Consider the following 41,578-nt stretch of genomic DNA (forward strand, 5'->3'; position numbering starts at 1 on the left):
TGCGTGATCTGATCCTGAGATTGAGCAAAAGTTCGATTTATTCAACAAAGCCCTTTTGGGGGTGATGCGTTGGGTGTAATTCTGCCCTGCCGTTCATCCAGCCATCTCATTGCTTGCTGAAGCTGGGGGCGAGTTAAATCAATTAACCGGCTTGTACCAAAATTGATGTGACAGAATCGCGTAAGCTGTTCGCGTAATTCGTTCTGCTGCGTGCTTCTTAATAATTGAGACACTAATTTTTTATTAGCATCCTTTTCCCGACTACGATCATGTAACGCATTCAGGAAACTGAGCGCCGTGGAATACTGGCTGATGGTGATTTCTTCAATGCCATTCACACCGAGTTCAGCATGTAAACGCCGCCAAACAAAACGAGCCTCTTCACGCCCTGCTTCTGCAATATCTTTTACCAGTTGGTTTAATTGGGAACGCTGTGCGCTAACCAACGGGCGCAAATCTTCTTTAGTCTGTGGGACGGCAATATTGATATTTTTTTCGTAATAATCACGTCCTGCGACCCGATTACTATCCCCTTGAGCCTCTACGGTCATCCATTACATCCTTGCTGCTTCGCTACTTCTTGCCTTCGTGATAGTCCCTGCCCGCTACGCGCTGGCCGCTACCCGTTACGTTTATCGATGCTGCTGTTGCAGAACTGCCCGCCGTCAATGCAGCTAAGGCGGCGGCTTTTATTGCCAGTGGTGCCGCACGATAGATTTTGACTAGCTCCAATTCATCATTGGAAATGTCACCAAGGTCAAGGGTTCTTTTTCCGGTAAGGATATACAAAGTATCCATGCCGTAATTTTCGCTAAGAAAAGCTAGCGTTGCCCCATCGGGAGCCGTCTCGCCACGCTCGTATTTCCCCCAAGTCCTTGTTGTCGTGCCTAATTCTTCTGCAATTGCACTCTGACTTTTACCAATCGTTTCCCGCTCTTCGCGCAAACGCCCACCAATAAGGAATAAAAATTCCTCTTTCGAAGTTGACATAGGAAGTTTTCTTCACTAGATTGTGTTGAACAGGAACTTAGTGGATCACAACATACCATTATGACACAAGAAAATCATGATCAGAGATCGCGTTTACCGCGTGGTATCGCGTCCAAAAACCCTACCCCAATGCGCTTATCGGACGATGAGCGCGACAAGTTAGCGGCATTGGCAGCACAAGAAAGTCGCTCGCTTTCAAGCATGGCCCGTCTGGTGTTTCTTCGGGGACTGGAATCTTTTAACGCTCAAGGATAGCAGGTGGTGAAATGGCTAAGGCATTAAACATTAATATCACCGTCCCTACCCCATATGTTTCATTAAAAACATATTCAGAAATGACAGGTATTCCACTACGCACTTGCGAAGGTATGGTTTCTGATGGACGGATAATCATTCGCCCCAAAAAAGCGCGAATGGAGAAAGTCGAGGTTAATTTAATCGCCATGCTTCGTGATGCGATAACCAATAGCGAAATTTAATCATGACAGAAATTAAAACAAATTCTGATGCGAAGAAATTTATCAACATCAAGGGGGAAGGCAATACTGGTTGCTGTATTCCTTATGATGAAATAAAGACGATTGAAAATTCAGGTCTTTCTAGTCGTTCTGGGTATTCTAATAGCGTAACGTTAATAAAACTTATTGACGGAGAAAGGATAACAGTAAACATACCATATGAAAAAGTCATCAAGCAGTTAAAGAAACTCCCTGATTTTGAAATTTTAGGATAAAGAATGAAAACGGGAATGCTTGTATTTTCAGGTATTGATCATGCATTAATTAAAGTCAGCGAACATACCAGCGTTTATCGCGGCTTCTCTATTACTCGCTGCCCAAGAACAGCAACTAATCCAATAACTCGTTATCGCATCAGTCAAGGCGATCAGTCATTCGGGTTATTTGACGCATTAGGGCAAGCGACTTCTTATATTAACGAACTGCACGGCATGAGGGATTCAGCATGATTAGCACAGCGCGTTTATTAAAAGAACAATCACCATCACCGCGGCAGGAAAATAAAGGCTGGCTGGAATTACCAAACGACCAGCGTTTCCAGCCAACCCCCGCGCAGGCTTATTTTGCGCCGTGGAGCAAAAAGCCCTATATGCCAGCGCCTAAAAAGCGCCGCTGGTTCGCCCGTCTGATGGGTATTGCGGCGTAACGCCGTAACTGATTAAGAAGCCGAAAGAGGCAACAGTTATGACTGAAAGTCAGTTGCGTTATGTGCTAGGAAGACTAATCCCCGAAATGTGCGAACGCGGTTTTTCAATAAAAACGGCTAGCGGGGAATTGTCTCTTGATGGCGAATCAGAAGCACAAAAACAATTTATTTCTCAATTAAAAAGCGAGTTTGAAAACCGATTGATTGAAGTCAGTCGAAATAAGAGATACGGCGTTTTTTAATTTCAAATAACCACTTCGTAAATTAATTAAAGGCGTAAACCCGCCGGGCTTTCTATTACCTGAAAAAAGGAAATCACAATGAGAAATGCAGAAGTTAAACAAATGCAAGTGGCGAGTGATAACGCGCTTGTTGAATTGCTGAACAAGGCGCGGCAGGAAGAAAGAAAAGACCAGCATTTAGGGTTTTCCTTGCGTTTGGCCTCGCTGTCTATCCACGCGCAGCAAAAAGAGTTTTCCGCCGCAGAGGTTATCGAGCTGCTACGCAAAGAGGCAGAGCGCTTCGAGCACTCAGCACAGGAGATCATTGCATGAACAACGTCATGATTGATATTGAAGCGCTGGGGAAAAAGGCTAATGCCCCAATCGGATCCATCGGTGCCGTGTTCTTCAACCCCCAAACCGGCGAACTGGGTGAAAAGTTCTATTGCCGTGTCGATTTTGAAAACGACATGCTCAATGGTGCTGTACCAGACGGCGACACAATCAAGTGGTGGTTGCGCCAGTCATCAGACGCCCGTGCCGAATTAATTAGCGATGATGCTACCCCGATTTGGGGCGCGCTCAGCGCATTTAGCGACTGGCTGACAGATCACGCTGAAAGCCTAGAAACATTGCATGTGTGGGCGAATAGCCCGTCGTTTGATTGCACCATCCTGAAAACAGCGTTTGAGCGAACGGAGATTGATGTTCCGTGGAATTACTGGAATGAGCTTGACGTCAGAACGATGAAAGAAATTGGCTATTCGCTGTTGGTTGATGTTCGGCCATTCACTGGCACGCGGCACAATGCCCTACATGATGCTATCAACCAAGCGGCGTTGGTTTCTGCCGTTATGTCTCGGTTGGCACAGAATAACGGCGGTGAATTATGATCCGCCCGTTCATCAAATGGCCAGGCGGGAAATCCCGCGTATTGCCTGATTTGCTCCCGCTTATGCCAAAGGGTGATCGGCTGTTTGAACCCTTTGTCGGCGGTGCGTCTGTATTCCTGAATACCGACTTCCCCCGTTATGTGCTGGCTGATATTAACGCCGATCTGATTAATACATATCAGATGGTTCAGGGTGCTACTCAGGCATTTATCAGCACTGCGAAAGAGTTATTCGAAAACGGTAATAGCTCGACTGAGTATTATCGCAATCGCAACACATTCAACTCAATACATGACGATGAGCGACTGCTAAAGGCCGCTCTATTCCTGTACCTGAACCGCCATTGCTTTAACGGTATTTGCCGATACAACAACGCCGGTTTTTTTAATGTCCCATTCGGGAACTATAAAAAACCGTACTTCCCAGAGGAAGAGATAAAGCTGTTTGCAGAGAAAGCAAATGACACAACAACCTGCTTTATTGCAGTCGATTTCCGAAAAGTGCTGGCCGCGAAAGCGATAAACGAAAACAGTGTTATTTATTGCGATCCGCCTTACCTACCAGCCAGCGATACGGCCAATTTTACGCAATACCACCATGCTGCATTTACCCGCGAACATCACCACGATTTAGCAGACGTGCTCCTGAACCTAAATCGTTCACGCGGCGTACCTGTCGTTATTTCAAATAGCGACACTCCCGCTACGCGCGAGATTTATCAACACTATCAATTCCATGAAATCGCGGTTCAGCGATCTATCAGCGCAAACGGCATCACGCGTGGTGCCGCAAAAGAAGTGATCGGCGTGCTGAAAACCTGTGACGGCTGCGGGCGTGCGGGCGGCGGTTGCTGCCCTGATTGTGGCCCATGCATGGGCGATGCGACGTATCAGGAAATGGCTGCATCTGGTGCGTTCGATGGGGAGGTGTTCTGAGTGCCTGAACAATGGGCCTATCTGTGGAATGCGCCACGTCCAGCGATCTCCATACCACAGGGGATCGCTGATTCCTTTTCTTCCCCTGCCACAAATACTACCGAGTCACACCCAGCAGTCGAGCAGCATCTTAAACGGCTGGTATCGCACGCCGCTTTCTCCGATCTGGATTTTGATCAGGCCGTCGCGCGGCTGGACTACTTTGAGCCTAATTCAACGTTACTGACGATGCGCCGCAAGTTCGCTGAGGCTGAGCGGGACGAGCATCACGCGATGTTGCAAAACTGGATGGAAACGCCGGAAGGTGTCGAAACTCGTTTACTCGAACAACCGTTTTTTATCCGAGACACCTACAGGCAAAAAATAGAATGGCTACGCGCGAACCGCGAGCCGCGACACGTCAGCGCCTTTTTCATGGGAACCGTGAAAAAAGCCCTGCTGCGTCTGGATGCCGTGCGTGCAAAGCAAGGTGTGCGCGATGGTTTTACGTCAGAGCTTGCCAGTTACTGGCGCGCACGCTGGCAGCATTTGGCCGAATTTACGAAACATGAGGCGATTAACGCTGGTCACGCTATCGCAGCCAGTATCGCTGAAATGTTTGAAACCGAATGCGGCAACACTTTGCCCGCCGATATGACGAATGACGATATTCAGGCGCTTTTCTGGCATTTGGGGCGTGAAATGCTGTCGTTACGGGTTACGCCGCCGTGTTGGGGCGTAATCATCGGCGATAACGAGTCACGAAACCGCATTTATTCAGCCATTCTGCGTATCACTAATGCTGATTGGTGGGGGCGTAAGTTATGGCGTTTACGCTGCGAGTGGCGAGAAAACCAGTTCCGCGCCATCGGTGTGATCCACAAGAAACGCATGCCTTACGTCAGCATTGATGCGTTGAATCAGTGGCAGGAGCAACGCAGAAAAAACCGCGAGTTCTTTAAGGCGCATGAGCTGGTTGATGAAGACGGTAACGTAGCATCGCTGGAAAACATGGTATACGCCAGCGTCAGCAATCCGGTTATTCGCCGTCACGAACTCATGACGCGCATGGCAGGCGTTGAAATGGTTGCCATATCGCGCAGCGACGAGGGCATTTTTCTGACCATCACCTGTCCGTCGCGCTATCACTCCAATATTCAAAGTGGCCACCAGAATAAAAAATGGGATACCTCATCCCCTCGTCAGGGGCAGCGCTATTTATGTAAGACGTGGGCTAAGGCCATGTCGAAACTTAACCGACGCGGCCTGCGCCCGTATGGCTTTCGCGTCGCAGAGCCGCACCACGACGCTACGCCGCACTGGCATGTGTTGCTGTTTATGCCGCCGGAAGACAGGAAAGAAATCACTGAAATTTTGCGTGAATACTTCATTGCTGTAGACCGCGCCGAGCTGGGACGTAATACCGGCGCGCGCTTTAAAGCGAAGCGTCTTGATCCGAAGAAAGGTAGCGCCACTGCCTATGTGGCGAAATATATCAGCAAAAACATTGATGGCTACGCGCTGGATGGCGAGCTGGACGGTGAAACCGGAAAGCCTCTGCGCGAAACCGCAAAATTTGCGATGGCCTGGGCGTCTCAACATAACATCCGGCAGTTTCAGCCGTTCGGCTTGCCGCCAGTCACAGTCTGGCGTGAGCTGCGCAAACTGGCGAACCAGCTTACCGCAGTACAAAAAGAAGCCGGAACATTCAAGCGCGGTGCTTCTCAGTTAGCCGATCCCGCAATGGATGCCGTGCTGGCCTCTGCGGACGCAGGCTGTTTCGCTACTTATATAGAAAAGCAAGGTGGCGTACTGATCCCGCGCGAGTTATACACCGTGCGCATCGCGTATGAGGAAGCCGACGAGCAAAACGACTACGGCGAAACACCGGAAAAAATCTTTGGAGTTTTCTCACCACGTTTGGGTGAGCTATCCCGTATTTGCACCCGTCTCGTTAAGTGGAAAATCCGCAAAAAACAGGCCGCAGACGCAGGCGCTAATGATAGCGCTGGGCGTGGTTTGGCTGTTACGTCGCCCACCGGCGACGCTTGGAGTTCTGTCAATAACTCTACGGGCGACGAAAAAGTAAGCATTTCCGAACCCGCCGATAGAGAGATTGGCAGTACGTCAGAACAAGAAAGCATCGACTTTGAGCACATGACCGACGCGGAACGGCGTGGATTGCTCAATCGACTTCGATCACAGCCGCCGGATCGGCGACATAGCGAACACTCGTCCACAACTCAGCCACATGAAACGCCTGAAAAACCGACTGTTAGTAAACGGTCGGACGACTGGCGCGCCAGCGTTGCCGATTTCGCCCGCTCATTGGGTTGGGATATCAGCGACGGTGAGTTGCGGCGGCTGGAAACAGGCAATGCAATCGCGCTCGCTGGCTATGCATACATTGCTAGCGCTGACGGCTGTCTGTATCGAGCCCAGACGAAAAAGCAAAAAGACGCGGAATATCAGGATAGAGCGGCGTCGCTGTTACAGCGGATCGCGACGCTGCGTGACGTTTCATAGTCATAACCGGCTGTGCTGGCCAGAACATCGATCACAGTCAGAAATGATGCGGCTGCAGCACAGATGAAAATAGCTATGTGGTACCACAAGGGGAAAATAATGGGATATCTGGGAAGCAAGGCCGCGTCAGGCGCGTATCAGAAAATTATCGCCAACATGCCGCCGCACGATGTTTATGTTGAAACTCACTTGGGCGGCGGCGCAGTAATGCTGAATAAGCCGCCCACGCGGCTGAATGTTGGTGTTGATATTGACCCGATCACCGTTGAAGAGTTTTGTCAGTTTAATCCTGAGTTTGTGGACACACTTGATACGCAGCTACGGATCATCAATGGTGATGCTGTTGATTTTCTTCAAAGTCATGACCTTGAGGCGATGGGCAAAACGCTGATTTACTCAGATCCGCCATATCTGCCGGAAACCAGAACCGGCAACGCCCGTTATCGGCATGAATACACGGTTGATGACCATCGTGAGTTGATCGCTATTCTGCGGCAATGCCCGTATTACGTGATGATTTCCGGCTATCCGTCGTCGCTTTACGACGAGTTATTGCACGACTGGCGCGCTATCGAGTTTCAAGTAATGACACGTGGTGGTGTCAGGACGGAAAAGCTATGGATGAATTTCCCAGAAGGTACGGCATATAGTGCGGCGTTTGCTGGTAAAGACTATATCGATCGGCAGCGCATCAAGCGAAAAGCGGAAAGATGGGCAGCTAAGTATCAGGCAATGACGCCAGCGGAACGGCTGGCGGTGATGATAGAGCTAAATAAAGTGGATAGCACACCTTGACTTCATAACTTGACTTCACATTAACAGAGCCTATAATGACTTCAAAAGGTGACTTCATGGAACAGGCAATGCAGGAAAAAATAGCCAGTCTGAGAAAAAAACAGCGAGAGACGCTGAGTCAGATTTTTAAAACACCGGTACTTTCTGGCGTTAAATGGTCGAATATTGAGTCACTTATCACCGCATTAGGTGGTGAAATTAAGGAAGGAAGTGGATCACGAGTGCGCTTTTTACTGAACGGGAGTATTGCCCGATTCCATCGTCCTCATCCTTCACCAGATACTGATAAAGGCGCGTTGGTCAGCTTGCGTGAATGGCTGGAAAGTATAGGAGTAAAACCATGACTAAAGCACTCAATACCCCCAATACGATGGTTGTTGCTGGGCAACCAGCCATCATTAGCTATGTGCCAGAAATTGGCATGTTTCGCGGTAAGTTCATCGGTCTGTCTGGCTACTGTGATTTTGTCGCCGATAGCATTGATGGGCTAAGGAGTGAGGGAGAAATCTCACTACGTGAATATCTGGCAGATTGTCAGGAAAGTGGAATCGATCCTTATGAGCGTGAAGAGAAAGTGAAGACTTTCACCTTGCGCTATCCTGAATCGTTCGGAGAACGGCTAACTGTTGCCGCCGCTGAACGCCAGGTATCTGTGAATGCATTCATCGTCGAAACACTTAACGAACGGATGAAGCTAGCTTAACGATCTCCCGCTTCGGCGGGTTTTCTTTTTCCTGAAAATCACTGCAAAATTCCGCACACCAATGCACAAATTTATTGATGCTATTATCCCCTTTCCACGCCAGATCTGGCGCGGGTTTGCCCCTACTGCACAACTGCATAAAAACGCGCTATTTTCGTGTGCGGGCGTGGCGGGGGAACCCTCGCGCGCTGAGGGGGATAAGAGGGGTATGCTGGTTCATATGTTGCTGCATCCTCATCGCGTCGCTATTGCGCCGTTTCGGTCTTGGTCAATCGCGGCATCATTCGGCTGTTGCAGTGCTCAGAATGGCATTCAGGCGCTTTTAAGCAGGCGTAAAAAGACCGGGCAACCTTGCGGCTGTCCGGTCTTGTGTTTGGTAGCTAGGTGAATGGTTTTGAATGACTTTCGCGGTTACATTGCACCTTCAGCCAGGGCATAAGGCTTGAACCGAAGTACCTCGATCCCCAGCCAGTCGTTAAGCTCTTTCAGGCTTTCCATTATCGGCATGAGTTCGTTGATGGCGAACACCTTCGCAGCTTTCTCCACGTCACCAAATCCCCCTGCATTGTTCGGCATAATCCCCATTAAGTTGGGCGGTACACGGTGCGCGGCTAACATGTCGTCACGGGTAGCATCCTTGATACCAGTAAACTCATCTTTGGCCGCAATCTGGCTGAACGGCAGGATTTGCAGGCCGTCTTTCTTCCCCCCTGCCGCGTAAACAAACAGGTTCTTAAATGCCCCATTGCCACGCGCATCTTTCAGCGACTTCTTCAGTTGCTCGACGTCGGCATTGTTGGTGATGGGATCGGTGAGATAGACGATCACCCCCGCGTGGCTCCCGTTGATGTAGTAATTGCGCCGGAACAGCGTGGCTTCCCCATTCAGCATTGCCGATTGAATCACCGCCATGTATTCCGGTGTGCCGTAGATTTCCTGGTGAATGCTGGGGCTTTTGACGTGGAACACGCTGCCTGGCTCGAATTCATGATCGTTGGCGTAGTACGTCACGAACCAGTATTGATCCAGGTTCTCACCGCGTCGGGTGTACTTGGCATGGGTATGCTTCAGCTTCAACGGTTGGCCGAAACGGTTCTTTCTCAGTTCCAGATAGGCGTTACCGAACACCAAAAAATCGAGTACAAAGGCGTTGGCATCCTGCCGCGATAACAGCGGATGCGATTCGTAGCAGGACATGATGACATTGCGTTTGAACAGTATCGGTGACTGATGATGCACTGCAACGTCAAACATTCGCGCTAGACCGTAGGTGCTGATCGGTGGTTCATACCAACGGCCATTTCTGGTGCACTCCATGCAGTCCAACAGGTCGCGCCTGTCCATGATGGGCTGTGCGTCACCAAATGAGAAAGACTGTAGCGACTCAATCGGCTGTTGAATCAATTCCCCTGTTACGGGTGTCTGTGCCGCTGGAGCGTGTAGATTAGCCGTGCGCGAGCGCTGTTTCTTACGTGACATGGTTAGAACTCCTGAATAAATCCATCATTACCGCCCGACTCGCTGCCGATTGGTTCATTGTGTAACGCGTGCATGGTTGCCCAGGCAATGTCACCGTGGCTGCTGCCTTTTGTCCTGTCTGATGCATACGACGTCATGCCGCCCTGCGTCACAAATTTCCGTACCGTCATGAAAGAACGTGCCAGCTCCATCATCCCCGCGTCATACTCAAACCGCCCCGCGCGGATCAGCATTTGGGCTTTCAGTACCAGTTCACGTTTCACGCTGGGCGAGTATTGATATTTCACGGCGGCGGGGAAAAACTTAACGACAAGCTGATGCACGGCGCTGCCGTTGCCGGTGCTATCAATGCCGATAAACTGCACGTTGTATTGGTGGGTCAGCTCTTTAATGACCTCAGCCTGTTTTTCAAATGTCATACCGCGTAACTGTCGTACCTCAATCACACGGAACTTGCCGCCAGGAACGGCGGGAGGGGATACGATGGATAGACCGGCACTGTCACCCGTGCCGCTGTCACCACTCGGATCGTAACCTATCCATACAGGGCGGTTACCTAACGGGCGCTGCGTGTAGGGTCGCCAGTCCGGCCAGACATCATCGTTATAGCCATCCACACCGCAGTTAATCAGCGCGGTATAGTCAAAGGCCCGCTCACCGACGCTGACAAAGCGGCAGGCGTAAAGGTTTTCAAAATCGTCAGGGCTGTTTTCAGATTTAATTTCATCCAGATCAACCAGGTCAAAACCTTGCTCTAACGTGTCATGAATGGTGACGATCTGCCGCCAGATATTGTCCCCGCACAGCAGCCCTTTCTTCAGTACCTTATGGGTAACGTCGATTTCTACCCGTTCCGCTTTAGGGCGGCTTTTGTTAAAGAAATCCCCTGTCCAGAACGTGTAGGCTTCATGTTCTTCACTGGATGGCGTGGAAAAATACGTGCGGCGCAACCCTTTTTGCGTCGCCATCCCCGCCGCGACTTTACGCAGGTTAAGAAAGTTGCTAACCCAAAAGAATTCATCAAAGTACAGATTACCGGTGTAGCTCTGTGCGGTTGCCGCTGACGTACCGAGGAAGTACAGCGTTGCTCCATTCGACAGCACAATCGCGTCCCCGCCTTTCAGTTCTACGCCAATGCTGGACGCCAGCAGTTGAATAAACCGTTTGAACTGGTAAGCCTGCGCCCGACTGGCCGACAGAAAGATTTGGTTAGTGCCGGTTTCCAGCGCATCTAACAGCGCTTCACGAGCAAAATACCAGCTTGCGCCTATCTGGCGGCTTTTCAGTATCGCGCGGTTACGCTGCTTGCGCTTTTTGTACCAACGCTTTTGATGCTCGTAGAGTGATTCCAGTACCAGGGCGCGCAACTCTGCGATCTGTTCGTCCGTAAAATGGTTCTTCGGCGCTTTCTTCCGCGTCTCCTTTTCCTGATCCTTTCTTTCATCGCGTGAAAAACGTGCCATCTGGCGCCCTAACAGGTCGATGGTTTTAAAGTCATGCGGCGTGAGATCGTCTTTCTCTATCAGCCGTAAATAGCGGACTTCCGTGCGCTCCTGCGCCCGCTGGATCGGCGTGCTGTCGTCCCACTTATCGCGCCGTCGCCATGAATACAGCGTGTTGTTGTTCACCCCCAGTCGTTGCGCGATTTGAGGGATGCTATAGGCCTGCCAGTAAAGGCTTTTGGCTTCTGTGCGAATATCGGGAAGTAGATTCATGCATACAGGCTAGCGCGCCCGCGCGCGGCAAAATATCGGCTCCCGTTGTCGTGGTTCCGCCACAATCGGCACCGATAGCGCCTGCGGTGAAGCGTGGCGATGATAGGGGTATCAGACAGACACCCTGTTATCACCGGAGCATTACCATGCCGATTTCAAAACCGTTTCTTGCTGCTGTTGAGGGCGCGACCTGCGACGGCCGCACCCTTGAACGTGCGCACATTTCGCAGATGGCGAAAAACTTCAACAAACAGGTGCGCGGTGCTCGCGTGAACCTTGAACACATTCGCGGTTACTCGCCAACCAGCGATTTTCGAGCCTATGGCGACGTGGAAGAAGTGAGCGAGTTTGAGATTCAGGACGGGCCGCTTAAAGGCAAGTTGGCGCTACAAATCAAGATTGATGCCACTGATGACATGGTGGCATTGAATAAAAAACGCCAGAAGATTTACCCCAGCGTTGAAATTCACCCTTCTTTTGCTGACACCGGCGAAGCCTATTTGATGGGGCTGGGAATGACGGACGATCCCGCCAGTCTGGGCGTTGGCATTCTGGAATTTAACGCCAAGTGCGGCGGAAAAGGTCCGTTGGACGGGCGAAAAACCAGCCCTGAATGTTTCTTCACGGCCGCTGATACCCCCATCACGCTGGAATTTGAAGAAGAGGCACCCGCTGGCGAAGCTGGCAAAAACTTCTTTTCCCGCATCACCGAATTGCTAACCGGCAGTCAGCAACGGTTCAGTAAGGAAAATGGCGAGCTGAAACAGGCGGTTGAGCTGATCGCCAAAAGCCAACGTGAACTGCTGGATAAAACCGAAACATTCAGCGCGTTACAAGCGCAAAACACCGAACTGAAAGGCAACGTGGAAACGCTGAATAAGTCATTAACCGAGCTGAAAGAACAGCTTGCCGGACAGGATGGCAACTTTAGCCAACGCCCCCCAGCTTCCGGCGGCAATCCGCAATCCGGCATCGTGTTAGCTGACTGCTAATCCCCCTTTAAACCGACTATCGCAGGAACCTAACATGAAGAATGAAACCCGCGTTTTGTACGACGCTTACATTAACCGCCAGGCTGAGCTTAACGGCGTCCAACCTGATCACGTTACCAAGCAGTTCAGTGTTGCACCGTCAATCCAGCAAAAGCTGGAAGATAAGGTTCAGCAATCCAGCGAGCTATTGCAAAAAATCAACATCACCGGTGTATCCGATCAAGAGGGGCAAAAGCTGGGGTTAGGTATCAGCGGCCCTATTTCAAGCTCGAACACATCAAGCACCGAGCGACGTGAACCGAAATCGGTTCACACGCTGGATGATGATAAATTCCGCTGTGAGCAAACCAATACGGATACCTTTATCAGCTATCCGCAGTTGGATATGTGGGCCAAGTTCCCCGACTTCCAACAGCGCATTAGCAATCAGATCATCAAGCGTAAGGCGCTCGACCGCATCATGATTGGTTTTAACGGTACGTCGCGTGCCGCTAAATCCGATCTGGCAACCAACCCGCTGTTGCAGGATGTGAATATCGGCTGGCTGGAGAAATATCGCCTCCATGCCGCACAGCGTGTGATGAAAAACATCACTGTCACCAGCCGTGATGATGAAAATAAAATCATCGCGAAGGGAGATTACGGCAACCTCGACGCCGTGATCTATGACGCCGTTAACTCGCTACTGGATGAGTGGTTTAAGTCATCACAAGATTTAGTGGTCATCTGTGGTCGTCAGATCATGGTCAGCAAAGAATATCCGCTGATTAACGCCATCAATACCAACAATCCGAACTCTGAAGCGTTGGCCGGTCAGTTGCTGGTATCGCGTAAGGCTATCGGAAATCTACCAACCTTCATTGCGCCGTCTTTCCCTGATGGCAGCATGTTCGTGACTCCGTTTAGCAATCTGTCGATCTACTGGCAGGAAGATAAGCAGCGCCGTGCCGTGCGTGATGAACCTGAGCGCAATCGTATTGCAACCTATGAGTCATCGAATGACGCCTATGTCATTGAAGACTATGGCACCGGATGCCTGATTGAAGGCATTACGTTTGCTTGAGCGACGCAAGGCTAATTTTAACGGCAAGCGGGCCGGATAACGCACGGTCTGCTTCAAGGGGGCATCATGCTGACACCTGCACAGCGACATTTTCAAACTGTCATGGCCCAGCGCCATGGCAAATCAAACGGCGGTGACGTTGAGCGCACCGCCTACGAACAGCAATTGCACCGGCTGAGGATGGATAAATCCCGTTTAAGCCAGGTGCAGTCTGCCACGACAAAGGCCGAACTAAAGCGCGAACTGCTGCCCGACTATCAGGGCTGGGTTAATGGCGTATTGGCGGCAGATAGCGGCCACGCTGATGAGGTGCTGACCACAATCATGATCTGGTCGATTGATGCTGGATTGGTGGGTGATGCGCTGCGTATTGCTGATTATGTCCTGCGCCATCGCCTGCCAATGCCCGACCAGTACACCCGCACGGTTGCCACTGCGCTGGTTGATGAGATTTGCGATCCCGCACTGGCAGCGTTTAAAGCCGATGTTAGCGTTGCGCCTCTGGCTGCTGACCTGCTGTTGCAATTGGAACGGCTTACCGCTAGCGAAGACATGCCTGATCAGGTGCGCGCCAAACTTTACAAGACGTTGGGCTACACCCTGCGTTTGGATACCAACGAGCTGAGCGCCGCGCGCGACTGGTTGCAACGCGCTGTCACGCTGTTTGATGGCATCGGGGTTAAACGCGACATCGAGCTACTGGGGCGGGCGCTCAAGAAAGCAACTGAGCCAGAGGAAGAAAACACTGATACGCCACCGCCTGCGGATAAGCCAGCCGACAAACCCGCAGCCAAAGCAACGAGAGCGCCGCGTAAATCGACGGCGGCGAAAGCATCACGAACTACGACACCACGCGCCAAAAAAAGCGCGTCGTAACCCAACGTGCCCCCGCGCACCAGGCGGCACGGCGTAATACGGGCAATTTATTGTGTCGTGTTGCGCCGTCCACCGCCTGTCTTTTGAGGTAATGCCATGAGCCTGATTGCCACAGAGCCGGTAAGGCCAGCCACGCAGGACACCATCAACGATGGGGATGCGACAGTGACGAGCCATGCATTCTGGCCGGTGATTGTCCTGTCCGCTCTGCGTCGTGCGATGCGTCTTGACGGGCAAGTGACAACGGATCGCCTGATGGATAAGGCCATCGAAGCGGTTGCGCACGTTAACGGCCAGTTGATCGACTGGCGAAACAGCCAAGAGCAACGTGGTTTTGCCGTTCTGTCAGAGGTTAAACCCGATAGCGCTGGTGGAATCGACCAGATCAATGGCGAGTCCGTTTTGGTCTGGCGCTATCGCCGTGCGGTGTATTCCATCACCAAAGCGCTGTTGATAGAGGGCTACCGTGATATCGACACCACGCGCGAAGGGGAAAAACACGCAGAGGCGTTGAGTTCACAGATTGACACGCTGTGGCGCGACGGCCGCTGGGCAATACGCGACATCCTCGGCGTTAATCGTGGTCTGGCTGAGTTGGTCTGATGGAGGTTCGTGCGCAGCAAAATGACACCGTCGATCTACTGTGCTGGCGCTACTACGGCAGAACAGACGGTGTTACGGAAGGGGTTTACGCGGCCAATCCGGGCTTGTGCGAACGTGGGCCACTGTTACCGGCTGGCCTGCTGGTCACGCTGCCAGACGTCACCGCAGCAACACAACAGGAAATCATACAGCTATGGGACTGACGACAGATCGCGTGGCATCGGCAATCACCTATCTACTTGCCACGCTGATCGCTACCGCAGGACGAATGACGCTGAGCGACTGGGCAACACTAATAGGGATTGCTATCGGGTTGCTCACGTTTTGGGTGAACCGCAACCACAAAAAGAACATAGAGCGTGACCAGGCACAGCGCACAGACTTAATGCGAGAGCTGGTCAGGAAAGTTGATCATGAAAATCTGCCAGAAACGTTGGACGCCTTGCGCGTGATGAACGGGCAGGAAACAGGACGCCGAGGCCGTGATGTTACCTGAAGCACTAAAACAGAGAATTATTCCCGTCGTTACCGCGTGTGCATTGGCGATAGCAACGGTGTTCGTTGGTTTTTTTGAGGGCAAAGAGAACACGGCTTACCGTGATATCGCGGGGGTTTGGACGATTTGCTACGGCCATACCGGTGGTGTAAAAGCCGGTGACTACAAGGCAGATGCTGAGTGCGACGCATTGTTACAGCAGGATTTACAGCCCGCGTTTCATGCTATTGATCGGTTAGTTACGGTTCCACTCAGTGAGTTACAGCGAGCCGCGTTAGCTAGTTTTATCTACAACGTGGGGATGGGTGCATTTGAGCGTTCGACCCTGCTTAAAAAACTGAACCGTGGCGATCTCACTGGCGCATGTAACGAATTACGCCGCTGGAATAAAGCCGCTGGTCAGGTCTGGCAGGGGTTAACCAACCGCCGCGAGGCAGAGAGAGTGCTATGTCTGGAAAAGTTATAACGACATTAGCCGCCGCGCTGTTGTTTCTCGCAGCTATCGCACTGGCTGATCACTACCGACAAAAATCACAGCGGCTTTCGGGTGAAGTGGCAACGTTAGTCGCAGAACGGGACAGCACCGAGCGTGTTATCAACAATCAGCAACGTACCTTTCAAATATTCAACACGCTGTCACGCGAGGCTGAACATGATAAACGCCGGATACAACAAGATGCCGATATACGTAGTCAGACGATTAATCAGGCGCTGGCCGGTCAGGTCTGTGCTGATGAGTTTGTGCCTGATGGCGCTGCTGTGCCGTTGCTCGACTACGCGAACCGTCTACGTGCCGATAGCCTGCGTCCCCCTGCCGGCGAACCTAACCGCACCGACGGCAATACCACTGCCACAGGGCGCGATAGTCAATAACCGTCTGACCTACGGCCAGTCTGTTAACTGGAATAGCCTGCTGCTGGCTGCGCTGGAGAGTGCCAACCACGACAAGGCACTAATTCGCCAGGCTGAACAACAGAGAGAGCAACAACATGCTAAAAGCGGAACTACTGAGAAAAGCCATTAGCGAGCAGGTGCCGTGGTTGCGGGAAAACCCCGATCAACTGGTCGTCTATGTACAGAAGGGGAATGCAATAAGTACCGGTGCGCGCTCCGCCTCCTTTGAATATCGCTACACGTTGGAAGTGCTGGCAATGGACTATCCGCATTCTATCGATACGCTAATGGTGCCAGTGCTGATGTGGGCGAGAATCTATCAACCGGATTTATTACTTAACCCAGAACGGCGTAAAACAGGTATTACGTTTGAAGCGGATTTGCTGAGTAACAGTACGGCCGATTTATTGATCCGTATCCAGGCTGATGAGTCGGTGATCGTCACACGCAATGAAGCTGGCGAAATCAACGTTCGTCATCGTGCTGATCCGCCACCTGATCCGATGGAAGGACAGGATGCATGGGGATTACTGGTAAAAGACGATGTGGCCAACACAGTTATTCATGACGCTACGGCAGGTTAATAATGAGCCAGAATGACGCGCTGTTTCAGGAACTGGATGGATATCTGAAATCCGTTGTTGAACAACTGGCGGCTAATCAACGGCGTCGCTTATCACGACAGATTGCAACAGGACTGCGTAAACGTCAGCAGCAACGGATTGCACAGCAGCAGAACCCAGATGGATCATCTTACGAGAGACGTAAAAGGCAAGCCCGCCGCACACAAGGCGGCGTCCGGTTTATGTGGAAAAGTGAGGTGCGAGAACTACGCAACTGGCACAGTAGCAAAGGCCGCAGCGGTGAAAGAATGATTACCGGTTTTGATGTTGGCCGAGGTGGCTTGCGCTCGTTCTTGCGTGCCGACATTGTGCGCTATCTCAGCATTAACGTAAGCAGCGTTTCCACAGCACCATCACGTAAAGACAAAATGTTTCCTAAGCTACGCACCGTGCGTTTTTTACGCATCGACACCTCCCCTAATAGCGCGACTGTTGGCTTCAGTGGTCAGGCGGGCAGCATCGCGCGTATTCACCAGTTTGGCGAAGTTGACAAAATAGGACGTTCGTCCGTGCGTTACCCTATTCGTGAGTTACTGGGGCTAACGCCCACCGATCTGGACTGGGTGGCCGATACCATTACGGACTTCATTCAACCCGATTAGTTGTTGCCGTCCTCCTACAATCCCCTTCCATTGTGCTCCCGCGCGCGACACCTGAAACTGGCGCTATGAATTGATTATCGAGCGCCAGCCATGACATCCAATGAGTTTGACCGCCTGCTGCATAACCTGATCCGTATCGGTATGGTTGTCGATGTCGATCATGTGCGTCATTTGGCGCGAGTGGAAACCGGCGGGAATACCACGGACTGGATACGCTGGGGCGTTGCCCGCGCGGGTGATGCTACATCGTGGTGGCCGTTGTCAGTGGGCGAACAGGTGCTTATCGCTGCACCAGGCGGCGATCTGGAAACGGCTGTGATCGTGTTAAGCCTGTATTCCAATCAGCACAGTGCGCCCAGCAATACCCCAAAGGTACACACCACTGTTTATCCCGATGGGGCCAGCGAAACGTATGATGCCAACACATCAACGATGACCGTCAAAGGCGTCAAAAAGGTGATTATTGAAGCGGCTGAATCTATCACGCTGGACACTCCGAAAGTGATTTGCACCCAGCATCTCAGCACGCAAACGCTCAGCGTAGAAAAAGGCGGCACGATGCAGGGCGATATCACCCACACCGGCGGAAAAATGTCATCAAACGGCGTGGTCGCAGACAGTCATACTCACGGCGGCGTACAGCGCGGCGGTAGTAAAACGGACGGCCCGCAATGAGCAATGAAAAATACATCGGTATGAATGCCAGTAACGGACGCACGATCACTGATGATGAGCATATCAGCCAGTCAGTACGCGACATTTTAATCACCCCTGTTGGTAGCCGCCTGATGCGGCGCAGCTACGGTTCACAGCTTTTTTCGCTGATTGACGAACCTCACGAGCCAGCAATCAAGCTCAAGATAATGTCAGCCATCTACAGCGCATTAATGCGTTGGGAACCGCGTATTACTCCAACAAAAATTACGCTGGAAACCCGTGGTGTGGGATTCGTTGCCGTAACACTTCAGGCGCAACGTACAGATAATCTGGCGGCATTTAGCGCCACCATTTCATTACAGGGGGCATGATGAGCGGACTGATTGATTTATCCCTGCTGCCTGCCCCTGATGTCGTTGAAACACTGGACTACGAAACGTTGTATGCGGAACGCAAGGCGATGTTTATCGCTCTGTTTCCAGTCGAACAACGTGATGCCATCACACGCACGCTGACATTGGAATCCGAGCCGCTAACCAAGCTGCTGCAACTGTCTGTCTATCATGAGTTGTTATTGCGTCAGCGGGTTAATGAAGCGGCCAGCGCTAACATGCTGGCCTACGCCGCCGGAAATGACCTTGATCAGCTTGCTGCCAACGTTAACGTGCAGCGACTGGTTATCACCGCAGAAGATACAACGGCGATCCCACCTGTTGCAGCGGTCATGGAATCTGATGCCGATCTGCGTACACGCGCACAACAGGCATTCGAGGGGCTGAGTGTTGCGGGGCCAACCGCAGCCTATGAGTTTCACGCACGTAGTGCAGATGGGCGAGTCGCTGACGCCAGCGCAGTTAGCCCCAGCCCTGCCGCCGTTACGGTAACGGTGCTGTCGCGTGAAGGAAATGGCAGCGCCAGTAATGAATTATTGCAAGCCGTTGATATTGCCCTGAACGCCGAGAATGTGCGGCCGGTTGCAGACCGTGTGACGGTTCAATCAGCGGTTATTATCCCCTATGACATTACCGCGACGCTGTATTTCTATCCGGGGCCGGAAGCCGAGCCTATTCGCATCGCAGCAGAAGCACGCTTGCAGACGTACATCACCGCACAGCATCGGTTAGGCCGTGATATTCGCCGATCTGCAATCTTCGCGGCACTCCATGTTGAGGGTGTACAGCGCGTTGATTTGGAAAGCCCAGCCGCAGATATCGTGCTTGATAAAAGCCAGGCGTCTTACTGCGCTAACTGGGTGCTGAATATCGGGGGATCAGATGAATAACAGCCTGCTACCCGTTGGTTCATCTGAGTTGGAAATTGCCGCAGCCAAAGCCTGCGCGGAATTATCCCGCACGCCGATCCCGTTACGTCAGTTATGTGATCCAGAAAGTTGCCCGTCAAACCTGCTGCCCTATCTGGCATGGGCATTCTCAGTTGATCGCTGGGATGAAAACTGGCCGGAAATCATTAAGCGTCAGGCGATAAAAGATGCCTATTTCATACATCGCCACAAAGGCACCATCGGCGCGCTGCGTCGCGTGGTGGAGCCGTTTGGTTATCTGATCCGTATCAGCGAATGGTTTCAGAACGGCGGCGAGCCTGGCACGTTTCTCCTCGATATCGGCGTGCAAGATAGCGGTATCAGCGAAGAAACCTTTTACGAGCTGGAGCGGCTGATTGCTGACGCCAAACCCGCGTCACGTCACCTGCTGGGGCTGAATATCAACCTCGACACGCGGGGTGCGGCCTATGTTGCCGCGCTGTCCTATGGCGGCGATGACCTGACCATTTACCCCTATTTTCCTGAAACTATCACCGTGTCCGGTCTGGATGTGACCGGAGCAGCACTTCATTTAATCGACAACGTGAGCGTAACCGCATGAGCGCAAAATATTTTGCCCTGTTAACCAACATCGGCGCGGCCAAACTGGCTAACGCCACCGCGCTGGGTAGTCGCCTTAACATCACCCGGATGGCCGTCGGGGATGGCGGCGGCATCTTGCCAACACCGAACCCGGCACAAACCAAGCTGATTGGCGAAAAACGTCGGGCGGCGCTCAATACGCTGAGTGTTGACCCGAAAAACCCCAGCCAGATTATCGCCGAGCAGGTCATTCCAGAAAATGAGGGCGGTTGGTGGATTCGTGAAATCGGCCTGTTTGATGATGACGGTAATCTGATTGCGGTCGCCAACTGCCCGGAAACCTACAAACCACAACTTCAGGAAGGGAGCGGTCGTATTCAGACCGTGCGCATGATCCTGATTGTCAGCAGTACCGACGCCGTGACGTTGAAAATCGACCCGGCGGTCGTGCTGGCAACGCGGGGTTATGTTGATAACGCGGTGATCGAGGTGAAAGCCTATGCGGATAGCATGATGAAAAACCATCTTGCCGCCGCTGATCCTCACTCGCAATATGCGCCAAAGGCCAGCCCGGCACTGACAGGCAAACCTACCGCGCCCACAGCCGCGCAAACCGCTAATGACACACAACTGGCAACAACGGCCTTTGTGAAAGCCGCCGTTTCCGCGCTGGTCAATGGGTCACCCGGTGCGCTCGATACGTTGCAGGAACTGGCGAAAGCGCTAGGCAATGACCCAAACTTCTCCACAACGATGCTGACTGAGCTAGGGAAAAAACTCCCCCTGGCCGGCGGAACGATGAGCGGAACGCTGGTTTCCTCTGTCGCTGATGCGGTGCGTATGGTGAATGGCGGCTACGGCGTCACTCTGCGTCATGATGGCGGTGATTTTTATTTTTTACTGACCGATAAAGAAGACCCTTACGGAAAATGGAACAGTTTACGGCCATTCAGGATTAATCTGGCAACGGGCGATGTCGCGCTGGGGCATAAAGTTGATGCCGACACATTGCTGGAAAAAGGCCAGCGCGTCTACAGCCCTAACAATAAGCCCACCGCCGCCGATGTGGGCGCGCTGACGGATGCGCAGGCTACACAGAAATATGCACGGCTGGAAAGCCCAGCGCTGATTGGCAAACCTACCGCCCCAACAGCGGTACAGGCATCCAATGATACGCAGATTGCAACGACAGCATTTGTTAAAGCAGCCATATCCGCCTTAATTAACGGGTCACCCGGTGCGCTCGATACGTTGCAGGAGCTGGCGCAGGCGCTCGGCAATGATCCGAATTTCTCAACCACTATTTTGAATGCATTAGCCGGAAAACTGTCGCTGACAGGGGGCAAAATGTCCGGTCGTCTGGAAGCCAGTGACATTGTGAAAATCACGGGGTCGGGTCCGGCGCTACCTGAATCACAAGGGGCATTTTTGTGCTGGAACCGCATTAATGGACAAGGCTGCACCGAGTTTGTGAATCACCGTGGCAGCGGCAGCGGCGGGTTTAGATTCTGGAACGGTAATCATGAAGAATTAAGTGAACTGGCGTCACTGGATTCAAGTGGGACGTTATACACTTCCGGCGGGATAGTCGAAGCAGGAAGACGGGTTTACAGCCCGAACAACAAACCAACCCCTGAAGATATTGGGGCATATTCCAAAGACGAGGGTGACGCGCGTTACTTAAGAAAATCCGGCGGGATATTAAGTGGTGAAGTCATCTCGACGGCGGGAAACGCACTACGCCTGACAACGGGTGACTATGCTGTCATGTTACGTAACGATGGTGGCAGTTTTTATCTGCTATTGACCAACAAAGGCGATATTAACGGCAACTGGAACACGCTTCGTCCGTTTCGTATCGATATCAGCAATGGCAATGTCGAATTAGCGCATAATGTCAGTGTGGGCGGTAATCTGACGGAAAAAGGCCAGCGAGTCTACAGCCCCAGTAATAAACCCACAGCGGCAGACGTAGGGGCGCTGACTGATGCACAGGCCGCGCAAAAATACGCGATGCGCTCCATCCGTGTGAATGGGAAACCCTTGTCGGCTGACGTTAATTTACTGGCCGGGGACATCAACGCATGGAATAAAACCGAGGCCGACGCTCGCTATGTGATGAAAAATACGATTGAGTCGGTTGTCATTTATCCCAACGGGTCGGAAAGTGCGCCACCAAAGATATCTACAGGTGCCAGAATCGAAGTACCCAGCCCATACAATACACTTAATTGTCTGATTCAGGTGGAGTTACTTGTTGATGGCGTATGGGGGGTTGCCAGTAATTGTATCTATGAAGGAACCTCACAAGGTGCAACATTCGGCATTGCTGCATCACTAATCAATGAAAAAATGATCATAGTAAAAACCGGAACGTATGAAATTGTCAGGTTTAGTGGTTATGACGGCAATCCGTGGAAAAGTGGTGCGATTGGTGGATATCGATTGAGAATCACAAAAATAGGTGTGTAGCATTCATAAATACGAATTGATCGTTACCGCCGATCAATAACGAGTAATTGATCTGTATAAACGTTTATAAAATAACCATGTCAAATGTCATTATGTGATTGGTTATTAAAATAATAATGATACATCGGGGAAAGCGAAGCCCACTGTTAGCGAGACAGTGGGCTTTTTTCTTCGATCACAGTTAAAAACAACTGTGTTACCAGGGTAAGCCGATATCCATATCACCGAGCATTTCCCGCAAATCCTCGCTAACCCGTTCAAGATTCAGCGTAAATGAGATATGCCGCGCTTTACCGTCATTAAAGAACTCAGAACGGGTTTCGTTGATGCTGGTTATCACATACATACCGTAGATATTCCCCGTCCCCTCGATTAGCGGCCAGGCTTTCCCTGTGTAAGCCATCGTTTGCAGCATGTTTAGCGACACATCACCGCCGGTTATTTCTGGGTACAGTTCACCGGCCAGCGTGATTTTATCTTCCCCTGCGCCGATATACTGATAGCGCGGGGATTTGCCTACTCGGTCATTTTTAACGTGTCGCCAACTGCTGTCATGGCTCAGGGATTGGTACGGCGTAGTCTGCCGCATAAAGACGAACATACCCAGAATCATCATCATGATAAAAATCCTATACGTGATCGGTCAGTTGTGAGCGCTGGCGATGCTGCTTACGGCGTTCAATATCGTCGATTTCCCGCCGCAGTCTGGCGACGAGTTTGTCTTCATCCAGGCTGCGTGCATCCTGAATCGTGATATTGATTTCATATTTGTCTGTGCTGGCCATACCGGCAGACATCGCCGTTTTCATCTGTGCTGCAGGTGAATTGGTAGCCGGAACGTCTGCCCCAGCAGGTTGCACAGTAAACGGCAGGACGGAAGCGGCCAGCACGCCGGCGGTTTGCTTCACCCGCTCCAGTAGGGGGATTTTGGGCTGTGCAGGCATAACCTGTGATTCACGGTAGCCGTTCGCCAGCATGACGGCAGGCGGTACGTTTTTAAAAACGATATCACCCAGCTTGTTCGGGTCTTTCTTGTCTTCAGTCTTTGCTGTGCTGCCTGTTTTTTCTGTTTTGGGATTGCTCCCTGTCAAGTCCTGCAACGCCCCAGTTTGTTTAGGCTTATTGCCTTCGCCTGCCGGTGGTTTTGCTGCCTCGCCGGTTTTAATCACCGCATCGGTTTCTTTGGGGGGCTGTGGCTTCCATTCCTGCGCCACCATTTTCTTTTGTTTCTCATCCCATATGTACATCACCGGTTTTTTAGGCTCGTAGCCTTTTTCCGGCATTGCACCGTTCATGGCATTTGATGCTGAGACGGCGGCATTTGCGGCTTCAGGGATAACCCCTAATTTTTCCAGTATCCAGCCAATGCCTTCAGCGACTTTTAAAATAACCGTCACTACACCACTAATCGCCATCCCGACCACCTCACCAAATACTTTCCCCGCTTCCGTGCATTGTTTTAATGATTCAGATGAGGAGTTGACCGGTTCAAACAGTTTTTTGAACCAGTCCCATACACCACTAATTGCTTGCCCGATCCCGTCAAAAATAGGCGATAACGCTGAGAAGGATTGCTTAACCGGTTCAAGGCCAGTTGTCAGGCCACTGAAAAAACCGCTGAAAAACGCCTTGATCGGTTCCCAGTATTTGTAAATCAATACACCGGCCGCAACGATTGCCGCGCCGATAATGCCGATAGGACTGAGTAACAGCATGAAGCCCGTACGCAGGATGTTAAATACCGCCATACCTGAACCACTCAGTGCAGAAAATCCAGATGTCGCCAGCATCCGCACGCCATTACCCAGCGCCGATAGCGCCGTGCCTGGCTGAGTGAATACCATCAACAAGGAACGGCCAGCGCCTTGGGCAATATTGCCGATACCACCGATCCAGCCACGTAATGTGGCAAGGATGCCGCCCCATGCGCGAACACTGGACAGGCTCCCCGTCATAACGCCGCTAAGCCTGATGAACATACTTGTAACGGTGCCAATCCCCTTACCACCGCTTAACAGGGATAGGCCAAGTTGCAGTTTGGAAAATGGCCCCATCAATACGCCTGCGGCCAGCGAAACGGTGCCAATGGCTGCGGTGAGCACCAATGCGCCGCCAACAACCACAACCAGTGTTTGAGCCAATTCAGGGTTAGCCGTCACCCATTCACGGACGCTATTCACTAACGCCGTCGCACCCTGAGCTAGCGAGCGCAAAACGCCGGAGTCATTTTCAAAAATGGCAAAACGTAGCCCACTCAGTGCGCCACCGAGCTTGTCGATATCACCCGACAGGTTATCGCGTAACGTGCTGCCCATGCGTTCGGCCGTTCCGCTGACGTCGCTGAACTGGTCTTTGGTATTCGCTAGCGCTGACAGGAAATTAGGGATCTGATCGATAGACAGGTCTTCTATCGGTGTGCCAAATAATGCAATGGCCGCATTCGCCCGCGCGGCTGGGTCTTTAATCTTCAATAGCCCCTGTGCGGTTTGCTGCATCGCGTTGCGCGCCTGTGCACCGCCGCTAGCAATGGCAGATGACGCGCGCTGTGCATTCAGTCCGATGGCGTCATACTCCTCTACACTGGCTTTGGACATGTCAGATCCGCGAATTGAAAATTCTTTGATGGCATCGCCAGTCTTATCCAGCGCAAACTTTCCTTGCTGCGCCATATTGACCAATAGCGTCATGGCTTCAGAACCGCTGTAGCCCATGTTCCTGAAATGCGTTGAATACTCATGCAATATCTCAGGCAGCTCACCACGCATCTGGGTAGACACGCGTTGCATACCCGCCATCATCAAATCGAATGCGTCATCGCTGCTGCGAGCCAGACCATTCTTCATCATGATGGCGGCAATCTGGATATGTTCCGCCGTGTCGCCGCCCAGCACGGATTGCATATCCAATGCTTTGCGCGAGATCCGGTCTAATTCCGCTTCACCGACTTCCCCCAATGCACCCAGTGAGCTACGCACCGCCGATACAGTGTTGGCGATCTGAGCGAGGTCATTGCTCACGCCGGCGCTATTAATCCCTTTAATGATTTTCGAATACTGCGCCCCCATTGCTGGGGCTTCGGCATTTTGCGCGGCAATCACCGCGCCGCTTTTATCTGATTGCAAATTAGGAGCCATCATTCTGGCACCGACATAAGCACCGGCTGCACTGGCACCGATTGCCATTGCCCCTGTGCTGCGCAGATTCCCCGCTGTCTGCTGCATCCGATCGTAACGTGCTCGCGCCTGCGTCACTGCCGCCAACCGCCGTTGCTGTTCCGCTAACATACGGTTATAGCGTGCGGTTTGATCGCTAATCTGGTCTGTTGCTCTGCGGCTGCGATCGAGTATCACGCCATGCCGCGCCAATTCTGCACGTAGCTGTGTTAACTGTTCGGTTTCATTAGCCTGAGCGGTTGATAGTTGCCTGATCAGCGCACGTTGCCGTTTCAGTGCCGCGTTTTGCTCTTCTGTTCGTGTGCCTGCTGCACCAAATTCAGCACGCATCGCCGCCGCTTTGGCTTTAGCCTGTTCCAGTTCGCGGGTTGTTTTTGCTGATGCGGCGCTCAGGCGGTCAAAACTGCTGGCCTGCCGCTCTAATCCGTTGAGGGTATTTTGTGTTGCTCTGATTTGGTCAGCCAGCGCCGCCGTGCCGCTGCGTGCGGCACTGACGGGCCGAGCCATATTATTGATCGCGCTGAACGCCACGCGAATATTGAGATTGCGATCTGTCATTCCGAGTTTCCGCTTCTAACGGCCGCTCGGCTGCGCCATGCCAGCAGTTCATCTACCGGCATGGCGTCCATCGCCGACGGCAACCAATGGAAAATTGCTGCGATGTCGGCCATCACCTCTTCAACACTGTTAAACGGGCAGTGAATTACGCCGTTACCGCGCCCGCCTCGTTCGCTGGGGAAGAGGGTTGCAAAAAAGTGGCCACCGCATTGGATAGCTGGCAAAAATCCCAGGTATCCATCGTGGTGAGTTCTTCTTTCGTCAGCGCCGGGCTTGTAACTCGCGGGAGCAACGTCAGCAAACTATCAACATCGGACGTCATCACATCGTAGACTTTCAGCCCACGCAGCGATCCGGCCTGCTTTAGTGCGCCAGTGATCGTAACTTCTTTCACGTCACCGCCTTTACGCATAATCGGGTTTTGCAGAATAACGACGTTATTTTGTTTCTCAGTCATGATAGATATTTCCTGTTATAGCCCAACGTTAGCGCGGTGTTTTTCCATCATATCGACACCGGCCACTTTATAAATCATGTTCAGCACATCCACTTCCATCACCTCTTCACCGCTGATCGTCAGCTTAAAGTAGGTATTTTTCAGGGTGTATTTATGTGCCGTATCTTCACCCACTTTGGCAGAGCCTGGGTCAAGCTCGGTAAACCGGCCACGCGTCTGGATTTCACACGACACCGCTTCGCCTGTGGCTTCATCCTGATACGAACCTGCAAAGCGCGTTTGCATACCGTCCGCCGTGGAGACGCCCCACTTTTTCAACAAGCCAGCATCCAGCCCGCCGAGGATGATTTCCATATCCAGCGCGCCCGCATCAAAACCGAAGTCAATCGCGACAAAGCCAGGCATACCGCCCGCCTGATAGTCTTCCGTCTTGCGCGTGAGTTTGGGCGGTGTCACTTCCGGCACCTGGCCGAAATAGCTGTCACCGTCGATAAACAGATTGAAGTATTTAAGTTTCTTTGGCAGAGACATGATTTACCCCTTACCCGCTGAACGTATTGGCGAACGTCGCGAAGTATTCGTCAGTAAACTCTTGCACCAGATCCAAATGCTCCAATGGCGGAACGGGTGTGTAGTTGTACTTGATGGTTAATTTTCCCGTGCGCAGCGTTTCGCCGGTGTTGGTTTCTTTGTCATACCAACAGTTCGCACCCAGCAGACGGCCAGCGGTGACCAGCGCCGTTAACTTGCGGTTGATACCGTCTACAATATCCTTTGCCAGTGAGGGCGTAAGCGGCTTGTCAATGTAGAAGAAATGCGCTTCTGCGATGGTGTCTGCGAGGATTTGCGCCGTGCGGGTGTAGCTTTCAAACAGATAGGTTTCACGGTCACAGGTGCGTGATCCCCAAAAGCGAAAGCCGTTCTGCTTAATCAGCGTGGTGATGCCATTGCTGTTCAGTTCGTCGGCGTCGGTATCGGTGCCTTGCAATGTGAAATACACATCTTTGCTCAGCCCCAGCACACCGTTTACGGCAACGTTGGATAACACCTTGTGCCAGCCTGTTTCCGCATCAATTTTGGCACGCAGGCCAACCGCAAACGCTGGCGCGGGTACGGTCACGCTTTCCCCTTTGGCGGTGTCGTAGGCGATAAAGTCAGGCCAGATCACCATCAATTCACGTTGGGAGAAATTTTCACGGTACGCTTTCGCCGCCGCGATAGTTGCACAGTCATGCGCGCTGACATAGGCGAATGCGTTTAGCTTTTCAGCCATCACGCCTAGTTGTGCGGCAACGGCCTGAGTATCTAATTCCGGCACGGCCAGTACGCGTGGACGGACACCAATCCGCGCCTCTGCCGACAGCAGCGCATACAACCCCGTATAGCGCCCGTTGGCATCGGAACCGCCGATCACTAACTGATCTTGCGTCGGTTTAGGTTCATTGCCTTCTGCCTGTGCATTCGCCGCATCTGCAACGCGGATCACCACCGTTTGAGGGCTGGCCTGATCGGAAATGCATTTCAACGTGGTGTGTAATGTGCCTGTTTTACCCGCTTTGCCCAGCACGCTGGCTACGCGGGTTAGCAGTACCGGTTCGTTTAACGGGAACGTATCAGCATCGGCATCATCGGCGGTACACACCACGCCGATCACTGCCGAGTCGATATCGTTAATAAGGGTGCTGAGATCCGTGGTTTCTCGGACGGTCACACCGTGATGATAATTAGTCGCCATGCTGTTGCCTCAATGGGTCAAATGTCCGGCTTCATGATTGCGGGATTTCACAGGTTGCGCACGGCGTTTGCTTTGTTTTAGGAGCGCGACAACCGGCGCTGATTGTCCCTACGCGCGCGTAACGCGAGTATTCAGGCAGAGATCAGGGGGTAATAATGTCAATCATGGACACGCTAGGGGCTATTTCTGGACGGCTGGACGAATACTCACCCCGTCCGGCGTTTATGGTGAGGGTTGGCGATAAGCAGGTTACAGAGCTGAATGATCGGCTGATGTCGTTATCGCTGACGGATAATCGCGGGTTTGAAGCTGATTCGCTGGAATTGGTGCTGGACGATGCAGACGGAAAATTAGCCCTGCCGGAGCGCGGTGCAAAGGTCACGGTGGCGCTGGGCTGGGCGAATGAACCGCTAATCAGCAAAGGGACATTCACGGTTGATGAAATTGCGCATCGTGGCCCGCCGGATCAGTTGACTATCAGCGCCCGTAGTGCGGATTTCAGGGAAACCTTCAACGTCAAGCGTGAATACAGTTGGCACAATGTTACTGTCGGATTTGTGGTATCTGCCATCGCCAGCCGCTATGGGCTGAAGGCCGGTGTGACGGAACGGCTGGCGAAGCTGGAACTTGACCATGCTGACCAGACGAATGAATCAGATATCAGCTTCCTTACTCGCATGGCAGAAATGGTAGGCGCAATCGCAACCATAAAAAATGGCATGTTGCTCTTTATTGTTCCAGGGCAGGCGGTTTCACAAAGTGGCAAGCCACTACCGACCATCACCATTACACGTAGTAGCGGAGACAGTCACAGCTTCCGCGTTGCTGACCGCGACGCGTACACCGGTGTTACGGCGTACTGGCTGGATCTGAATTTTGGCAAAACCAAAACGACAAAGGTAAAGCGTAAACGTAAAACCAGTACGCCCGTTAAAAAGAAAGAGCCCGCATCCAGCAGTAAGGAGGGGAATTATCTTGAGGGAACGGAAGGTAATGTTTATGTCATGCGATCGACGTTTAAAACCGAGCAAGCGGCAAAACGTGCCGCCGCGGCCAAATGGTCGACGTTACAGCGCGGTGCCGCAGAATTCAGTATGACGTTAGTGCGAGGCCGTGCCGATTTATATCCCGAATTACACGCCCGTATGTCTGGATTTAAAACGGTTATCGATAATGCCGATTGGATAATCACACGCTGCGTACATGAAATCAGCCAATCAGGATTTACTACATCGCTGGAATTTGAAGTGAAAATAACGGATTGGGCGGCAGACGATAATGATGATTAATGCAACACCTGTGTATAATGCCAGTAACACCAACCGTTTGAGGGGTTGTCATGGCGATCAAATGTCCAAAGTGCCGCGCAACTGCAAAAACACGTACCAGCGTAGAACTTAGCCCATTGGTTCGACGTAGCTATCACCAGTGTCAAAACATGATGTGCGGCTACTGCTTTACCAGCATGACGCACATTGATGAATCACTGAACGAAACGAAACCCGCGCCAGGCGCATGTGTTCCCACCAATATCTTTCCCCGCAGTCACAAAGGGGAAAATCAGTTGGATTTAGCTCTGTAGATTGTTTAATCCGGCTTAACAAAAGCGGCTAAATTCTTGGCCGCTTTTTTCATGCCTAAAATCAGTGCTGCCACTCTGCTGCCATTTTGCTGCCACTCGCCCTTTTTCAGGCACAAAAAAACCACCGTGCGGTGGTTTAATGTTTCTAGATAACTAGTTGTTTTCACTAACTTAAATCAATGGTGCCCGGGGCGGGACTTGAACCCGCACAGCGCGAACGCCGAGGGATTTTAAATCCCTTGTGTCTACCGATTTCACCACCCGGGCATAAATATTGGAGGCGCGTTCCGGAGTCGAACCGGACTAGACGGATTTGCAATCCGCTACATAACCGCTTTGTTAACGCGCCAAAATATTTAGGTCTTAATGACCAACATCCGCTATTGCCGATGCTTTAAATTGGAGCGAGAAACGAGATTCGAACTCGCGACCCCGACCTTGGCAAGGTCGTGCTCTACCAACTGAGCTATTCCCGCAACACAGAACTTACTGATTATTCTAACTTCTTATAACCAGCGTTGCTGTTGATGCGGTGCATTCTACTGACCTGACATGATGAGTCAACAGAATTATCAAGCAACCACGTTCGTTTGCTGGTTTTTACGGCGCTTCGATCAAGGTTCAAGCAAATCGTGACGCGCTGCGTTCAAATATTGGAACATAGACCAGAACGTCAGCACCGCTGCGATGTACAGCGCCACAACACCCACACCTTCAACAATGCGTTCCGGGCGCCATAGCAACGCAAAAAGCGCCATCATCTGGGCCGTAGTTTTCACCTTTCCTATCCACGACACGGCAACGCTGCTCCTCTTGCCAATTTCAGCCATCCACTCACGCAAGGCTGAAATAATGATTTCCCGCGCGATCATCGTTGCTGCTGGCAGCGTAATCCACCACGAATGATAGTACTCTGCAACCAGTACCAACGCGACAGCCACCATCACTTTATCCGCAACGGGATCGAGGAAGGCACCAAAACGCGTGGTCTGTTCCCAACGGCGGGCAAGGAAACCATCAAACCAATCCGTCACAGCAGCAAATACGAAAATCAGCGCACAAAGCAGCGGTGCCCAGACGAATGGAAGATAAAACGCCAGCACAAAAAACGGAATAAGAGCAACACGAAACAGAGTAAGCAACGTCGGTATATTAAATTGCATAGCGCTTAGGTAATTATCTGGCTGGAGTGGATACTAGGAGTATGTTGCTACATTGTCCCTAGTGTTTCAATGCATGGAAGATCTTTTCTGCCAATGCATGCGAAATTCCTGGAACATTTGCAATCTCCTCAATACTGGCATTCATCAACGGTTGTAGCCCCCCCATGTATTTCAGCAGGGTTTGACGACGTTTAGGGCCGACACCTTCGATAAGCTCCAGCGTACTGGTATTCTTAACTTTTGCTCTCTTTTTACGATGCCCGCCAATCGCATGATCATGCGAATCATCGCGAATATGCTGAATAACGTGTAATGCAGGAGAATCTGGTGGCAGTGCCACACCCTCGCCCGTCGCTTCAAAAAACAGGGTTTCCAGTCCAGCTTTACGATCACTGCCCTTCGCGACACCAAGCAACAGAGGCTTATTTTTATCCCATGATACTTGTAACGAGTCAAACACGGCCTGAGCCTGACCGAGCTGCCCTTTCCCACCGTCAATGATAATGACATCCGGTATTTTACTTTCATCCAGCACTTTACCGTACCGGCGTCGGAGGACTTGCGCCATGGCAGCATAATCATCACCGGGCGTAATGCCACTGATATTATAGCGGCGATATTCCGAACGTAGCGGACCATTAACATCGAATACCACACAGGACGCCACCGTCTGCTCCCCCATCGTATGACTGATGTCAAAACACTCCATGCGATGGATCTCTGGCAACCGCAAGACGCTTGCCAATGCGGCCAAACGCTGATGAATTGTGGATTGCTGAGACAGTTTTGTAACCAACGCAGTCGCAGCATTCGTCCGCGCCAGTTTTAAATAGCGAGCACGATCGCCACGGGGCTTAGTCTGAATCTGCACTTTTCTCCCCGCAACCGCCGTCAGGGACTCCATTAGCACATTTTTATCGGGCAAGGTAAAATCAAGCAGAATTTCTGCGGGAAGCGTTCGGACTAAGCTTCCTTGTAAATAGAACTGCCCGACAAACGTTTGCACTACTTCTCCTAATTCCGTACCGCCAGGCACTTTGGGGAAATAGCTCCGGCTGCCAAGCACTTTTCCCTGTCGGATAAACAGGACATAGACGCAAGCCATGCCTGCATCAAAAGCCACACTGATAACATCCAGATCTTCGCCATCACCGGAAACAAATTGTTTTTCCGTCACCCGCCGAACCGCTTGGATCTGATCGCGTATCTGGGCTGCCTCTTCAAAATTCAGGTCGCGACTGGCCGCTTCCATTCGAGAAATGAGTTGATTCAGTACTTGTTGATCTTTACCAGACAAAAACAGGCGAACATAGTCAACCTGCTGCTGATAATCCTCATCGCTAACCAAACCACTAACGCAAGGCCCGAGGCAGCGACCAATTTGATATTGCAGGCAAGGGCGAGAGCGGTTGCGATAGATGCTATTTTCACACTGGCGCACCGGGAACAGTTTTTGCAGTAATATCAGCGTTTCACGCACGGCATTGCCGTTAGGGAACGGGCCGAAATACTCACCCTTCGCATGCTTGGCACCACGGTGCACCGCCAGACGTGGATGAGCGTCACCGCTCAGGAAAATCATGGGGTAGGATTTATCGTCGCGCAGCAAGACATTATAACGCGGCTGATAAAGCTTGATGTAGTTGTGTTCCAGCAGTAAGGCTTCAGTTTCTGTGTGCGTAATCGTGACATCAATATGATCGATGCTTTTGACCAATGCCTCGGTTTTACGGCTGCCGACATGGCTGCGGAAATAGCTGGCAAGCCGTTTTTTTAAGTCTTTTGCCTTACCAACATAGATTACCGTATCGCCCGCATCATACATACGGTAGACACCAGGCTGGCTCGTTACCGTTTTTAAAAATGCCGAAGCATCGAAATTCTCACTCACTACTTAACAATGTCTCCGCGGTAAAAAGCCCATGCTTGATAGCCAGATGAGTCAACTCTACGTCGCCGTTGATATTCAGCTTGCTAAACATACGGTAACGATAGCTGTTCACGGTTTTAGGGCTAAGATTAAGTTGATCTGAGATTTCAGTCACTTTCTGCCCCTTCGTTATCATTAGCATAATCTGTAATTCGCGTTCAGACAAACACTCCAGCGGTGCGTCCGTTTGCGGTTCCAGTTGGCTTAATGCCATCTGTTGGGCAATATCAGAAGCAATATACCGTTTACCTGCGTGTACTGCTCGAATGGCGGAGATTACTTCCTGAGGGGCAGCAGCTTTACTCACATATCCCGCGGCACCGGCCTGCATCACTTTTGCGGGCAGTGGATTCTCCGTATAAATAGTGAGCATGATGACTTTTATATCTGGAGTAAAACGCAGGATCTTACGCGTTGCTTCAAGCCCACCGATGCCCGGCATGCTCATGTCCATCAGGACAACATCCACATCATTGCTTCGGCACCATTTAACGGCATCTTCACCACAGCATGCCTCACCAACCACTTTCAGACCTTTGATATCGTCAAGAATGCGTCGTATCCCTGCCCGCACCAATTCATGGTCATCAACAAGAAAAACGCTAATCAAAGAATAATTCTCCAAAAAAGGGAGTAACACTTACATACAAAGTTGCTTGCAGGTGATACTACGTTGGTTTCAAAAAACAATAAACACTGATTTATATGAATAAGTATTTTAAAATATGCCGAGAAGGAATAAATCGTATTCCCGATCATAACAATATATCGTCAACCTGATGGTGTATATTGATCACATTCTTAACATTTCAAATACACCACACAGCATAAACAGTTCAATGGCAAAAAATGTATAAAAAACAATGCAAATTAAATGGCATGCAATTGGCTTTATATTCTAAATGTCAACAAAAAGTCACTATTGTAAGCGAAAGTCCGTTAGGGGTTTTATCATCGCCTACCGCTTTATTATACAAATAATATATTCAGTGAAGCACGTCCATAGTGAACATCATATGTATTAAACGAAACACATCTATAATCTTTACCACGAAAAAATGTCAAGAATATAGATACGCTTTTAATAAGTTAAATGCATAAAAAACAGCCACTAAAATGGCATTTTCCACGAATAATATCAATCCACAATATGCTTTATGGTATACTCCCAACCATCTGCTTCTGCATGTCGCGCTGGCGATAACGCCGGCAGCAGGCGATGAAAAACATTTTTTTCTTGTTGAGGAGACAACATGAGCAACGCAGACTTTTCTACAGCCTCATCCGCTGAAACACTGGCCCATGAGGTTACCTGCCTGAAGGCGATGGTTACGCTGTTATTAAAATCAATCGGTCAGGCAGACGCCGGTAAAGTTATCATCAATATGGAAAGATATATTGCTCAATTGGAAGATGCCGATCAGGCCGCTGTTTTTGATAACACAATTAAACAAATCAAAACCAGCTACCGCAAATAGCACCATTTGCTACACCGCCATCATAATAATTATCTCTGGCGGTGTAGTGATTATTTAGTATTGCTTTACTGATTAAATAAATAGAGATGCCTGTCTATTTATTTCCGATACTGACGAGCTTCAAAAGTAGCGCTTCTTCTTTCTTTTTATAAAGCGTTAATTCCATGACCAACGCTTTATCCAAAAGCAGTTTCCGTGAGAGTGCTTTTCTTTCATCAACCAGTTCCCTCAGCTCAGTGAAGCATTCATTTATTTTGTACTCTTTCGAACTTTCAGTACAAATTATTTCATGGATTACCTGGCTCAGTTCAGACAAAGAGATAACCGATTTTGGATCCTGGTGACTTTTTTCTATGACAGCCAGTAATTTTTCAAATCCCATATGACCCTCCGAAATCAAGCAGAAACTTGCTGATGGCTAACCAGGAAACTCCAGCTACCTCTAAACGCCGCCCCAGTGGATGTGAACACAGTCCTGTGCAAGCTCATCATATTCAAGCTACATACGCGCTGGCTACACAACTCGGCATACTGATGTGTACTTCTCTGCGTACGTCGCCCTAAACGGCAAACGTCTTGCGTTGTCCAAAACGTGAACGTTTTGCCTGCAACTCGAATTATGTAGAGCAGTTCAACCCGCAATATCATTATTACGCTCTGTCGACTATTCCGTCTGTTAAGCATAGCACTTTCTCGTGACTCTTCAGGGCGCGTACGACACATCGTCATCAAGCAGAACGATGACTTTCAGCAACATCATCAGCCGCGTTATATCCTCACCAACGTTAACGTGCCTATGAATAAAAAAACGTCAAATAAAAGCCGATCCATTAAGTAATAAAGTTGTGAAAAAAACGAGATAAAATAAAAAATCGGAGAGTGATAAAATAATTCATAAATATGAATAATTTTAAGAAAGGATATAATTAGAGAAAAATTAACCAAAAAGAAAATCAATAACAAAAAACAGATAAATAAACATAACTTATTGAAATTGTTGGTGGGTCGTGCAGGGTTCGAACCTGCGACCAATTGATTAAGAGTCAACTGCTCTACCAACTGAGCTAACGACCCAACGGAGAGGATTATTCTCCTCCCTGACTCGTCTGTCAAACACTTCATATTAATTTTTTATACGCGTTAATAGCATTGTTAGCGATTGGTAAATTTGTTAACCTGCTCAGCCTATTTATCTATGCCTATCACCGTTTTATATCCTCTTCATTTTAGGGCGAAAAATATACAGTATCACTTTACATCATTATCTGCCCTCTTTATGCCTGGCTATCTCAGACATCCGCTGTAATAAGTACCGCGGTTGCGCTATCTTATTTGTTTCGATTTTCGCAAACGAGAGCCGCCAAAGAGCTCAAAAAAACATCACAGACAGAAACAGGAACGTGTACTTAAATGGTCGAACAATCAAAAGAAGCCGCAGACCTTGCTCCTGAACAGGGAGAGGGACTGCAACGGAATCTGACTAATCGTCATATTCAGCTCATCGCCATCGGCGGAGCGATCGGTACTGGGCTATTCATGGGCTCAGGTAAAACAATCAGCATGGCAGGCCCGTCGATCATCTTCGTTTATATGATCATTGGCTTTATGTTGTTTTTCGTCATGCGCGCAATGGGGGAGCTATTACTCTCCAACCTCAACTATAAGTCATTCAGTGACTTCGCGGCCGACCTGCTCGGTCCATGGGCTGGTTTCTTTACCGGCTGGACTTACTGGTTCTGCTGGGTCGTAACCGGGATCGCCGATGTCGTCGCGATTAGCGCCTACTCTCAGTTCTGGTTCCCCGATTTATCACAGTGGGTCTCCTCTCTGCTTTGCGTTCTACTCTTACTTACGCTAAATCTGGCAACCGTGAAGCTGTTTGGTGAGATGGAATTCTGGTTCGCCATGATAAAAATTGTCGCCATCATTGCGTTAATCTCAGTCGGCGCGGTACTGGTCATGATGCAATTCTCTTCCCCATCAGGCAACATCGCCTCTTTTACCAATCTCTGGAATGATGGAGGCATGTTCCCGAAAGGAATCAGCGGTTTCTTCGCAGGGTTCCAGATAGCTGTATTTGCCTTTGTCGGCATCGAACTGGTTGGTACGACGGCTGCTGAAACGAAAAACCCGAAAGTCGTATTGCCACGTGCGATTAACGCTATCCCGATTCGCATCATCATGTTTTATGTTTTTGCACTGATCATGATTATGTCCGTCACCCCCTGGGGCAGGATTACGGCGGATCGTAGTCCTTTTGTGGAAATGTTCGTGCTTGTCGGCTTACCTGCTGCTGCCAGTATGATCAACTTCGTCGTCCTGACATCTGCGGCATCTTCGGCGAATAGCGGCGTTTTCTCTACCAGCCGCATGCTCTTTGGTCTGGCTAAACAAGGCGATGCACCGAAAAGCTTCGGCATGCTCTCTAAACGTGCGGTGCCTTCGACGGGGCTGATGTTTTCCTGTATTTGTTTGCTTTCCGGCGTCGTGTTGATCTACCTGATTCCGAACGTGATGACCGTCTTTACGCTGGTAACCACTGTCTCCGCAATTTTATTCATGTTCATCTGGAGCATCATCCTGTGCTCTTACCTGACCTATCGTAAAAAGCGCCCTCAGCTACATGCCGAGTCATCCTATAAAATGCCATTGGGTATTTTCATGTGCTGGGTATGTCTGGCCTTTTTCGCTTTTGTTATTGTACTGTTAACATTGCAGCCAGATACACGGCAGGCACTCATTGTCACTCCGCTGTGGTTTATTGTTCTGGCTATTGCTTATCAGTTTATTCGTCGGAAAAAGCAGGCTGTTGACATGGAGTAAAGCATATAAATGCAAGAAAGGCGCGGACAACGTCGGCGCCTTCAATTTTTTCAGCAAAATCATTCATAGCAGAAGTATTCTCTATTATTGGATATAAACAATTCTCGCTTGGATATGCAACAATTAATATGTGCTCAATTAATGTCGTCACCATTGATATATCAGAAAGTTACTCCCGTAATGAAACGGTTGTGATTCTATTGATGTTTTTCGCCAATAGTTCGAAAGCTAAGTAATTATGCTCATCCTTCCACTGAGAGGCATCAGCAACCACACCGTCTATCTTTCTGTTTAACTCATTGATCTTACTTTCATCAAACGTTGAAACGATAGCAGAAATCAGCATCTCTAACGATTCAATCTTCGCGTTAAGCGCTTTTTCTCCAACTTCTTTTTCTGCCAGCTTTATTAAAAGATGAGAGAGGATATTATTCATTTGAACTCCTTAATCAAAAAATAACCGTCATACCCCCATAAGGCAACACCTGTCGTGACGGACATGATTAGAGAAAACATAACGAAGATTAATGTAACACTGTGAATGGCCTGATCGCTAGTGTCTATTACCATTTTAAGGAAATCATATTCACACTGCGGCAATAAAATGAAGTTGCAGATAAATAAGCCGAAAAAATAAAAAACCATTTTATTTGTAAGAACAAAGACTCCTGTTTTGAAGAAGATCGATAAATTGTGATGAGGTTCACGAAAAAATAAAAATACAGAGACCCCTGACAGAATGTCAGAAAAGAAAGTCAGATTGAGTAGCCAGCCATTGGGAAACAGCTGGCCCTGATAATTAGCGCCTACGCACTTATTGACTGTCGTGCGCCACTCACCGCATCCTTTGCCTGCTCGCACTGTGACAATATCGTCTGAGCATGAGAATAAAGAATTTTCCCTGCCTCGGTAGGCGTCACACCGCGTCGACTCCGCACCAACAGCTGTTTTTCGAGTTCACTCTCCAGCGTTGCGACCTGCTGGCTCAGCGCCGGTTGTGCAATATGCAACAACTCAGCGGCCTGCGTCAGGCTACCGATATCAACGATTTTCACAAAATATTTGAGCCGTCTAAGATTCATGTCTGCCTCCTGAGTAGTTACTCTAAAGCGTTAGCAAAAAGCGAGCCATATTATGTTCCCATGCCTAAGAAAAAGTGATACCTCATTGATAAGCAACGGGTAAAATAAGCAAAAACAATGATTCTGCTAACCAACGCCCCTAATTTTGTCTGAAGAATCAGCCACCAACCCAATACTCTCCTGCACCATTCTAAAGCAAATCCTGCTATTTTAGAGTGCAACTCTGCCCGTTAATCGACGTGTCTCATGGCTCTCCTATGCTCAACTTGAGCAATAATTTCAATATGTTGGTTATTAGTTCGGCAATCAGACGCATCGTACGATAACAGCCTTTGACAACCCGAAATACTCCCGCTATTATCCTCCGCACTTAACCGATTCCTCTGTAGTTCAGTCGGTAGAACGGCGGACTGTTAATCCGTATGTCACTGGTTCGAGTCCAGTCAGAGGAGCCAAATTCTTGTTTTCATGCCGCTTTGCGAATCCCTATGTGATTCAGATTCAATAGGTTAGCGTGAAAAGTTTTCCCGATGCATTTTCAGTTTACCCTCCGCATCGGGAGAATTTGGTGGTCAGATTTGGGGTCTTTCCGGTTCGATAATGGAGTGACCCGCATATGTCCCTTAACGACTCAAAAATCCGCAACTTAAAACCACCTGCTCCCCCCATAAAACTATCCGATTCACACGGCCTGTATCTTCACGTTAAACCTACTGGTTCACGTCTCTGGTACTTCAGATACTATTTTTGTGGCAAAGAGACCCGCATAGCGTTGGGCGCTTATCCGTTAATCAGTCTGTCAGAAGCACGCCAGAAACGTGATGAACTCCGTAAACTACTGGTGCAGAATATCAACCCGGCACAGCAACGTGCCGCTGAAAAAGCGGCTCGTTCACCTGCAAGGAGTTTCAAAACAGTGGCATTAAGCTGGCATAACAGCAACCGAACCTGGTCAGAGAACCATACCGCCCGTCTACTTGCCAGCATGAACAATCATATCTTCCCGATAATTGGACACCTGCCAGTCACAGAACTGAAAACTCGCCACTTCATCGAAGTGCTGAAAGGGATTGAGAAAAAAGGTTTGCTGGAAGTGGCGGCGCGTACCCGGCAGCATATGTGCAACATCATGCGTCATGCCGTGCATCAAGAGTTGATAGAACATAATCCGGCGGCCAATCTGGACGGTATCACCGCCCCGCCCATTAAACGCCATTACCCTGCCCTTCCGCTGGAGCAACTACCGGAACTGTTAGCCCGCATTGAGGACTACAAGCAAGGGAGAGAATTAACCCGTTTGGCGGTATCGCTCACCCTGCACCTGTTCATCCGTTCCAGCGAATTGCGTTTCGCCCGTTGGTCTGAGATCGATTTCAGAAACAAAATCTGGACCATTCCGGCTACCCGTGAAGCCATCCCCGGAGTGCGTTATTCCGGGCGTGGTGCCAAAATGCGCACGCCGCATATCGTTCCTCTCTCCCGTCAGTCCATTAGTATTCTGAAACAGATACGGGATATATCCGGGCATCAGGAACTGATATTCCCCGGTGACCATAATCCGTATAAACCAATGTGCGAAAACACGGTCAACAAGGCGCTGCGCTTGATGGGTTATGACACAAAAGATGAAATCTGCGGTCACGGATTCCGGGCAATGGCCTGTAGTGCCTTGATGGAATCTGGACTATGGGCACAGGATGCCGTTGAACGCCAAATGAGCCATCAGGAACGCAATAGCGTTCGAGCGGCTTACATCCATAAAGCAGAATATCTTGATGCCCGTAAAGCGATGATGCAATGGTGGTCGGATTATCTGGATACCAACCGGGAAGAATATGTTGCGCCATACATTTATGCTCAACAACATAAGACGGCTGGAGCTGCCTGATCGATAACGCTCCTAAGAGCAGATCCTGATAACAGGATCTGCTTTTCGGACAGCGAGAAAATCTTGCCTCAGCATTTCACAAACAGTCGAGAAACGTTAGGAAATTGCTCAGGCCGGATACATGAATGAAGGTCTATTGCGGGGTAATCAACAACGTAGAATTAGGGTTACTTTTCTTGTAACGATGGTACTGCAAGATTAGCGTTGCGAGATCTTCATCGACAGCATAAAAATAGGCTTCCGGCACATCCAGCACCGCCGCAAACCGGCAAACCAGACCAAAATCCGGTGAACTGACTTCCCTTTCATATTGGCTTACGCGGGAACTCGACGTCTCTTCATCCAGCCCAGCGAGACAACCGAGCTCGACCTGTTTTAATCCTGCATTCACTCGGGCCAATCTTAATCGTTTACCAATCACGGCATTACCTGCTTCGCAGATTAACATAAGCCGATTATCGCCGTTCCAGTCACGCCACTCTTAAAGTGGTTCTTTACCCAATAAATTTAAAATTTATTTTTGGTTATTTTAAATTCAAAAATGAAGGTTTAATTTATTAAGAGTAGAAATAATTAAATTTAGAAGGGTAAACGCACAGGAATTGAACACCATGACGCATTAGAACATCAAACTTACTGGGGTGTGATCAGCAGCGTGGTGTTAGGGTTGGCTTTCTTGAAACGGTGATACTGTAAGATCAAGGTGGCGAGATCGTCATCAACAGCATAGAAATACGCTTCTGGCACATCCAGCACCGCCGCAAACCGAGAAACCAGCCCAAAATCTGGCGCACTAACTTCCCTTTCGTATTGGCTCACACGAGAGCTTGCCGTTTCCTCATCCAAACCAGCGAGGCAACCGAGCTCTATCTGCTTTAATCCCTTGTTCACTCGGGCTAGTCTTAATCGCTTACCAATCACGGTGTTATCCACGGTACTGATCAACATAGATTGATTATCGCTTCTCTCACTAAGCCCTTCTTAAAGTATTTCTTCCCTAAATAAATTTTATCTTTATTTTTGATTGTTTTTTCACCCATAATAAAGGTATAGTTTACTGGAAGAAGTAAAGTTTCAATCCAAGAGGAGGACGTATGAACATTGAACAACAGTGTAAGTATCCCATTTAATCGAACCATTCACTTTTAGAGATCTTCCGACATACTG

General features: G+C 50.1%; 51 protein-coding genes, 5 tRNA genes and 1 pseudogene. 34 read left to right on the forward strand and 23 right to left on the reverse strand.

Annotated elements, in window-relative coordinates; genetic code table 11:
* Positions 1-41: 41 nt before the first annotated feature.
* Together ACKQAD_RS18215 and ACKQAD_RS18220 are read right to left on the reverse strand one after the other, a co-directional pair.
* Positions 42-551 carry a hypothetical protein gene (locus tag ACKQAD_RS18215; protein WP_409161411.1) on the reverse strand — a complete coding sequence of 170 codons (510 nt, stop codon included), beginning with the start codon at positions 549-551 and terminating at the stop codon, positions 42-44.
* Between the two features lie 22 nt (positions 552-573).
* Positions 574-990 (reverse strand): helix-turn-helix domain-containing protein, encoded by a 417-nt coding sequence (locus ACKQAD_RS18220; protein WP_409161412.1) that lies wholly within the window; start codon positions 988-990, stop codon positions 574-576.
* A 266-nt stretch (positions 991-1,256) separates the two neighbouring features.
* Here ACKQAD_RS18220 and ACKQAD_RS18225 point away from each other — a divergent pair, with 266 nt between their 5' ends.
* From ACKQAD_RS18225 to ACKQAD_RS18280, 12 genes are all read left to right on the forward strand, one after another.
* Positions 1,257-1,469, forward strand: a complete 213-nt coding sequence (locus tag ACKQAD_RS18225; protein ID WP_015840831.1) for a hypothetical protein — start codon at positions 1,257-1,259, stop codon at positions 1,467-1,469.
* Between the two features lie 2 nt (positions 1,470-1,471).
* Entirely contained in the window at positions 1,472-1,723 is a 252-nt protein-coding gene (locus tag ACKQAD_RS18230) for a hypothetical protein (RefSeq protein WP_409161413.1), read from the forward strand.
* 3 nt (positions 1,724-1,726) lie between these two features.
* Entirely contained in the window at positions 1,727-1,957 is a 231-nt protein-coding gene (locus ACKQAD_RS18235; RefSeq protein WP_409161414.1) for a hypothetical protein, read from the forward strand.
* On the forward strand, positions 1,954-2,154 hold the full coding sequence (locus tag ACKQAD_RS18240) for a phage filamentation protein Fil family protein (RefSeq protein ID WP_409161415.1): 201 nt from the start codon (positions 1,954-1,956) through the stop codon (positions 2,152-2,154). The genes ACKQAD_RS18235 and ACKQAD_RS18240 overlap by 4 nt, the downstream gene beginning before the upstream one ends.
* Before the next feature lie 38 nt (positions 2,155-2,192).
* A complete protein-coding gene (locus ACKQAD_RS18245; protein WP_409161416.1) occupies positions 2,193-2,396 on the forward strand; it encodes a hypothetical protein in 204 nt (67 codons plus the stop codon).
* 78 nt (positions 2,397-2,474) lie between these two features.
* A complete protein-coding gene (locus tag ACKQAD_RS18250; protein ID WP_409161417.1) occupies positions 2,475-2,708 on the forward strand; it encodes a DUF2732 family protein in 234 nt (77 codons plus the stop codon).
* Positions 2,705-3,268 carry a 3'-5' exonuclease gene (locus ACKQAD_RS18255; RefSeq protein ID WP_409161418.1) on the forward strand — a complete coding sequence of 188 codons (564 nt, stop codon included), beginning with the start codon at positions 2,705-2,707 and terminating at the stop codon, positions 3,266-3,268. The genes ACKQAD_RS18250 and ACKQAD_RS18255 overlap by 4 nt, the downstream gene beginning before the upstream one ends.
* A complete protein-coding gene (locus ACKQAD_RS18260; RefSeq protein WP_409161419.1) occupies positions 3,265-4,203 on the forward strand; it encodes a DNA adenine methylase in 939 nt (312 codons plus the stop codon). The genes ACKQAD_RS18255 and ACKQAD_RS18260 overlap by 4 nt, the downstream gene beginning before the upstream one ends.
* Positions 4,204-6,708, forward strand: coding sequence for a replication endonuclease (locus ACKQAD_RS18265; RefSeq protein ID WP_409161420.1), 2,505 nt, complete (start codon positions 4,204-4,206; stop codon positions 6,706-6,708).
* A gap of 99 nt (positions 6,709-6,807) precedes the next feature.
* A complete protein-coding gene (locus ACKQAD_RS18270; RefSeq protein WP_409161447.1) occupies positions 6,808-7,503 on the forward strand; it encodes a DNA adenine methylase in 696 nt (231 codons plus the stop codon).
* A gap of 68 nt (positions 7,504-7,571) precedes the next feature.
* Entirely contained in the window at positions 7,572-7,847 is a 276-nt protein-coding gene (locus tag ACKQAD_RS18275; protein WP_409161448.1) for a type II toxin-antitoxin system HicA family toxin, read from the forward strand.
* Positions 7,844-8,206, forward strand: a complete 363-nt coding sequence (locus tag ACKQAD_RS18280) for a type II toxin-antitoxin system HicB family antitoxin (protein ID WP_409161421.1) — start codon at positions 7,844-7,846, stop codon at positions 8,204-8,206. The genes ACKQAD_RS18275 and ACKQAD_RS18280 overlap by 4 nt, the downstream gene beginning before the upstream one ends.
* 411 nt (positions 8,207-8,617) lie before the next feature.
* On the opposite strand, the gene ACKQAD_RS18285 is transcribed toward ACKQAD_RS18280, so the two are convergent.
* Both ACKQAD_RS18285 and ACKQAD_RS18290 read right to left on the reverse strand, forming a co-directional pair.
* Positions 8,618-9,685 carry a phage portal protein gene (locus ACKQAD_RS18285; RefSeq protein ID WP_409161422.1) on the reverse strand — a complete coding sequence of 356 codons (1,068 nt, stop codon included), beginning with the start codon at positions 9,683-9,685 and terminating at the stop codon, positions 8,618-8,620.
* A gap of 2 nt (positions 9,686-9,687) precedes the next feature.
* On the reverse strand, positions 9,688-11,400 hold the full coding sequence (locus ACKQAD_RS18290) for a terminase large subunit domain-containing protein (RefSeq protein WP_409161423.1): 1,713 nt from the start codon (positions 11,398-11,400) through the stop codon (positions 9,688-9,690).
* A gap of 146 nt (positions 11,401-11,546) precedes the next feature.
* On the opposite strand from ACKQAD_RS18290, the gene ACKQAD_RS18295 reads away from it, so the two are divergent.
* The 16 genes from ACKQAD_RS18295 to ACKQAD_RS18365 all read left to right on the forward strand — a co-directional run bounded on the left by ACKQAD_RS18295 (position 11,547) and on the right by ACKQAD_RS18365 (position 22,542).
* Positions 11,547-12,392 carry a GPO family capsid scaffolding protein gene (locus ACKQAD_RS18295; RefSeq protein WP_271877758.1) on the forward strand — a complete coding sequence of 282 codons (846 nt, stop codon included), beginning with the start codon at positions 11,547-11,549 and terminating at the stop codon, positions 12,390-12,392.
* 34 nt (positions 12,393-12,426) lie between these two features.
* On the forward strand, positions 12,427-13,455 hold the full coding sequence (locus ACKQAD_RS18300; RefSeq protein ID WP_409161424.1) for a phage major capsid protein, P2 family: 1,029 nt from the start codon (positions 12,427-12,429) through the stop codon (positions 13,453-13,455).
* Positions 13,456-13,521: 66 nt separating this feature from the next.
* A complete protein-coding gene (gpM, locus tag ACKQAD_RS18305; protein WP_409161425.1) occupies positions 13,522-14,331 on the forward strand; it encodes a phage terminase small subunit in 810 nt (269 codons plus the stop codon).
* 96 nt (positions 14,332-14,427) lie between these two features.
* A complete protein-coding gene (locus ACKQAD_RS18310) occupies positions 14,428-14,934 on the forward strand; it encodes a head completion/stabilization protein (protein ID WP_409161426.1) in 507 nt (168 codons plus the stop codon).
* Positions 14,934-15,137, forward strand: a complete 204-nt coding sequence (locus ACKQAD_RS18315) for a tail protein X (RefSeq protein ID WP_015840847.1) — start codon at positions 14,934-14,936, stop codon at positions 15,135-15,137. The genes ACKQAD_RS18310 and ACKQAD_RS18315 overlap by 1 nt, the downstream gene beginning before the upstream one ends.
* Positions 15,128-15,430, forward strand: a complete 303-nt coding sequence (locus ACKQAD_RS18320) for an HP1 family phage holin (RefSeq protein WP_039490566.1) — start codon at positions 15,128-15,130, stop codon at positions 15,428-15,430. The genes ACKQAD_RS18315 and ACKQAD_RS18320 overlap by 10 nt, the downstream gene beginning before the upstream one ends.
* Positions 15,420-15,896 carry a lysozyme gene (locus ACKQAD_RS18325; RefSeq protein ID WP_409161449.1) on the forward strand — a complete coding sequence of 159 codons (477 nt, stop codon included), beginning with the start codon at positions 15,420-15,422 and terminating at the stop codon, positions 15,894-15,896. Before ACKQAD_RS18320 ends, ACKQAD_RS18325 begins: the two co-directional genes overlap by 11 nt.
* Positions 15,878-16,303, forward strand: coding sequence for a hypothetical protein (locus ACKQAD_RS18330; protein WP_409161427.1), 426 nt, complete (start codon positions 15,878-15,880; stop codon positions 16,301-16,303). The genes ACKQAD_RS18325 and ACKQAD_RS18330 overlap by 19 nt, the downstream gene beginning before the upstream one ends.
* Positions 16,221-16,454 carry an Rz1-like lysis system protein LysC gene (gene lysC / locus ACKQAD_RS20400; RefSeq protein ID WP_498044235.1) on the forward strand — a complete coding sequence of 78 codons (234 nt, stop codon included), beginning with the start codon at positions 16,221-16,223 and terminating at the stop codon, positions 16,452-16,454. The genes ACKQAD_RS18330 and lysC overlap by 83 nt, the downstream gene beginning before the upstream one ends.
* Positions 16,420-16,908 (forward strand): phage tail protein, encoded by a 489-nt coding sequence (locus ACKQAD_RS18335; RefSeq protein ID WP_409161428.1) that lies wholly within the window; start codon positions 16,420-16,422, stop codon positions 16,906-16,908. The genes lysC and ACKQAD_RS18335 overlap by 35 nt, the downstream gene beginning before the upstream one ends.
* Before the next feature lie 2 nt (positions 16,909-16,910).
* Positions 16,911-17,549: a phage virion morphogenesis protein gene (locus ACKQAD_RS18340; protein ID WP_409161429.1), complete on the forward strand. Its 639-nt coding sequence runs from the start codon at positions 16,911-16,913 to the stop codon at positions 17,547-17,549.
* A 90-nt stretch (positions 17,550-17,639) separates the two neighbouring features.
* On the forward strand, positions 17,640-18,224 hold the full coding sequence (locus ACKQAD_RS18345) for a phage baseplate assembly protein V (RefSeq protein WP_409161430.1): 585 nt from the start codon (positions 17,640-17,642) through the stop codon (positions 18,222-18,224).
* Positions 18,221-18,577 carry a GPW/gp25 family protein gene (locus tag ACKQAD_RS18350; RefSeq protein ID WP_409161431.1) on the forward strand — a complete coding sequence of 119 codons (357 nt, stop codon included), beginning with the start codon at positions 18,221-18,223 and terminating at the stop codon, positions 18,575-18,577. The genes ACKQAD_RS18345 and ACKQAD_RS18350 overlap by 4 nt, the downstream gene beginning before the upstream one ends.
* Complete coding sequence (locus ACKQAD_RS18355) at positions 18,577-19,488, forward strand: baseplate assembly protein (protein WP_409161450.1); 912 nt, start codon at positions 18,577-18,579, stop codon at positions 19,486-19,488. Before ACKQAD_RS18350 ends, ACKQAD_RS18355 begins: the two co-directional genes overlap by 1 nt.
* On the forward strand, positions 19,481-20,089 hold the full coding sequence (locus ACKQAD_RS18360) for a phage tail protein I (protein ID WP_409161432.1): 609 nt from the start codon (positions 19,481-19,483) through the stop codon (positions 20,087-20,089). The genes ACKQAD_RS18355 and ACKQAD_RS18360 overlap by 8 nt, the downstream gene beginning before the upstream one ends.
* Positions 20,086-22,542, forward strand: a complete 2,457-nt coding sequence (locus ACKQAD_RS18365) for a phage tail protein (protein ID WP_409161433.1) — start codon at positions 20,086-20,088, stop codon at positions 22,540-22,542. The genes ACKQAD_RS18360 and ACKQAD_RS18365 overlap by 4 nt, the downstream gene beginning before the upstream one ends.
* Positions 22,543-22,738: 196 nt before the next feature.
* On the opposite strand, the gene ACKQAD_RS18370 is transcribed toward ACKQAD_RS18365, so the two are convergent.
* The 6 genes from ACKQAD_RS18370 to ACKQAD_RS18395 are packed head-to-tail and all read right to left on the reverse strand — an operon-like array spanning position 22,739 to position 28,465.
* Positions 22,739-23,161 (reverse strand): phage tail protein, encoded by a 423-nt coding sequence (locus ACKQAD_RS18370; RefSeq protein ID WP_119881858.1) that lies wholly within the window; start codon positions 23,159-23,161, stop codon positions 22,739-22,741.
* Positions 23,162-23,171: 10 nt separating this feature from the next.
* A complete protein-coding gene (locus ACKQAD_RS18375) occupies positions 23,172-26,273 on the reverse strand; it encodes a phage tail tape measure protein (protein ID WP_409161434.1) in 3,102 nt (1,033 codons plus the stop codon).
* Positions 26,270-26,386 (reverse strand): GpE family phage tail protein, encoded by a 117-nt coding sequence (locus tag ACKQAD_RS18380; RefSeq protein ID WP_015840862.1) that lies wholly within the window; start codon positions 26,384-26,386, stop codon positions 26,270-26,272. The genes ACKQAD_RS18375 and ACKQAD_RS18380 overlap by 4 nt, the downstream gene beginning before the upstream one ends.
* Before the next feature lie 32 nt (positions 26,387-26,418).
* Positions 26,419-26,730, reverse strand: a complete 312-nt coding sequence (locus tag ACKQAD_RS18385) for a phage tail assembly protein (RefSeq protein ID WP_409161435.1) — start codon at positions 26,728-26,730, stop codon at positions 26,419-26,421.
* 15 nt (positions 26,731-26,745) lie between these two features.
* Positions 26,746-27,261, reverse strand: coding sequence for a phage major tail tube protein (locus ACKQAD_RS18390; RefSeq protein WP_409161436.1), 516 nt, complete (start codon positions 27,259-27,261; stop codon positions 26,746-26,748).
* Between the two features lie 10 nt (positions 27,262-27,271).
* Positions 27,272-28,465: a phage tail sheath protein gene (locus ACKQAD_RS18395; protein ID WP_409161437.1), complete on the reverse strand. Its 1,194-nt coding sequence runs from the start codon at positions 28,463-28,465 to the stop codon at positions 27,272-27,274.
* A gap of 155 nt (positions 28,466-28,620) precedes the next feature.
* On the opposite strand from ACKQAD_RS18395, the gene ACKQAD_RS18400 reads away from it, so the two are divergent.
* Together ACKQAD_RS18400 and ACKQAD_RS18405 are read left to right on the forward strand one after the other, a co-directional pair.
* Complete coding sequence (locus ACKQAD_RS18400; protein WP_409161438.1) at positions 28,621-29,754, forward strand: phage late control D family protein; 1,134 nt, start codon at positions 28,621-28,623, stop codon at positions 29,752-29,754.
* Positions 29,755-29,804: 50 nt separating this feature from the next.
* Positions 29,805-30,047 (forward strand): Ogr/Delta-like zinc finger protein, encoded by a 243-nt coding sequence (locus tag ACKQAD_RS18405; RefSeq protein ID WP_039490579.1) that lies wholly within the window; start codon positions 29,805-29,807, stop codon positions 30,045-30,047.
* A gap of 5 nt (positions 30,048-30,052) precedes the next feature.
* Here the strand turns inward: ACKQAD_RS18405 and ACKQAD_RS18410 are convergent, their stop codons facing one another.
* The 7 genes from ACKQAD_RS18410 to uvrY form a co-directional block, all read right to left on the reverse strand.
* Positions 30,053-30,214, reverse strand: coding sequence for a hypothetical protein (locus tag ACKQAD_RS18410; protein WP_409161439.1), 162 nt, complete (start codon positions 30,212-30,214; stop codon positions 30,053-30,055).
* Between the two features lie 13 nt (positions 30,215-30,227).
* Positions 30,228-30,314: transfer RNA gene (locus tag ACKQAD_RS18415), tRNA-Leu, on the reverse strand.
* Positions 30,315-30,322: 8 nt separating this feature from the next.
* A tRNA-Cys gene (locus ACKQAD_RS18420) sits at positions 30,323-30,396 on the reverse strand.
* A gap of 51 nt (positions 30,397-30,447) precedes the next feature.
* Positions 30,448-30,523 (reverse strand) — tRNA-Gly (locus ACKQAD_RS18425).
* Between the two features lie 138 nt (positions 30,524-30,661).
* Positions 30,662-31,210 carry a CDP-diacylglycerol--glycerol-3-phosphate 3-phosphatidyltransferase gene (gene pgsA, locus ACKQAD_RS18430; RefSeq protein ID WP_409161440.1) on the reverse strand — a complete coding sequence of 183 codons (549 nt, stop codon included), beginning with the start codon at positions 31,208-31,210 and terminating at the stop codon, positions 30,662-30,664.
* Between the two features lie 58 nt (positions 31,211-31,268).
* Entirely contained in the window at positions 31,269-33,101 is a 1,833-nt protein-coding gene (gene uvrC / locus ACKQAD_RS18435) for an excinuclease ABC subunit UvrC (RefSeq protein WP_409161441.1), read from the reverse strand.
* On the reverse strand, positions 33,094-33,750 hold the full coding sequence (gene uvrY / locus ACKQAD_RS18440; RefSeq protein ID WP_010279369.1) for a UvrY/SirA/GacA family response regulator transcription factor: 657 nt from the start codon (positions 33,748-33,750) through the stop codon (positions 33,094-33,096). The genes uvrC and uvrY overlap by 8 nt, the downstream gene beginning before the upstream one ends.
* A 643-nt stretch (positions 33,751-34,393) precedes the next feature.
* Between uvrY and ACKQAD_RS18445 the strand changes: the two genes are divergently transcribed.
* Complete coding sequence (locus tag ACKQAD_RS18445; RefSeq protein ID WP_409161442.1) at positions 34,394-34,618, forward strand: DUF2594 family protein; 225 nt, start codon at positions 34,394-34,396, stop codon at positions 34,616-34,618.
* Between the two features lie 94 nt (positions 34,619-34,712).
* Here the strand turns inward: ACKQAD_RS18445 and ACKQAD_RS18450 are convergent, their stop codons facing one another.
* Together ACKQAD_RS18450 and ACKQAD_RS18455 are read right to left on the reverse strand one after the other, a co-directional pair.
* Entirely contained in the window at positions 34,713-35,000 is a 288-nt protein-coding gene (locus ACKQAD_RS18450; RefSeq protein ID WP_409161443.1) for a basic helix-loop-helix domain-containing protein, read from the reverse strand.
* A gap of 616 nt (positions 35,001-35,616) precedes the next feature.
* Positions 35,617-35,692 (reverse strand) — tRNA-Lys (locus tag ACKQAD_RS18455).
* A gap of 336 nt (positions 35,693-36,028) precedes the next feature.
* Between ACKQAD_RS18455 and cycA the strand changes: the two genes are divergently transcribed.
* Positions 36,029-37,441: a D-serine/D-alanine/glycine transporter gene (gene cycA, locus ACKQAD_RS18460; protein ID WP_409161444.1), complete on the forward strand. Its 1,413-nt coding sequence runs from the start codon at positions 36,029-36,031 to the stop codon at positions 37,439-37,441.
* 169 nt (positions 37,442-37,610) lie between these two features.
* On the opposite strand, the gene iraP is transcribed toward cycA, so the two are convergent.
* Together iraP and ACKQAD_RS18470 are read right to left on the reverse strand one after the other, a co-directional pair.
* Positions 37,611-37,877 carry an anti-adapter protein IraP gene (gene iraP / locus ACKQAD_RS18465; RefSeq protein ID WP_409161445.1) on the reverse strand — a complete coding sequence of 89 codons (267 nt, stop codon included), beginning with the start codon at positions 37,875-37,877 and terminating at the stop codon, positions 37,611-37,613.
* A gap of 376 nt (positions 37,878-38,253) precedes the next feature.
* A pseudogene (locus tag ACKQAD_RS18470) lies at positions 38,254-38,523 on the reverse strand (LysR family transcriptional regulator); the annotation flags it as partial.
* 379 nt (positions 38,524-38,902) lie between these two features.
* Between ACKQAD_RS18470 and ACKQAD_RS18475 the strand changes: the two are divergent.
* Positions 38,903-38,978, forward strand: a tRNA-Asn gene (locus ACKQAD_RS18475).
* Between the two features lie 161 nt (positions 38,979-39,139).
* Positions 39,140-40,411 (forward strand): tyrosine-type recombinase/integrase, encoded by a 1,272-nt coding sequence (locus ACKQAD_RS18480; protein ID WP_409161446.1) that lies wholly within the window; start codon positions 39,140-39,142, stop codon positions 40,409-40,411.
* A gap of 133 nt (positions 40,412-40,544) precedes the next feature.
* On the opposite strand, the gene ACKQAD_RS18485 is transcribed toward ACKQAD_RS18480, so the two are convergent.
* Together ACKQAD_RS18485 and ACKQAD_RS18490 are read right to left on the reverse strand one after the other, a co-directional pair.
* Positions 40,545-40,859 (reverse strand): helix-turn-helix domain-containing protein, encoded by a 315-nt coding sequence (locus tag ACKQAD_RS18485; RefSeq protein ID WP_025918867.1) that lies wholly within the window; start codon positions 40,857-40,859, stop codon positions 40,545-40,547.
* Between the two features lie 185 nt (positions 40,860-41,044).
* Positions 41,045-41,359: a helix-turn-helix domain-containing protein gene (locus ACKQAD_RS18490; RefSeq protein ID WP_075278056.1), complete on the reverse strand. Its 315-nt coding sequence runs from the start codon at positions 41,357-41,359 to the stop codon at positions 41,045-41,047.
* Positions 41,360-41,578: the final 219 nt, after the last annotated feature.

It is taken from the genome of Pectobacterium artocarpous, assembly GCF_046159765.1.
Classification (GTDB): domain Bacteria; phylum Pseudomonadota; class Gammaproteobacteria; order Enterobacterales; family Enterobacteriaceae; genus Pectobacterium.

Excerpts from the sequence above, each read along its gene's own strand:
- ACKQAD_RS18215 (WP_409161411.1), bottom strand. The coding sequence starts at position 551 with ATGACCGTAGAGGCTCAAGGGGATAGTAATCGGGTCGCAGGACGTGAT.
- ACKQAD_RS18220 (WP_409161412.1), bottom strand. The coding sequence starts at position 990 with ATGTCAACTTCGAAAGAGGAATTTTTATTCCTTATTGGTGGGCGTTTG.
- ACKQAD_RS18225 (WP_015840831.1), top strand. The coding sequence starts at position 1,257 with ATGGCTAAGGCATTAAACATTAATATCACCGTCCCTACCCCATATGTT.
- ACKQAD_RS18230 (WP_409161413.1), top strand. The coding sequence starts at position 1,472 with ATGACAGAAATTAAAACAAATTCTGATGCGAAGAAATTTATCAACATC.
- ACKQAD_RS18235 (WP_409161414.1), top strand. The coding sequence starts at position 1,727 with ATGAAAACGGGAATGCTTGTATTTTCAGGTATTGATCATGCATTAATT.
- ACKQAD_RS18240 (WP_409161415.1), top strand. The coding sequence starts at position 1,954 with ATGATTAGCACAGCGCGTTTATTAAAAGAACAATCACCATCACCGCGG.
- ACKQAD_RS18245 (WP_409161416.1), top strand. The coding sequence starts at position 2,193 with ATGACTGAAAGTCAGTTGCGTTATGTGCTAGGAAGACTAATCCCCGAA.
- ACKQAD_RS18250 (WP_409161417.1), top strand. The coding sequence starts at position 2,475 with ATGAGAAATGCAGAAGTTAAACAAATGCAAGTGGCGAGTGATAACGCG.
- ACKQAD_RS18255 (WP_409161418.1), top strand. The coding sequence starts at position 2,705 with ATGAACAACGTCATGATTGATATTGAAGCGCTGGGGAAAAAGGCTAAT.
- ACKQAD_RS18260 (WP_409161419.1), top strand. The coding sequence starts at position 3,265 with ATGATCCGCCCGTTCATCAAATGGCCAGGCGGGAAATCCCGCGTATTG.
- ACKQAD_RS18270 (WP_409161447.1), top strand. The coding sequence starts at position 6,808 with ATGGGATATCTGGGAAGCAAGGCCGCGTCAGGCGCGTATCAGAAAATT.
- ACKQAD_RS18275 (WP_409161448.1), top strand. The coding sequence starts at position 7,572 with ATGCAGGAAAAAATAGCCAGTCTGAGAAAAAAACAGCGAGAGACGCTG.
- ACKQAD_RS18280 (WP_409161421.1), top strand. The coding sequence starts at position 7,844 with ATGACTAAAGCACTCAATACCCCCAATACGATGGTTGTTGCTGGGCAA.
- ACKQAD_RS18285 (WP_409161422.1), bottom strand. The coding sequence starts at position 9,685 with ATGTCACGTAAGAAACAGCGCTCGCGCACGGCTAATCTACACGCTCCA.
- ACKQAD_RS18290 (WP_409161423.1), bottom strand. The coding sequence starts at position 11,400 with ATGAATCTACTTCCCGATATTCGCACAGAAGCCAAAAGCCTTTACTGG.
- ACKQAD_RS18295 (WP_271877758.1), top strand. The coding sequence starts at position 11,547 with ATGCCGATTTCAAAACCGTTTCTTGCTGCTGTTGAGGGCGCGACCTGC.
- ACKQAD_RS18300 (WP_409161424.1), top strand. The coding sequence starts at position 12,427 with ATGAAGAATGAAACCCGCGTTTTGTACGACGCTTACATTAACCGCCAG.
- gpM (WP_409161425.1), top strand. The coding sequence starts at position 13,522 with ATGCTGACACCTGCACAGCGACATTTTCAAACTGTCATGGCCCAGCGC.
- ACKQAD_RS18310 (WP_409161426.1), top strand. The coding sequence starts at position 14,428 with ATGAGCCTGATTGCCACAGAGCCGGTAAGGCCAGCCACGCAGGACACC.
- ACKQAD_RS18315 (WP_015840847.1), top strand. The coding sequence starts at position 14,934 with ATGGAGGTTCGTGCGCAGCAAAATGACACCGTCGATCTACTGTGCTGG.
- ACKQAD_RS18320 (WP_039490566.1), top strand. The coding sequence starts at position 15,128 with ATGGGACTGACGACAGATCGCGTGGCATCGGCAATCACCTATCTACTT.
- ACKQAD_RS18325 (WP_409161449.1), top strand. The coding sequence starts at position 15,420 with ATGTTACCTGAAGCACTAAAACAGAGAATTATTCCCGTCGTTACCGCG.
- ACKQAD_RS18330 (WP_409161427.1), top strand. The coding sequence starts at position 15,878 with ATGTCTGGAAAAGTTATAACGACATTAGCCGCCGCGCTGTTGTTTCTC.
- ACKQAD_RS18335 (WP_409161428.1), top strand. The coding sequence starts at position 16,420 with ATGCTAAAAGCGGAACTACTGAGAAAAGCCATTAGCGAGCAGGTGCCG.
- ACKQAD_RS18340 (WP_409161429.1), top strand. The coding sequence starts at position 16,911 with ATGAGCCAGAATGACGCGCTGTTTCAGGAACTGGATGGATATCTGAAA.
- ACKQAD_RS18345 (WP_409161430.1), top strand. The coding sequence starts at position 17,640 with ATGACATCCAATGAGTTTGACCGCCTGCTGCATAACCTGATCCGTATC.
- ACKQAD_RS18350 (WP_409161431.1), top strand. The coding sequence starts at position 18,221 with ATGAGCAATGAAAAATACATCGGTATGAATGCCAGTAACGGACGCACG.
- ACKQAD_RS18355 (WP_409161450.1), top strand. The coding sequence starts at position 18,577 with ATGAGCGGACTGATTGATTTATCCCTGCTGCCTGCCCCTGATGTCGTT.
- ACKQAD_RS18360 (WP_409161432.1), top strand. The coding sequence starts at position 19,481 with ATGAATAACAGCCTGCTACCCGTTGGTTCATCTGAGTTGGAAATTGCC.
- ACKQAD_RS18365 (WP_409161433.1), top strand. The coding sequence starts at position 20,086 with ATGAGCGCAAAATATTTTGCCCTGTTAACCAACATCGGCGCGGCCAAA.
- ACKQAD_RS18370 (WP_119881858.1), bottom strand. The coding sequence starts at position 23,161 with ATGATGATGATTCTGGGTATGTTCGTCTTTATGCGGCAGACTACGCCG.
- ACKQAD_RS18375 (WP_409161434.1), bottom strand. The coding sequence starts at position 26,273 with ATGACAGATCGCAATCTCAATATTCGCGTGGCGTTCAGCGCGATCAAT.
- ACKQAD_RS18380 (WP_015840862.1), bottom strand. The coding sequence starts at position 26,386 with ATGGCCGACATCGCAGCAATTTTCCATTGGTTGCCGTCGGCGATGGAC.
- ACKQAD_RS18385 (WP_409161435.1), bottom strand. The coding sequence starts at position 26,730 with ATGACTGAGAAACAAAATAACGTCGTTATTCTGCAAAACCCGATTATG.
- ACKQAD_RS18390 (WP_409161436.1), bottom strand. The coding sequence starts at position 27,261 with ATGTCTCTGCCAAAGAAACTTAAATACTTCAATCTGTTTATCGACGGT.
- ACKQAD_RS18395 (WP_409161437.1), bottom strand. The coding sequence starts at position 28,465 with ATGGCGACTAATTATCATCACGGTGTGACCGTCCGAGAAACCACGGAT.
- ACKQAD_RS18400 (WP_409161438.1), top strand. The coding sequence starts at position 28,621 with ATGTCAATCATGGACACGCTAGGGGCTATTTCTGGACGGCTGGACGAA.
- ACKQAD_RS18405 (WP_039490579.1), top strand. The coding sequence starts at position 29,805 with ATGGCGATCAAATGTCCAAAGTGCCGCGCAACTGCAAAAACACGTACC.
- pgsA (WP_409161440.1), bottom strand. The coding sequence starts at position 31,210 with ATGCAATTTAATATACCGACGTTGCTTACTCTGTTTCGTGTTGCTCTT.
- ACKQAD_RS18445 (WP_409161442.1), top strand. The coding sequence starts at position 34,394 with ATGAGCAACGCAGACTTTTCTACAGCCTCATCCGCTGAAACACTGGCC.
- ACKQAD_RS18450 (WP_409161443.1), bottom strand. The coding sequence starts at position 35,000 with ATGGGATTTGAAAAATTACTGGCTGTCATAGAAAAAAGTCACCAGGAT.
- cycA (WP_409161444.1), top strand. The coding sequence starts at position 36,029 with ATGGTCGAACAATCAAAAGAAGCCGCAGACCTTGCTCCTGAACAGGGA.
- iraP (WP_409161445.1), bottom strand. The coding sequence starts at position 37,877 with ATGAATAATATCCTCTCTCATCTTTTAATAAAGCTGGCAGAAAAAGAA.
- ACKQAD_RS18480 (WP_409161446.1), top strand. The coding sequence starts at position 39,140 with ATGTCCCTTAACGACTCAAAAATCCGCAACTTAAAACCACCTGCTCCC.
- ACKQAD_RS18485 (WP_025918867.1), bottom strand. The coding sequence starts at position 40,859 with ATGTTAATCTGCGAAGCAGGTAATGCCGTGATTGGTAAACGATTAAGA.
- ACKQAD_RS18490 (WP_075278056.1), bottom strand. The coding sequence starts at position 41,359 with ATGTTGATCAGTACCGTGGATAACACCGTGATTGGTAAGCGATTAAGA.